We start from the raw sequence: 57,671 nt of genomic DNA, 5'->3' as shown, positions 1-57,671 counted from the left end.
CCGATCGACTTTTCTGAAAATGCCGAGCGTGCCCTTGCTGCGGCCAGAATTATAGCGGAAAAAGGAAGCACCGAACTCCTTATCATGCATGCCTATGAACCTTATATCGCCGATGTAAGTGTAACGCCGGGCAACGTACTTCCCGGTGTAGGCGGCGCAGACTTTCTTACGCTTACGGATGAACTGGAAAATGAATTCCGCAAAAAACTGGAAGATTATGCCGCCAATCTGACAGCAGAAGGTTATAAGGCGCGTGCAATCTGGGAAATCGGAAGTGTGCAGTCGTCTGTTGAAAACGCAATCAGGGAATATCAGCCCGATATGGCCGTGATCGGAAGAACCGGAACAGGCGGGTTTCTGGACAAACTCGTCGGAAGCTCGGCCACGCACATTGCATTGCATTCCACTTGCCCGGTTCTGATCATTCCGCCTCAGACCAATCCGGACAAATTCAGCAAGGTTGTATATGCCACGCAGTTTGAATACAATGAAAGTGATATTCTGAAAGAAGTATTTGTATTGCTGAATCATTTGGGCAGCAGCCTGACACTGCTGAAAATCAATTCGGATAACCAGCCGAACATTCAGCCCGATAATCAGTATATAGATGAAATAAAGGCGGAATTCGGTGTTACCGACAACAACATCGTGGTCAGAAGTTCAAGGCATGTGCTGGATGGCATCGAGGAATATTGCGACGAGGTCGGCGCCGATCTGCTGATCATGTCCGCTAGGGAACGTTCTTTTCTGGAAGAATATCTGATCAATCCGAGCGTTACAAGAAAGCTGATCGTTGACACGCATGTTCCGTTACTTGTTTTCCATCTTAAGTAAGCATACCGGTGAATAATCCAGAAGAAGGCAGTCAGGTAAATGAGGAAGTCGAAAAACAGGCGATCCGTAAACGCAAACGTTACAGAAAGCACAATCTGCTTACTTCTCCCGGCACGCTTACGTACATCGGTCCGGAAGTTGCCTTAAAAACCAAAATAAGGAAAATCCAGTATAACGAAACGAAATTCAGTGACCAGCCGGTAAAGTCACTGCAGGAATGCCTGCCGGCAAACGGCCCGGAAAAACAGGTAAACTGGCTGGACGTGGATGGCATTCATGAAATTTCCCTCATCGAAAAACTGGGAAAACTGTACAAGCTGCACCCGCTGTTGCTGGAAGACGTGGTGAACACGGAGCATAAGCCCAAGCTGGAAATGTATGATACCGGCCATTTGTTCCTGACGCTGAAAATGCTGCATGTGGAAACCGAATCGCCGATCTGCATTTCTTCGGAGCATGTAAGCTTTGTACTGACGGATCATTATCTGATTTCTTTTCAGGAAGAACTCACCAGCGATATTTTCACGCCCGTACTGAAAAGGCTGGAAGCGTCCGTCGGGAAAACACGCCGTAATGGTCCTGATTATCTGCTGTTTGCCTTGATGGATATTATCGTGGACAATTATTTCATTGTGCTTGAAAAACTCGGCGATAATCTGGATCAGGCCGAAGATCAGGTCATCCGGGGAACTGAAAATATGTCTTTGACCGATCTGTATTCGCTGAAACGTGAACTAACAACGGTCAGACGGCAGATATGGCCACTGCGCGATATGATCAGCCAGCTGATGAGAGAAGACAATCCGCAAATTGGCAAAGATGTAATTCCTTATTACAGAGATTTATACGACCATACGATGCAGGTTTTGGACACGATTGACTCCTATCGTGAACTGGTAGCCAGCCTTGCGGACGTTCATTTGTCCACAATCAGCAACAAAATGAACTCGGTCATGAAAACACTGACGATTTTCTCGGCCGTATTCATGCCGCTTACGTTTATTGTGGGTGTTTACGGAATGAATTTCGAATACATGCCCGAGCTGAAAATGCGTTACGGTTACTTTTATGTCTGGGGTTTGATGGCGGTTGTGACCGTTGCGCTTATTTTCTATTTCAGATCTAAAAAATGGTTTTGAAAACATTTGTTTCGATTGCAACGTACACATTTGCGTTATTTCTGTTTGCAAAACTGTAATGAATTCCGGGGTTTGATACCTTTGCAGTGAAAAATCATTGGAATGAATAGTATCGGATACAACGCCCAGACGATTACAACAAGTGCTGCTTACATACTCACAGACAGCCGCCAGATTTCTTTTCCGGAACAAAGCATCTTTTTTGCAATCAGAGGAAACCGGCACGACGGCCATCAGTTTCTCCCCTATTTGTACGCAAGCGGCGTAAGGGAATTTGTGGTGGAAGAAAATGCCTTTACAGAACCGCTCCGGAAAGAAACTGAAAAATGGAGCGATGCCAGCATCTGGGTTGTACCGTCGAGCATACGCGCCTTGCAAAAACTGGTGGCGGATAAAAGAAGAAATTTCCATATACCGGTTGTGGGAATTGCCGGCAGCAACGGCAAAACGATAGTAAAGGAATGGCTTGTGCAGTTGCTATCGCCGGGTAAAAGAATCGTCTCAAGCCCGAAAAGCTATAATTCGCAGATCGGCGTTCCATTGTCTGTTTGGAATATGGGAAATGAACATGAACTGGCCATTTTTGAAGCCGGCATTTCCCAGGTGCACGAAATGGAGTATCTTCAGCCGGTTATGCTTCCTACCATCGGGATTTTCACCAATATCGGTTCTGCGCATGATGACGGTTTCAAAAGCCGCAAGCAGAAAATTACGGAAAAGCTCCGCCTTTTTACCAAAGTCAGAAAACTCATTTACCGTAAGGATTATACGGCCATTGATGAAGAAATCAGTCTGATTCTACGGCCTGTCAATTCATTTCTGCAAACCATAAGTTGGGGAAAACCAGATTCCGGCGCTGACATCAGCGTGATATGCAAACCGGAAAATACGGGAACAGTCATTTCTTTTTCCGGATTGTTTGGCGAACTGCGGTTTGAAACCGCGTTCAGAGATGATGCTTCGCTGGAAAACCTGACGCACTGCATCATTTTCATGCTAGATTTTGGAATTTCCGCACCCGTGATTCAGGAAAGAATTCAGCTTCTCAAGCCCGTTTCCATGCGGCTTGAACTGAAAGAGGGAATCAACCACAGTTATTTAATCGACGATACATACAACAATGACATTCAGGGTCTTCTGATGGCGCTCAACTTTCTTTCACAACAGGAACAGCGGCAGAAGAAAACGGTTATTCTTTCGGATGTGCTGCAAACCGGGCAAACACCGGGCGAACTTTACGGAACGGTTGCGAAGCTGTTAAAAGAAAAATCGGTCAGTCATCTGATCGGCATCGGAAAGGAAATATGCAGCCAGTCCGCACTTTTTGACGTTCCACAAAAAGATTTTTATAAAGATACGGATTCATTCCTGCGTGATTTTCCGTTTGACACCCTTTCAGACAGCATGGTGCTTGTGAAAGGCGCCCGGCCTTTTTCATTTGAAAGAATTGTCCACCGACTGCAGCAAAAAGCGCATGGAACCGTACTGGAAATCAATCTGGATTCGCTTTCCCATAACCTGAATTACTACAAGTCCAAAATCGGTCAGGAAACCAAGGTAATGGCAATGGTGAAAGCCTTTGCTTACGGAAGCGGAAGCTCGGAAGTGGCTGCCTTGCTGCAATATCATCGTCTGGATTATCTGGGAGTCGCTTATGCGGACGAAGGCGTTTCATTGCGGCAGAACGGCATTACGCTGCCCATTATGGTCATGAATGCAACAATGCCTGCTTTCGATTTGCTTTTGCAATACAAACTGGAACCGGAAATTTACAGCCGGCGCATGCTTGCAGACTGGATTGCTTACGTCAACAAAAACGGCGCACAGGCTGAAATTCCTGCTGTTCACCTGAAACTGGACACGGGTATGCACCGGCTGGGATTTGTCAAAGACGATTATGAATGGCTGTCCGAACAGCTGAAACAGAACCCGGCTATCAAAGTTGCTTCGGTATTTTCGCATCTGGTCGGCGCGGACGAAGGCGTTCATAACGAATTTTCCAGAAAGCAGTTTGAACTTTTTATGGAAGGTGCGCTGCGCATCGAGGCAGCACTGGGCTATAAGACCATCAAGCATATTCTTAATTCTGCAGGCATTGTACGCTTTCCGGATTACAAACTGGATATGGTGCGGCTTGGGATCGGGCTTTACGGCGTAGAGGCAACCGGACAGGAACAGCATGCACTTTTGCCGGTCGGGACGCTGAAAACAATTGTTTCGCAGATCAAATACCTTTCGGCAGGAGAAACCGTCGGTTACAGCCGCAAAGGAGAACTGAAACATGATGCTGCCATTGCAACGCTGGCCATTGGCTACGCCGACGGTTATGACCGCCGACTCGGCAATGGCGTTGGGCACATTTGCGTAAACGGAACTTTATGTCCGACTGTCGGAAATATTTGTATGGATATGACGATGATCGACGTAACGAACGCCAGCGTGGATGAAGGCGATGAAGTGATTGTTTTCGGAAAAGAAGTGCCGATTACTGAACTTGCAAAACGCATTGGCACGATCCCCTATGAAATCTTGACGGGCATAGGAGATCGTGTCAAACGGGTATTTTACAAAGAGTAATCAAGCATTCTGATCGCTGTGTGCCTCGGTTTCCTGATCGGCGGGTTCGGCTATTTCCGTTACGGGCGAATCCGCTTTGGCGACAGTTTCATCTTCAAATAACTTGGTGGCCATTACTTCTTCCAGCGTGACGTAGTAAAATGCCTTGTGCACGTTCAGCGGTTCGCTGCCTTCTTCTATTTCGCATTTCTTGTAAGTGCCGTCTTCCTGCATTTCATACGCATTCACATTGTCTTTGAGGCTGTAATAGAGAATATGAATGGCTTCCTGCCTCACACGCGGATCGACCAGCTTGAACAAGGATTCAATTCGTCTGTCAAAACTCCTGACCATTGCATCCGCGCTTCCGCCATAAACCAGCGGATTTCCGTTCTGATGAAAATAAAATATCCGTGAATGTTCCAGAAAATCGCCGACAAGTGAACGCACTGTAATATTTTCACTCAGGCCAACCCTTTGCGGGCGCAGGCAGCACATGCCTCTCACAATGAGCTTAACAGGAACGCCGGCCGACGATGCTTTGTAAAGTTCCAGAATCGTATCCCGGTCTTCCAGCGAATTTATTTTAATGCAAATTCCGCTTTTCAGGCCGGCTGCTGCATTTTCCGCTTCTTTCTGGATCAGCTCAATCAGCTTGTGGCGCATGTAGCGCGGCGCTGTGATCAGGTTCTGGTATTCGGAAGGGATGGAATGGCCGGTGATGACGTTGAAAAACTCCGAAATATCATGCGTGTATTCCTCATTGGAAGTAAGCAGTCCGGTATCGGTATAAAGCCTTGACGTGTCTTCGTTGTAATTACCGCTGGATAAATGCGCATAGCGCAGCACACGGTTTCCTTCATTCCGTACAATGAGCAAAAGTTTGGTATGCGTTTTCAGCAAACCGATTCCGTAAATGACAAAGCATCCCGCTTTCTGCAGACGTTGTGCTTCACGGATATTGTTTTCTTCATCAAACCTGGCTTTTACTTCAAACAGAACGGCAACGTGCTTGCCGTTTTCTGCAGCATGAAGCAAAGCCTCCGTCACCCTCGAATTTTTGGCCAACCTGTAAATAGTCAGCTTGATAGACAGCACTTTAGGATCTTCAGCGGCTTGTTCGAGCAACTGAAGAACCGGCTCAAAGTTATTGTAAGGATGATGCAGCAGGATATCTCTTTCCCGCATGGCCTCAAAAATGTCCGGAATACGCTCGCGTTCCAGTCCGAGCGGCGGAACCGGCGGATGCGTGGTCGGGATCTGGTCTTTAAACTCAGGATGCTTGATGATGCTCCATAATGCCGTATAATCAATCAGACCGTCAACTGGAAAAACATTGTAATCATCAATTTCCCAGCGTTTCTTGATCAGATTCAGCAAATCCGGGTTCATATCCGGCTCAATGGAAACCTGTACTACACGGCCCAGACGGCGGCTTTTGATCTTCTGCTTGATTTCATCAATGAAATCCGCTTCAATGTCATCGCTTTCTTCCAGTGTAAAATCCCCGTTCCGGATGATCCGGAAAAGGTTGGTGGACACAATATCCACATTGCGGTAAAGCTTGTCGATATATGCCCGTACAATGGTTTCGACCGGAATCAGCAACAGTTCATCTTCGCGTTCAATCACATAAAATCTCGGAAGATTGGGCGGAAGCTGTACGAACGAAAGTTTGCGGTCTTCTTCGGAAGTCGTGCCTTTGACCTGCGTCATCACGCCCAGCACCAGTACTTTTGCCAGCAGAATAGGAAATGCATGCGTGTAGTCAAACAGCATGGGCGTGAGCATCGGATAAATGGTGCGCTCAAAATACTCTTCAACGGCTGCTTTTTCTTCAGGCTCGGTTTCCTCAAGACCAATGATCCGGAAACCATGCTGTGCAAACAACGGCAATAACTGATTTTTATAGCACTCATTTTGCCTGTGTACATAATCGTGCAGTTCGCGCATGAGCACTTTCCTGAAGGGAATTTCGCGCAAGCCCGAATAATCAAGCCGCTCTTTTCCGAAATCAAGGTAATTGTACAAACTTCCGACACGAATAGTAAAAAATTCGTCCAGATTGGAAGCTGTAATGGCGAGGAATTTAAGTCTGTCAAAAAGGTTGCGTTCTTCGTTGGTCGCCTGATCCAGAACACGGTCATTGAATTTAAGCCAGCTCAGGTCGCGACTGATCAAATCACTTTGCTGGACAAGCGTATTGGCTTTTTCCGTGGAGGAATTAACCGCTTTGACTTCTTCCAGCGGAGCCTGCGTCCTGGGACTTTTGAGAAAAGAGAACAAATTTGTCAGTTTGTTACCTTTTTCATTATTGTATATGGAATCTGAGCCGAACATATCTTGATTCAATTAACGTTTCTGTGATTAATGGCACCTGAAATTTAACGTATACGCGTGTGTATTGTTTTTGTTTTTATCCGGATTTTGCTTGCAATGCTCTGAAAAAAGAAACGGATGACTGATTATTACAGCCATCCGTTTCACCTGTTTACTAAAACCGACTGCTATACATCAACACGTGCATACTTTGCATTTTTCTCGATAAAATCGCGTCTTGGCGCCACTTCATCACCCATCAGCATGGAGAACAAATGGTCTGCCTCGGCAGCTGATTCCACGGTAACCTGTTTAAGACTTCTGCGCTCGGGGTTCATGGTTGTTTCCCATAACTGTTCCGCATTCATTTCACCCAAACCCTTGTAACGCTGTACGTTCACGGAATCTTCACGGCCTCCGCCTATTTCCTTAACCGCCGTTTCGCGCTGTGCTTCAGTCCAGCAATATCTTTCCTCACGGCCTTTTTTCACAAGGTACAACGGCGGCTGTGCAATGTAGATATAACCGTTGTCGATAAGGATTTTCATATACCGGAAAAAGAAAGTAAGAATCAGCGTCCGGATGTGGCTTCCGTCAATATCCGCATCCGTCATGATCACAATCTTGTGATAACGCAGCTTGTCAATATTCAAAGCCCTTTCGTCGCCGTCCTTTCCGATCTGCACACCCATGGCGGTGAACATGTTCTTGATTTCCTCATTTTCGTAAATGCGGTATTCCTGCGCTTTTTCCACGTTCAGGATCTTACCGCGCAATGGCAATATTGCCTGAAATGCGCGGTTACGGCCCTGCTTTGCAGTTCCGCCCGCAGAATCCCCTTCCACAAGATACAATTCGCATATGTTAGGATCCGTTTCAGAGCAGTCGGACAACTTGCCAGGCAAACCCGTGCCGGTCAGAACGTTTTTGCGCTGCACCATTTCACGCGCTTTTTTAGCCGCGATACGTGCTTTGGCTGCCAGAATAACCTTGTCAATGATAATCCGTGCTTCTTTCGGGTGTTCGTTCAGGTAAGTATCCAGCATTTCGGCAACTACCTGGCTTACCGCACTTGTCACTTCGGAGTTTCCGAGTTTGGTTTTGGTTTGTCCTTCAAACTGCGGCTCGGCTACTTTAATGGAAATGACGGCTGTCAGACCTTCACGAAAGTCGTCTCCGCTGATCTCTACTTTTTCCTTTGCAAGAATGCCGGATTTCTCAGCGTAGTTTTTCAGCGTTCTTGTCAATGCAGCCCGGAAACCGGAAACGTGCGTTCCTCCTTCAATGGTGTTGATGTTATTCACATAGGAAAACACATTTTCACTGTAAGAAGTATTGTACATCATTGCCACTTCAACCGGAATAACACCTTTGGCATTTTCCATGTAGATCGGCTCCGGAATCAATGGCTGGCGGGTAGCATCCAGGTAAGTAACGAATTCGTTGAGACCGACTGTTGAATGAAATTCTTCTCCGCGGAACTTGCCTTCTTCATCCTCTTCCCGCTTGTCTTCCAGCGTAATCCTGATTCCTTTGTTCAGATAAGCCAGTTCCCGCATACGCGTGGCCACCGTTTCGTACTTGAACTCCGTAACCGTAAAAATGGTATCGTCCGGCAGGAAGTGAATCATGGTTCCGGTTTTCTCCGATTCACCGATCACGCGGGTCGGGTACAAAGGCTTTCCTTCGCTGAATTCCTGCTCGAATATTTTTCCTTCGCGGTGAACTTCGGCACGAAGATGTATGGAAAGTGCATTTACGCAGGAAACCCCCACGCCGTGCAAACCTCCTGAAACCTTGTAAGTATCTTTGTCGAATTTACCGCCGGCATGCAGCACCGTCAGTACCACTTCCAGTGCTGATTTCTTTTCTTTCGGGTGCATTCCGGTAGGAATACCGCGGCCGTTATCCTGAACAGTAATGGAGTTATCTTTTTCTATCGTAACATTGATGGTGTCGCAGTATCCTGCCATCGCCTCATCAATGGAATTGTCAACTACTTCCCATATCAAGTGGTGAACGCCTTTAAAACCGGTATCACCAATATACATGGCCGGACGCTTGCGGACGGCCTCCAACCCTTCAAGAACCTGTATATTTTCGGCTGAATAACTATTTACTTCAATTACTGTTTCGTTTGACATATAGTTTGTTTTACACTTGGATAAAAAGAACCATTTTCAGGCTTTTTAAGCTTGTAAAGATACGCATTTTCCGGCAGGAATCCAGGTTTTCAGCCGGATTTGTTACCGCTTCCGGCACAGAATAAAAATATTAAATAACCAATACGGAGCATGTCCGGCCATTTGAACGAAAAGCACTGCGAAGCAGCAATTTTTATTTCAGGAAAAGACTTCCGTTTTTTACAGAAAGTTCTTTATCAAGTTTGAAAAAGGCCATTTTTCCGGCATTTTTTACATCCAGAACCGCCAGCTTGTATATTCCGTTATCCAGATCATTTTCCCGGATCACTGCATTGAAACCATTCTTGTAGTAATTTCCGGACGTGATGATATGCTTCCGGCCTTCTTTTTTCGGATTTGCATTCATCATATAAATCCTTCCGCTGCTGCTATCCTTTAAAACCAGAAAACGGTTATCTGAAAAACGCATCCGCTCCGGCTGATCATTACTTGCCAGAAAATGGTAATGAAGGTGCTCTTTTCCGTCACGCACAACTCTCTCCACTTGCCAATCTTCCAGAAAAATACTGTAATCCGAATCCGATTTTTCGCTGGCTGTAAACATGGAATCCAGTTGTTTTTTGCCTGCAACAGGATCAGGCAGCTTAAGAGATCCTTTATCATAAGCCGGAAGCAGGTAAAAATTACCATTTCTGACAATGGTTTTTTCTACTGAAAACATATTCCGGTTATACTTCCAATTATAAACGTCTGCAAGATAAATGCTCTTTTTGCCGGCTACTACATCCGAATACATGTAATACGAATATGCGCAGTAAAAAACACTCAAACCGGTGATAACAAAAAGCACGGCTTTCCTGCGAAAAACCGGGAAATAATAGACCAGAAGAATGTAAAACATCACCATGGACAAAGCCGCATAGATCTGAAAACGGCTCGCAATTGTAGTGCCCATCCACGAACGAAAAAGCGCAATGACCGTACTCGTTATGAATATGAACGCGAACAGCGTAAGCAACTCGATCGTACCCGGTTTTACGGTTGTTTTTTCCTGAAAATAAATCCCGGACGCTTTTACAAAAAGAAACGCCATAAAAGCCGTAATCACCGCTCCCCAAATCGCAGAAACAAGGATCGGATGTTCCCATAGCGAAACGCCAGAGCCTACAAACGCAAACAGCGAAGTAAAAAATACGGCTATGCTCGTGGGCAGTTTCACCGCCTGCCCAGATTCGTAGCCGGCCAGATAAATACCGAGGCTGATGAGCATGACAACGGTGGTAACCGTCGCTTTCTTGAAGTCTTTGAAACACAGAAAATAAAAGATAACGGCAGGAAATGAAAGGATTCCGTTGCCGTGCGTGAACGTTGCCAGAAAGCAGCACAGCAAAGCCCCCGCAAGAGCCGTATGGGTCCGTTTGGAAGCCAGCAGAATGGCTGTCACCGTAAATGCAGTCAGAAAGGAATGCTGCATGCCGTTCAGCGCCCAGCCTGAAATTTCATGATAAAGCGGATGAAAAAACAGGAACGGAACGGGTATGAAATAATACAGCGGGAGCCTTGTTTTCCTGAACTGAAGATAGACAAAATAGAAAATGTACGTAATATTCAGCAGGACAAGAACGATGTAAAACCGGAAATTGAGATGGCCTGTTATTTTATATTCAGTAAACGCTATAAGCCTGGGAACAACCGCCTTGTGATCATTGAACGTCCTGAAAAGCTCCTTTACAAAACCGGTAAATCCCACTTTGCCTTGCGTAACTGTTTCTACAAACTGAATCAGCAGAAAATCGTCCTGAAACGGAAAGTTGACTGAAAAAAAGTAGTTGTAAAAAAGATTCAGAAAGACAACAAGGCAAATCACAAAACCGGCAGGAAAACGCAGCATTTTCGGAAAACAGGAAGGTATGGTTAGCATTAAAATTCAGGCAAAGCTAAATTATTAATATGGCTAATGTAAACATTGTCCTGATTTCTTGCACCCGATAGCAATGAACATTCGCATCCTATTTACCGTAGTGCAAAAAAAAGCCGGACAACGGTGATTTGTGCACCTTGTCCGGCTTTTGAATTTTTATGTATTCCTTTAACACAAATACGTGTTACATGCTTTCCATTGGATGCTCTTTCAGCAACTGGTCCGGCGAGTAGAAATCTTTTTTGCTTTCGGTTGCCGCCCTTACTCTATTCACTTTTTCCGGCAATATGGCCGGGCCTTTGTTCCCGAATGAATTGCGGACGTAAGTAAGTACCGCAGCCAGCTCTTCATCTTTAAGCAAGCCGCCGAAAGGGGTCATCGGAACCTGGCCGGGGTATTTTTTCCCGTTTACTTCAATCGGGCCGAGCAAACCTTTCAGAGCCAGTTTGATCAGGCGTTCATCGCTGCCCATAACCCAGTTGGTTGCCGCCAGCGGCGGAAATCCGGAAGCGGCAAGCCCTTTTCCGTCCGGCTGGTGACAAGTTGAACAATACCCTTCCTTGGAATAGATTTCTTTGCCCATGGTGTAAAGTTCCAGCTCTTTGCCCTTCAAAGCCGATTTGACAACAACTGCTTTCTCTTTCTTCATGTTTTCCCCTTTAAGGTGCGCCACAGCCGTTTCATAGGCATGAATTGTCCAGTCGTCCAGCGGCATTTTGCTGGCTTCCGCCAAAACGGCCAGCCCTTTTTCCTTTTCAATCCAGGATGCGGCCACGATTGCGACCAGCCTGACCCGGCTGTTTTCATCACGTACGGCCTGCATGAGCAGTTCAGCCTGATCCGGAACCTGATGGCCAGTGTAACGCACAACCTGAACAGCCGCTGCTCTTGCGTGGTAATCTTTCGCTTTCAGTACCTGTTTCAGCAGTTTCTGATCTACTTTGTTCATTCCCCAGCTTACCCAAAGGCCTTCCAGCAAATGATGCTCGTATTTCGGATCATTCTTATCCAGACCGGCAACCCAGGTATTCAGCTTGGAAAGCACTTGCGAAGCGTCTCTTCCCCGGAGTTCGCGGCGGGTCCTGTAACGCGTACGGTATTCCGGCAATTTGAGATTATCCAGCAGTTCTTCTATGCTTGCGCCGGCTACTTTGGCAGGTTTTACAAGCGGGCGTGAAGGATAAGTAATTCTGTAAACCCTTCCGTGTGAATGGTCGCGCAAAGGATCGCGTGCATTGTGCTGCATGTGTCCGATGAGGATATTATGCCAGTCGATCAGATAAAGCGAACCGTCGGGTGCAAATTCCATATCGACCGGACGGAAATTACGATCTTCGCTCACAACCAGATCCATGCGGTGCGTGCTTTTATAGCCTGTCCCGTCATCTTTCAGGGTATGCTCCTTGGTTCCGAGAAAACCGATTGTATTGTTAATCAGAAAATCACCTTGTAATTCGTCCGGAAAATGACGGCTTGAAACAAACTCCAGACCCGAAGTCGGGCGTACGCGATGCGCTTCTTCGATCAACTGAACGGATTTATGAGTTGCTTCTCCGTAACGCGGCAATACGCTTCCCGGCATCATCCAGCGCACATCCGGGCTGGACGTTTCAGCAAAAAACGGCTGTCCCCACTCGTCAAATGCAATTCCCCACGGGTTCGGAATCGAAAGCTGGGCAGTGCGTTCCAGTTTTTTACGTTGCGGCGCATACCGGTAAAATCCGCCGTTTGTAGCGCGAACCGGACCATAGGAAGTTTCTACATTGGTATGCAGAAAAACACCTTCACCCGAATAAATAGCACCTGACGGGTCTACGGTAAATGCATGGCTGTTATGGTGCGTATCATGGTCGTCAAAACCGCTCAGCAGGATTTCACTTTTATCCGCCTTATCATCGCCGTTGGTATCAGTAAAAAGTTTCAGATTGGTTCCCTGGGAAACATATACGCCTTCAGGTGCAATTTCAAAGCCCAGCGGCAAGTGCAGGCCGTCTGCAAAAACGGTTTGCTTGTCGGCTTTTCCGTCACCGTTGGTATCTTCCAGAATGATAATCTTGTCATTTGGTTTGGTGTCGCCCGGCTTGTAATGCGGGTAGCTCGGCATCGTGGCAATCCACAAACGGCCTTTGTTGTCAAAAGACATCTGCATCGGTTTGGCCAGATCGGGAAATTCTTCTTCCGAAGCAAACATTTCTATTTTATAACCTTCCGGCACTTTCAGCTTTTTAAGCGCGTCCTGTCCGTAAAGGTATTCCAGGCTTCCGTTCTTTTCAGGATTGAAGTTGGTTTTCACCTGTGGCAGCGGGCGTGTATTCTTGTCCGCCGCGGCAACGTCCATTTTCTCACCTTTTACAGCCATCCAGATTGCTTTGTCACGGATGTCAGTCATTTCTCTTATTTTTTCAATTTCCGCTGGATAATTGTCAGGGCCAAACGGATTGTAACGTCTGCCGTAAACGTGTACGCCATTCGGTATTTTAAAATCGTTGTGCCACATCCAGTTCTTTTCCATGACCGCATCGTGAACCAGTTTCCGGTTGGCCTCTGCCTTGGGCGCCGATTTCCCGAAAACCATATCCGTAAGCAGTACGCCGAGCTTTTTATAGCCTGCTTCATTAAGCTGTGAACCGTCGATTGTCAACGGCTCTTTCGAATCGTTGTACCATTTCTGGGAAGGCGTAAATGCGTCTACAAAAAGCACATTGTTCTTGTCGGCAATTTCCTTCATGGCTTTGGAATACATGGAAAGGTTTTCATTTTCCTTTTTACCGTTCGGAAGATCAAACTGGCCTGAAAGATCTTCAAAAGCGATCGGTGAAACAATGGCAAGCTGCGGCGCGGCACTTCCGTTGTATTTCTGGCTTAATGTATATTTAATGAAAGCATCCAGTTCTGCCTTGTAATTTTCCAGTCCTTCTTTTCCCTGAAAAGATTCGTTATAACCAAAAAAAGCAATAATGACGTCCGCTTTGAGCCTTGTAAGCCATTGGTCCGGCGTATCAAAATGGCCTTCGCTCTGCGACGGATTCGCATATTCCGTCTGGAACTTTTCAGCGCCCGGAAATGCCCATGGTGAATTTCTGCTGGCATGCGGCCTGAATCCGGGCGTATCGCCGCCATCGCACATGTTACGGATAAACAGCATGTTGTCCGGATATCTCACCTGCATTTCGGTTTCGAAAGTACCGTAATTCATCATTCTTGAACCAAGGTTATTGCCAAGCAGAACAATGTGGGAACTTTTGGAAACGGTCAGCGGCTCAGATCGCCCGAATTTGAAGGCACTGAATGCAATAACCGCCAGCGCAAACAGCACCAGCGATATGTGAATACTGATTTTTTTTGGTTTAGACATTTGTTTTCAAACCTTTAAGTTGGATTTAGGAAATATATTCGATTGTTTATTTTGCTTCTCTGTACGGAACCTGAATGTCCATTTTACCCTTCCATTCTTTCGGGACTTTCATGCCGAGTTCCCAGTGAACGGCATTGATAATCAGTCGCTGAAAAGGTTCAAGCCGGAAATCTTCCGGATGGCCGAGCGTAGTCATGAATACTTTACCGCCGAAAGAATTGGTACCCGTCCAGGCAACCGGATTATCAATGGCTTCCTTGTCCGGGTTAACGGATTTTCCCATCAGCAGCCATTGGGAACCTTTTGTCGGGTAATTCGGCAAAACACGGTAAAGCCATGATTTGGCATGAAAAGTCGTTGTAACGCCCGTCAGGATCGGATTCTTAGCCTGTTCGGGAATGACGGTCACGTCGGTGCTGCTTTTATGACCGTAATGCGTATGCGCCGCAGCACCGCCCCAGCCCGGAGGCGCATTCAGCGCAAACTCTCCGAATGCATTCCATTTTTCACTTTCGTCGCCTTTCGGAAAGTTGAAGGCATGCGTGGAGGTACGGAATCCCATAACAGGCTTTCCCTTTTTCAGGTAAGCCTCAATGTGCGCAAGCTGATCCTTTGGAAGTTGCCGCCACCGAAGATAAAATACGGCAAGATCGGCCTGTTCAAGCGCTTCCAGGCCCGGAATATTCTTCTCACTGTTATGATCCGGGTATGCTTTCAGGACAATGGTTTTCATCCCGTAGTTTTTTTCCAGCTCGGCGGCGATGATCGGTAAGGTTTCCTCGCCACTGTATTCATGATCTCCGGTTACAAACACAACAAGCGGCTGTTTGTCTTTTGATCTGGCAGACTGCGCATTAACTGTAATCTGAAAAAGCACGGAAAGAGCAACAAGCAAAAAGGCAAGAAAAGAAACCTGACGTTTCCCTTTGACAAAAGTTGTATCCATTAGAATGGTTTAGAAATAAAAGAAGTTAAACAAAACAGGCATTTATAAATTAAGGCTGCTGTTGAATCAATCTACCATTGCGGAGCCGATTTTCGTTCTCCGACAAAGGCGAATTACAAGGAAGACTTTTTTATCCTATTTTTCCCTTACTTTTTTATAAAATTTAAACGTCAGGCATTTCGTTTTCGCATCATTGTGCCCTGTTTAAAACGAACATTCATTTTTTGGAAAATAAAAATGGCGGGCTTTTCAGAAAAGTTTAAACCCGAGTGAAATGGAAACGCGCGACAGATCGACGCTGTCGTCCTTGGATAAATGCAGTGTTTCGGTATTGATGGAAGTTGCCCTTTTCAGCCTGTAAACAGCGCCCATGATGGCCGTGCCTGTCAGGTTCATGGCAAATTTTCTGCTAAAACGGTGTTCAACGCCGGCGCTTATGCCCCAGCCCATTGTGTTGGCAGTAAAATTCACATTTTCATTTCCGACGAATGTATAATTGCGATACGGCTGATAACCAACCAGTAATGAACTCAGTATGATGTTGCGGCCGTTTTCAGAAACAGATCGGTGCGTAACCGAACCGCCGAAAAATTGGATCATCACATCTTCTCCCAAATCATTTTCGTTTTCCGCTTTGCTCAGATACCGGTCGTAATTCAGCCCGATTCCGAATTTTTTCCAGAAAAAGTAAGTTAGCTCACCGCCAAATGCAATCCCAGATTTCAGATCTTTCACATATTTCTGGTCTGCAACATTCAGTCCGATGACCGAACGGAAAAGCCTGTAGCCATAACCGCCGTTTACGCCAAACCTGATTCTGGAAAGATCAGCAAATGCGGTTTCTTCTTCCGGCTGGACTGCTGTACTGTCCGGCTCTTTTCTCCATTCCGTTGAAATAACCGGGTCTTGCGCACTCAACTGCATGCAGTTCAGGAGAAATATCAGCAGGAAGACGGAAAATATTCTGTTCATTTTAACATCAATGCGACGTGTCGGTTTCAAAACTACCAATTTCACCGGAGAATCGCTGCTGTATCCATTTTATTTGTCAGATTAACGGCTTCACTCCTTTCTTTTGAAGCTTTTCAATAATGAACTGCGCAATTGCTTTTCCCTGAACCTGACCGTTTTCGATGGCATCGCGGTAATGAATTCCGCCGTAAAGCCGGGAAATGGCCGCTTCTTCCGCCGCTTGCCGGAACGACCGGAAATCGCGCGTCGGCAAATCGAAAATTACTTCGGTATCGTCCCGGAATGCAAAGTTGTCGCCCAGGAAGTAAGTCAGTACTTCGGAAACGGAAGTAGAAATCACACTATGGCCGCTCGTATATTCCGGAAAAGGCGGCGTTTGCAGGAGTGGCTGCCATTTCGGGTCAATGTAACGGTTAATGACCGTTTCAGGCCGTATCCTGCTGCTTCTGTACTTTTCGTCCCAGCAACTTATAAAAGAATCCATTAACGTAGCGGCAACCAGCGCATGCACCATAATGCCTCTATCCAGATCCAGATTGGCTTTGGACGTTACAATGCCGGTAATGTTCATCCAGTGCCCGCCCGGACTTATTTTTTTGAAGCCAATGGACATATGCCCGGAAGTATTGATCGCAAACGGGTTGCAATCCCAGTAGGAAGCAATAAACCGTTCTTTTTCAGTCATTTTTTTCCCAACCGCATACACTTCATACGTCAGCTTGTAAAATTCGCTGGTGCTGTCCTTGCTGAATGCAACCGGAGGTTTTGGCACAAACTGGTTACAGGAATCGATGAGCATCGGGCGGATCGTTTTCCAGTGCGGCTCAATGCCTTCGATGTAGCCGGGCGGTGTCGGGTACCAGTATGCGTCGCCCTTTTTCGGCCTGTACCGTACTCTTGTGCTTAGTTTCAGATAACCGTCCGTTGCTGCGTTCGCTGCTATTTTTTTGGAAACTTCCTGTGCAACCGCAATTGCCTCATTTATTTTTTTTTGTGAATGGCCGTCCCTCAGCAGTGCGATAACCAGCTTTTTCTGGTCTTCTTCCAGCATATACCCCGACGGAAGAATAAGGCGACCCGTTTCCAGAATGGCGTACAATGCAGCAATGCGGTAATCATAACCTGCTGCGAATTCCATTTTTACAGGTTCCATGCTTTGGATGAAAGTCGTTGGCGAAACGATTTCCTTGTTGTTCTGCGCCACAATTTCGTAAGCGCCAAGCATGCAGTACGTATAAAACCGGCTGGCGGCGGGCGGATTCACAACGTCGTGGATCATGACCATCGTAACCGAAAATACCGCAGGCTGCAAATGCACACGAATATCGTTTTTTGCTTTTTCTGCAAAAGCAAACTGGCTTAAAAACAACATCCAGACCAAAATGACGCGCATTATTTTTTTTGTATTTTATAAGATTGCAAAGACTGGTTAAATGCTCCGATTACAAGACAAGGCTCTTTTCCAACCTGCATCCGGATCAGCGATTTTACGTCTCCGTTCACCGACAAACCTGAAACCGACTGGCTTACGTAAGTAAAATCACCTTTTCCGTTCCCTTCGAGCAAACAGCCGTAATTGGCATCCATGCTGCCGAGTTTCAGGCGGTTATCCGTTTTATTTCCCAAAAGCAGCAGATCCTTTTTGCCGTCGCCGTTGAAATCCTCGGCCAGAATGCAAGTAACAGGCGCAAATTGTGCCTGAACGGGCAATATGTTTTTTTCAAATTTCCCATTCCGGTTCAAATAGCAGACCGTGCGCGCTTCTTTTACTTCGAGCTTCGTCGCCTTGCTCAGTTCTTCCGCTGAAAAAACGTCTGTAATGGAAGCATTTGCGTAATCTTTATAATAAGGAAATTTCCTGCGCATCGGATAAATCTGATCATTGAGCTCGTCACGGCTGACAAACGGATACGATTTCCCCTGAATGTAAAAGCTGAAGAAAGGATCTATCGAGCCATTCTTGTCAAAATCTGCAAAGTAAAGTTCAGCAGGTTCTTTGGCCGAAACCTTGATCTGTGAATTAAGCCCGAGATTTCCGGCTACGATATCCGGTTTCCCGTCATTGTCAAGGTCTTCTATTTTCAGTGAAGACCAGAAACCGGGTTCTTCTTCCTGAAAATACTGCAATGTCTGATCATCAAAATCTTTTCCGTTGTACGAAAACACCTTGACCGGCATCATTTCCCCGCATATAATCAGTTCCGCTTTTCCATCTGCGTTCAGATCCGTCCACTGCGCATCCGTTACCATTCCGATCTTGAAAAAAGGCGAATCTTTTACAGTAAACTGCCCTTTTCCGTCATTGACAAGCAGATACGAAACCGGCGTTTCCGGATAACGGCCCGGAATAATGCGCCCGCCGATGAACAGATCCTGATCGCCGTCCTTGTCGTAATCAAACGGACGTACGCAGGATTTGCTGCTTGCTTTCAGATTAGGCAATGACAAAACGGAAAGATTCAGTTTTCCTTTTCCGTCATTGAGATAAATTTCATCCTGAAGAGAAAAGGTATTAGGCTCAAATAAAGAATAACCGCCTTTGGCAATATACAGATCGTCATAGCCGTCGCCGTTTGCATCCAAAAAAACAGCCGCCGAAGTTGCCGAAACGTTTTCATCGCCAATCGCAAAATCCTGCATTTCACTGAAAGTCCCGTTTGGTTGCTGCAGCCAGATTTTCGCCTGCTTGTTCTGATCGCCGCTGACAAAAATATCTTCCAGTCCGTCCTTGTTTACATCGCCTTTTGCAATCACCGGCCCGGTTTGCGAATACATGGAAAGCATCAGAGGCTGCCGTTTGAAATCATTTTCATTGAAGCCTTCGTGCTGATAGGCCATGCTGAAATCTTCTTTTTTAAAGATCGGATCTGTTTTCGAATTTACAGCTATTGCTTTTTCCAGCTTGTTTCCTTTTTCCAGTACATGCAGCTGATTTATTTTCAAATCCGTAAAAAGCTGAGTTTGATTATTCGGCCAGATGACTTTTACAGAATCAACAACAGTGTTTTTTTGCAGGCCGAAATGCAGCCTCAGCGGAGTGCAGGAAAGGTATCCGCGGTTCGGGTTCACTTCCTGATACTGCTGGATGCCTTTTGAAAATACATAAACCTTTGAACCGACGGCATTTTTATTTGCAGTGTTCTCCTTCAGTTTAACCTGAATCCATGCATTTCCGGATTGGTCCGCACTGGTATTCTGATAAATAAAAGCCGGGTCATTGATGTTATTTACAACCAGATCAAGATCGCCGTCATTATCCAGATCCGCATACACGGCTCCGCTTGAAACAGACTGCATTTGCAAGCCCCATTCCTGCTGCATTTTGGTAAAAGTAAGGTCGCGGTTATTGCGGAAAATATAGTTTGCCAGTTTGGTGGAAGGCATGGCTTTCACCAGATCCATTAATTGTACGGCTTCTTTGTCCACAGCCCTGCGGACCTTGTAATCGCCCCAGTATTTCAGAAAATCCTTGTTGGTATAATCGCGGAAATAACCGTTTGAAATAAAAAGATCCTTGAAACCGTCGTTATCAAAATCGGCAAAAAGAGGACTCCAGCTCCAGTCGGTATTGGAAACGCCCGAAATCTGCGCAATTTCACTGAAAGTGCCGTCGCCGTTGTTGAGCTGCAGCATATTGCGCATGTACTGCTTGTAAAGGTTCTGCTTCATCATCAGCTCAAAGGATTCGTAGTTTTCCTGAAGCTGCAATAATTTCTGACGCTGATTATCTTCGGGCAACATATCCAGCGACATGATGTCGGGCAGGCCGTCGTTGTTGAAATCGGCAATGTCAATGCCCATGGAAAACTGCGCCAGATGCCGGAAATACTGCTGCGTTACATCTTCAAAAGTCCCGTTCTTTTTATTGATATAAAGGTAATCCGGCTCGTTGTAATCGTTGGTGACGTAAATATCCTGCCAGCCGTCCTGATTTACGTCCGCAATGGCCATTCCCAGCCCGAATGTTAAAGGATACTGATGAATCCCGGCTTTCTGTGTTACTTCGGTAAAATGATTGTTCCGGTTTTCAAACAGCTTGTTTCCGGCCAGTTCGTCCGTTTCCTGCCTGAACTTGGCCAGTTCCATGTTATCAATTTTCTTGACGCTGTGATTCAGCAGCATCATATCCAGATCGCCGTCATTGTCGTAGTCAAAAAATGCGGCCTGCGTGCTGTAACTGATGTTATCGAGTCCGTATTCTTTTGCCTGTTCAATGAATTTGAGATTTCCCTGATTGATGAATAACTGGTTTTTCCGCTTTTCATCTTCGACTTTACCGGAGTAGCATATATGAATGTCCAGTAACCCGTCACCGTTTACATCCGCCATCGTCACACCCGTTTTCCAGCCGTCCTTCCGTCCTTCCAGCCCTTTCCCTGCCGAGGAAGTTATATCTTTAAACCGCAAGGCCTGCCCTTTTCCTGCTCCGAGGTTGAGGTACAGCTTGTTGGCGCCCATGTTGGAAGTGAAGAAAAGATCTTCGAAACCGTCGTTGTTGATATCGCCGGCCGCAACGCCGCCGCCATTGTAGAAATATTCATAAGCCATTACATTCAGCCTTTCATCTTCGCTGATCGTATTTACAAAATCAATTCCGGTTTGTTTGGAAGGCAACAACTGAAACAACGGCTGCTGTGCCATTACAGTGAACTGCCGGAACACCAGAATGACAATCAGAAAAAGGTAATTACAAAGGGCTTTTATATTCATTATGAGTAGTGCCGGCGATCAGAAAACAAAAAGATCTGCTTGTAACTGAAAAAACTTCAACAAAGGTTGAAGTTAAAACTTAGTTAAGTCATTTTATTTGAAAGCGGCAAGAAATTTATATTTCCTGCCGCTCCGCGTTTCTATTCAGTAAATCATTTTTCTGACTTTCCTTTATTGAGCTGAAAAGTCTGCAGTTCCGCATTGTTGATTGCCGTGATCAGATACGTTTTCTCCGCTTGTGCAAACACGGCCAGATCGCGTACGTCACCATTTACATAAAGCCCGCTTTGCGCCTGCGGCATATACTCAAACGCCATTTTTCCTTTGTTCAGAAAAACCTGCAAAAGGCTTGCGTCATTTTTCCCGATCCTTACACGTGTTTGTTTCAGGTTTCCGCCAAGCAGGATATCCGGTTTTCCGTCTGCATTTACATCATGCAATGCAATGGCGTAAACCGGGGCAAATTGTGCCTGAACGGGCAGCGGATGAAAAATCATTTTTCCTTTGTCATTTTCCAGAATACCGCTTCTGAACTCCCTGGCCGTGAGTTTTTGCGCATGGCTCAGTTTGTCCGCCGGCAAAATGTCCGTTAAAGTCGCTTTGGAATACGTGACGTAATTGGAATATTTCTTTTTCAGGGATGGAATCTGGTCCAGCAATTCATCGCGGCTTGCATACGGATATTCTTTTCCGTTTTCGGTAACGCTGATGACCGGAACAATACGCCCGAGATTGTCAAAATCAGCGGCATACAACGCTAAACCTTGCGAGGAAGTCACGTTCCATTGCCAGTTTGTCCCCATATTCCCGACTACAAAATCCATATCCCCGTCTCCATCCAGATCCGCCGGCCGGATCACGTTCCAGCAGCCGTTCAGCGCCGCTGTTCCCCATGCTGCACTTGCATCGGCTAAATTTCCTTTTTGATTACTGAAAATCTGAATGGGTTTCCAGTCCGAAGTTAGAATCAGTTCAGGAAAGCCATCCTGGTTCAGATCCTGAAATACAGCGTCGGTAATCATGCCTGCATTTGCGAGCTGCGGAGCCAGATTCTTTGTGGCATCTGTAAATGTACCTTTGCCGTCATTAACCAGCATTACGCCGCCCGCACTTTCAGGAAAACGGCCGGGATTCACTCTTGTACCCAGAAAAACATCCATATCGCCGTCATGATCCACGTCAGCAACGGTTATTGCAGAAGCATTCGGTCCAACTGCGGGAAAATCGGCTTTCCGCCACTTTCCGTTATCGTTGATATACAAGCGCGGCATCAGCAAAGGATCGCCGGCGTTCAGTTCGTAGCCTTCACTGGTCACCAGCAAATCGTAGTCTTTGTCATTATCGACATCAAAAAAGGCCATTCCGGCATCTTCATAAGCAGCGTCTTTTTCAAAAGTTTCCTGCGATACTTTCCGGAACGTTCCGCCTTCGCTCATGAACAAAGCGCCGGCTTGCCCGCGTCCGCCGCCGATGTAGAAATCGTCTGTTCCGTCCCCGTTCAGGTCTTTTTGTGCAAGATGCGGTCCCTGATACGTAAGCATGTTTGGCAAAAGCGTCTGAATCCTGAAATCATTTCGCGGATCTTCGGCATGTCTGAAATCAATTCCTTTTGCAGCTTCCCAAAGAACCTGCGGCTTGCTTTCTGAAGCATCGGGATTTTTCCGCGCAGCGGTGTATTTCAGAACAAGCTGTTTGTCCGCTTCCGGTTTTTTGATAGTCTGGCTGCTTCCATCCGCCCAAAGCACCGTCAGCGAATCTATTTTAGGGTTATTTCCCAATCCAAAATGCACTGATTCCCATTGCGCAGACTGAAAACCGCGGACAGGCATAAAGTGCTGCGTTTGTGTGAGTGAATCCGAGTAAACCGTAATTTTTGTCCCGGCCAGAAAAGCGTACTTGGGCGATTCCAGCTTGATGTTCAGCGATTTGTTTGTCAGCTTGGTTTCTGCATTATTCCGGTACACAAAAGCTTTCTGATTTACATTATTGGTGACCAGATCCAGATCGCCGTCATTGTCAAGGTCCGCATAAATGGCTCCGTTTGACTGGTTATTTTCCTCAAATCCCCACTCGGTTATTCTTTTGGCAAAAGTCAGGTTCTTCTGGTTCTGGAAAATATAATTCGGCTCATTAATCGGCGGCATCTGCTCAATAATGTCCATTTGCGTAGGCGCTTTGCCGCCTTTTCCGGCTTCCAGCTGAATGTCCGTCGAGTATTTCAGAAATTCCATGTTAGTATAATCCCTTGCATATCCGTTCGAAACAAATATGTCTTTCCAGCCGTCATTGTCAAAATCAGCCATTAAAGCCGCCCAGCTCCAGTCCGTATTGGAAACGCCCGCAAGCTGCCCGATTTCACTGAAAACCGGAACGCCGCCGGCATTGACGCCATTGTTCAGCTGCAACATGTTGCGCATTGTCTGATCATGGAAACCAGCCCGGAGCAACTGCTGGTATTTGTCGTAATTATCGTCGCCGGCAGTCAGTTTGATACGTTCGTTCGAAGCAGGAAGCATGTCCAGCGTCAGAATATCGGTCAGTCCGTCATTGTTTAGGTCGGCAGCGTCGGTACCCATGGAATACAGTGAAACGTGACCGGTTGCTTCGCGGATTACTTCCCTGAACGTGCCGTTCTTTTGATTGAGGTATAAGTAATCATTTTCATTGTAATCATTGGAAATGTAAATATCCGGCCACCCGTCGTTGTTAAAATCATTGACATTGATACCAAGTCCGAAGCTCAGCACATTGGAAACAATCCCGGACGAATCCGTTACGTTGGAAAATTTCCCGTTGTTGTTCTGTAAAAGTTTATTTCCATACGCTTCATTCCGCTGTTCGCGGTAACTTCCCAGCAGATTACTGAAACCCGCATATTTCTGAACGGAGTGATTCAAAAGAAAACAGTCGGTATCGCCGTCACGGTCGTAATCAAAAAAGACGGCCTGCGTGGTGTAAGAACGGTCGTCGAGCCCGTATTCAGCAGCTTTTTCGGTAAAAGTCGGAATGCCGTCGGCCGTTTTCCCATTGTTCACATAAAGCAGTTTGCTTCTCAACCTGGGGTCCTGAGCGCCTGCCCGGCATACGTAAATATCAATCCAGCCATCGTCATTGATATCCACAACCGAAACGCCTGTTTTCCAGCCTTCATTCAGTGCCGTACCCGATTTTTCGGAAACATCTTCGAAGTTGAAATCACCTTTGTTGAGATACAGTTTATTGGCGACCATATTCCCGGTGAAGTAAAGATCCACCAGACCGTCGTTGTTAAAATCTGCCGCAGCAACGCCGCCACCGTTGTAGAAATAGCCGTATTCCAGTACGTTGTTGGCTGCGTCTTCATCAATAAAGTTATTGAATTCTATTCCGGTATCCCCTGATTTCAGCAGCGTGAAAAGCGTGTCTTTATTCTGGCAGGAAGCAAGCAGGAAAATAAAAAAAACAGGTATAAAGCTTTTTTTCATGTAATCTGTTGTAAACTTTTCTAAGCTTAAAACGCTGTATAACAAGCGAAAAAGGCTGTAATATCAAAAATATCTTCGATCGTTAAAAATTACCGGGTTTTATTGAAAAGCAAAAAGGCAGGCATGTTGCCCGCCTTTTGCCTATACGCAAAGCATTGCCCGGGGTTAGTTTTTATCCCACCACAAAGGCGTACTTGCTTTATCAGGACCACCCAATAATTTTTCGGCTTCCAGAACTGCCGCACCGTTGGTTTGTCTTTCCGAAGTAAGGAAAGGAATCCTTCTGAGCACAGCACCTTTCGGCACATCTTCGTTTTCAGAATTTACAACCGGGTACAATTTCGGGAAACGGGTTCTTCTGTATTCAGCCCATGCTTCCATGCCGTCCGGATACAGTCCCAGCCATTTCTGCGTACCGATTTTCTCACGTTTAACCGCGTCCGAAGCCGCTTCGTCCCATTTGATCGGGATGTTGGATAAAGCAGGAGAATTCTGCTGGTCGCCCGGCGCAACAGGCACTGCGGAACTGTTGATGTAAGCGGTAACAGGTGCACCGGTTATGCCCCATTGCGCCATGGATGCAGTGATTCCTTTTTCATACAATTCTTTTGCAGTCCCGCCCATGTTCCAGCCGTTCAGTGCGCCTTCTGCACGCAGGAAGTACGCTTCTGCCGCATGCATGATGTCCTGAGGCGTGGTAAAATTCGTGTTCCATGCAGCTCCCGAGCCTGTCACCCATCTTGTACCTACGTTGGAATTGTCGTTGTTGCCGTTTTTCGCAAGTGCAAGTTCAGCCGCAGTCAAACCGTTTCTCAAACCTTCGTAAGTACCGGTTGCCGATGCCGGCTGATAGTAAATCCCGATACGCGGATCCGCATAGCCTTTCAATACCGATTCCATGGATGCACTCATCCGGAATTCGTTCCAGACAGCAATCCGGCTCAATCCGTTGGCATCGTCACCGGCCAGGTTTTTAACCATATAGGCATCGTCGGCAACTTCCGTCATCACACCGCCGGCAACCGCCGCTTCGGCCTGTTTTTTTGCTTCTGCAGGATCCACTTTTGAAATCCTCAACGCAAGGCGCAGGCGCAGCGTATTGGTAAATTTCAGCCATTTGGCCGCATCGCCTTTGTAAATAAGATCAAAATTTCCGTATGGTTTGGCCGTTGCATTGGCTTTCAGCGCGTTTGCAGCAGCATCGAGTCTTACAAAAAAGTCCTTGTAAATGTCGCTTTGCGCATCGTACTTCACACTTAAGGCAGGTTTTCCAGCCTCGGAATAAGGAACCGGTCCGTAATAATCCGTCAAGCGGTGAAAAGCATAAACCCACATTACATTCGCCAGTGCATATTCTGCAGATGCCGGATCGGTTTGTTCAAAAAGCGTTTTCAGCTGCGGTACAACCTGTGTATAAATCGGGTTCCAGTGGCCGGTAAGCCAGTCAAAACGCATGACATACCGGTCGGAAGGAAAATAGGTTGCAGACGTTGCATAATACTGCGCATACAAATCGGCAAACAGGTTCTGGGCAATCTGGTACGTACCGCTTGAATAGGAAGCCTGCTGTTCAGCCCTTGAAAAGAGAAACGGCAATTCATCCTCACCCAAAGCCGTCAGTTTGGTTTTGCTGGTATTCATTTCCTCGAAATCACCGGTACAAGCCTGCCAGAGGCCCGCAGAACCCATGATCAATCCTGCAATTGCTATTTTCCTGAATTTATGATTCATTTTCATTTGTTAAATCGAAAGAGTGGTTAAAATCAGAATCCTAATTTAAGATTCAATCCGATGGTTCTGGTTGATGGTAAGTTTCCGTATTCCACACCCTGGAAATTGCTTGAACCCAGGTTGACATCCGGGTCAAACGGCAGTTGCCGTTTGGCAATGCCCGGAATATCCATGGTTGCATAACCTCTGTAGAAGAAGAACAGGTTACGTGCGATCAAAGACAAGCGCGCATCTTTAATAAAGAATTTATCACCGGTCGGAATCTCATATCCCAATGAAATTTCTCTCAGACGAACATTGGTCGTGGAGTAAGTAAAGAATTCACCCCATGAATAGCGTCCGCCGGAAACCGTCGTCCAGAATGTCTCCGCATTGATCGGCGTATTGTTGGCTTCGCCTGTGGAAGTAACACCCGGCAAGATCCAGCCGCCTTCGCGGTGCTCGGTTGTGAAGTCGCCCGTTCCGTCTGATGCCAGGTTGGCTTGTGTTCCGGAAGTCATCACACCGCCAAAACGTCCGTCGATCAGGAAGCTTCCGACAAATCTCTTGTATTTGAAAGAGTTGTTGAATCCGGCAGTGAATTTCGGATTGAAGTTTCCGATGTACTGGTTATCCGTAGTAGCAACCGGCTTTCCACCGTTTTTACCCTCTGCATCCGGTGCAGTCACAATGTACCTGCCCTGTTCATCCACCGCCCAGCGCTGTGCATAAAGATCTCCGTACGATCCGCCTTCTGAAACGACCGGCGTTGCTGTACGTCCGAATCCGCCGGAAAGTGGGGAAATCTTGATGTTCGGGTCAAGCTTTACAACGGTGTTTTTGTTTCTTGCAAAGTTCAGCGTCATGTCCCAGTTGAAGTTATCGCTTTTCAACGGCTTGGCTGTCAGCGAAAGCTCCACTCCTTTGTTGTTGATTTTACCGGCGTTAATGAACTGATCAGAGAAACCCGAAGCAGGAGCAAGACTCAATCGGAGCAATTGGTTAACCGTATTGGAGTTGTAATAGGTAACATCCACACCGAATCTTCCGTTGAACAAACGCAGGTCAAGGCCGAATTCTGTAGAAGAAGAAATTTCAGGCTTCAGATTGGTTGCAGGCTGCGTTGGGTCGCGGTAAATGAATCCTCCCGTTCCGCCTTGTGTAAAGGAGTAAGTCTGGCTAAGCTGATAAGGGTCTGTATCATTACCCACCTGCGCCCATGAACCTCTCAATTTGGCAAAACTGATAACGGCAGGAAGCTGGAATGCATCGGAAAGCACAATGTTTGCTCCGAATGACGGATAGAAATACGAGTATGGCTTTGGCAGCGTAGACGACCAGTCATTTCTGGCTGCTGCATCTACTGTAAAGAAGTCTTTGTAAGAGAAAGAAGCCGTTCCAAAAACATAGTGCAGTTCTTTTTCGGAGAAACCGGCAATTTGTGTCAGTGCCGTAGCAAAGGACAAATCAAATTTGTTCGGAACAAGCAGCCCGTTTGCATTAGCTCCAACCTGTGAGTAACGCTTGTAAGTTTGTCCTGCACCAAAGTTGTACGTCAGTGCAAAGTTACTTCCTACATTGTTGTTCCCCGAAACGATTACGTCCATATTGCGTTCTACGATGGCAACTGAATAATCCTGGTACGATCCGCCCGGCCCGGCAAACAGAAGGGTACGGTTGGCCCAGCTTCTGGTCACACGGTCGTCATAACGGTCAAAGCTGATTCTTCCCTGAACATTCAGCCAGTCCGTCAGATTGTATTTGGCAGATCCGAGCACAATGGTTCTGTTACGTTTTTCCGAATCTCTGGTTTTGTTGAGTGTCCAGTAAGGGTTCATATAAATGGAAGATGTAGTCCAGTATGTTGGCTCTCCGTTTGCATCTTCATAGTTTTTATAGGTATTAAGATCCACGTTGCGCGGAACTTTGTACAGGTTCATGATAATGGCACTTTCCTCACCCGACCGCGGCTTGTTGTTGATCACCTGGTTGGTATACGTGATTTTGGCATCGGTTGAAAAACGTTTCGACAACTGCGTACCGATACGCAGGTTCAGTGTATGCCGCGACAGATCATTGTTCGGTATAATACCCTGATTGTTATTGTAAGCATAAGATGCATAGGTCGTTACTTTATCCGTTCCTGCAGAAACGCCGAATGAATTGTTGGTAGAAAGTGCGTTTCTGAAAAAATCCTTCACATTGTCAGGATATGCAGTGGCTACACCGCCCCAGCTTCCGCTGGCTGTCGCAGAAGCTGTACCGCCGTTTCCCTGCCCGTATGTATTCTGGAATTTAGGCAGTACAAAAGGCGTTTCTATTACAACACCGGAATTGATATTGGCAGTTACCCGGCCCGCTGAACCTCTTTTGGTTGTAATCATAATAACACCGTTTGCAGCACGGCTACCGTAAAGTGCCGAGGCAGCCGCACCTTTCAGTACGTTCATCGACTCAATATCGTCCGGGTTGATGTTTGCGGCTCCGTCACTTCCGTTGGTTCCGCCGAAGTCACTTCCAACCTGCCCTTGCACCGTATTGTCGATCGGTACGCCGTCCACTACAAACAAGGCATTGTTGCTTCCTGAAATAGAGCGGTTACCGCGAAGTACCACACGTGTTGCAGAACCGGGCCCGCTGGCTCCTTGTGTCACCACAAGGCCGGCCACTTTTCCTGAAAGCGTGTTCACAAAGTTTGCATCACGAACATCGGTAAGCTGCTTTCCGTCAATTTTCTGGGTTGCATAAGTAAGTGACTTGGCGCTTCTTTCGATCCCGAGGGCCGTTACAACCACTTCTCCAAGATTTCTTACATCCGGATCAAGACTTACTTCAACAGTGGTCATGGAAGCTGTAACACTGACTTCTTTTGGCGTGTAGCCCACAGAAGAAACAGTCAGGAAAGTTTCGGTTGGCGGCACGCTGATTGTAAAGCTGCCGTCGGCATCTGTTGTCGTACCCCGCGTTGTACCTTTTACAAGAACGTTTGCGCCGGGAAGACCTGCCCTATTCTCATCAATAACCTTTCCAGTAATCTGCCGATCCTGGGCGTTTGATGGTAAAACAAAAATCACTGCCACGAGGAACGCCAGCAGCAACCGCAGTACACTTTTTTCCATAGGTTAATTTGGTGAATTAAATTTTCAGGAAATTTATAATTAATAATCAATACAAGCAATATATTTCAAATATTTAGATTGCACTAATCTAATATTCTGCCAACACCAGTAATGAAAGGAAATGTGTTCTTGTTAAGGATGCAATGTAAAATAAAATTTGCTTGAATGTATTTTTAAATACTGAATAATATTTTGGCATGAGCAACAATTACCAATGAAGATTTCGTCATTAAAGAAAGTGCTCGAACACACTAAATGCAATGAAGCATCCGAAGTAAATCGCACATGACAGGAATAGTTGTACAGGAACGGCGCCATAAATTACGCCGGGAGTAGTCAGAACTGGTACTATACTAAGAAATTGCTAGTCATAAGTGCGCCATATGCCCAGGATGCTGCCGGTAATGGCATATACTATTACACTTGCACCGCCGTCAATAAACGAAAGCAGCAGGGGCCGCAGGGAAGACATGTCTTTGACAATGATTTCAAAAAGTACGAATACAGTACCGAACAGCAAACCGGTGAGGAATCCGTTAAGCAGCGTTTTGACCGGAATTTTGGTAAAAACCCACGCCATGGTATAAGCCATAAAAGAAGTGGAAACAATTCTGGCAAGGTAAGGTGCCGGACCATGGGCTGCCTTTACCTGTTCTGCTGTAAAGCCGTTCAGTTGTGCCCACAGCTCTGAAAATGAAGCATGCCATAAAGCCGGCACCAGCTGACCAATTACCACACATACAAGCACGGCCCAAAGATTGACAGATTGTCTTCTCATGTTTTGAGTGTTTTATTCAGTCATCGAAAGGAACTCCCCGGCTTCAAATATAAGTGCTTTAACTATTAATTGTACTTTTTATTTGGGTGATCTGACAAAATCGATATTCCGCTTCAAACCTTTCAATTTGGTCCTTTTTATCGGCGAACGCCGGAAAAGTTCACTGAATACCTCTTCCGAGATTTCCTGCCAGTCGTTGTTCGTAAATCCTGCCAAACTTTCAGGCAATGAAAATTCCTGCGTGGTATGCGGCTTTGAAAAACGGTTCCAGGGACAAACATCCTGACAAATATCACAGCCAAAAATCCAGTTTTCGAACTTTCCCTGCACTTCCTGCGGAATGGCGTCTTTCAATTCTATAGTGTAATAACTGATGCATTTGCTTCCGTCCACGACGAATGGCTCGGCGATGGCATCGGTCGGGCAGGCGTCCACGCATCTTGTACAGGTTCCGCAGTAATCCTTTACGGCTCCGTCGTAGGCAAGTTCCAGATCGCAGATGATTTCGCCAATGAAAAAGAAGCTGCCCATTTCCTTGTTAAGCAGGTTTGAATTTTTACCAATCCAGCCCAGACCACTTTTGGCAGCCCACGCTTTGTCCATAACCGGCGCAGAATCCACAAAAATCCGGCCGCTTACTTCGCCTATTTCCTCCTGAATGCCTTGCAGCAGCGACGCCAGCTTTTCTTTCAATACAAAATGATAATCCGTACCGTAAGCGTATTTGGAGATTTTAAGGTCTTCTTCACCCTCGGGAAGTTTTTCGGCCGGATAATAATTCAGCAAAACGGAGATCACGCTTTTGGCGCCGTCCACGAGTTTGCGCGGATCCAGCCTTTTGTCAAAATGATTGGCCATGTAGCCCATGGCGCCATGCTGATTGCGGTTCAGCCAGTTTTCCAGCCTCGGCGCCTCTTTTTCCAGAAACTCCGCTTTTGAAATACCGCAAAAATCAAAGCCGCACTCCAGTGCTCTGGCCTTGATGAAAGCACTTCTTTCCTGCCGCACAAAATCTTCTGTTATCATTTTACAAAATTACAAATTGATTGTAAAATGCCATCTTGTCAGTATTTTAGCAGTGGCAAAATAATTTAGGCTGCAAATTGTTGTTGATTACAATTCATTTACGCTGAATAACTATGCCGGAAAATACAGACTTCAACATAGATCAAGACAAAAATTACGATATGAACGAGGAAAAATCTCCATTGGAAACTGACAATCTGGTAAACGAAGAAAATACCGAAACATCCAATTCAGTACCGTTGGACAATGCCGGACAGGAAATCACAGGCGAAGCTCCTTCTGCTGCCAGTAACGAACCGCTTGAAGCTGCAAAATCGGAAATTGCTGAACTTAAAGACAAGTATTTACGTCTTTATGCTGATTTTGAAAACTTTCGCAGACGTACGGCAAAAGAAAAACTGGAAATGATTTCCGGTGCAAGCGCCGATACGGTCAGAATGATCCTGCCGATTGTGGACGACTTTGAACGTGCACAGGTTTCCTTCGATTCTTCCACGGACATTGATGCGCTTAAAGAAGGTGTCGATCTGATTTATACCAAGCTTCTTAAAACGCTGGAATCCAAAGGGCTTAAACCGATGCAGTCGAAAGGGGAAACGTTTGACGCGGAACTACACGAGTCCATCGCACAGTTTCCTGCGCCTACGGAAGACCTCAAAGGAAAGGTCATTGACGAAATCGAAAAAGGGTATTACCTGAACGACAAAGTAATACGTTACGCGAAAGTGATCGTAGGTGCATAAGTTACTCAATCATGTTATGATGTATAATGACCAAAGGCATCCATAATCATTTTTAATATGGCGCTAGCCGCTTACATTATACATTCAGCAATATAAAAATGGCAAAGAAAAGAGATTACTACGAAATCCTTGGAGTGGATCGCGGCGCCAGTGCCGATGACATCAAAAAAGCTTATCGCAAGCTGGCAATCAAGTTTCACCCTGACAAAAATCCGGATGATCCTACTGCCGAGGATAAATTCAAGGAAGCCGCAGAGGCATACAGTGTTCTGAGCGACGACAACAAACGTCAGCGTTACGATCAGTATGGCCATGCAGGCGTTGGCGGTGCAGGCGGCGGAGCGGGATACGGTGCCGGCGGCGGTTTTTCGATGGACGATATTTTCTCCCAGTTTGGCGATATTTTTGGCGACAGCAGTCCGTTTGGCGATATATTCGGCCGGGCCGGAGGCGGCGGAACGGGCCGCAGAGTACGCCGGGGATCAGATCTGAGGATCAAACTGAAACTGAACCTGGAAGAAATTGCCAACGGCGTTGAAAAGAAAATCAAGGTAAAAAGGCATGTAACCTGCGATACCTGCGGCGGAAACGGCGCTAAAAACGGCACGTCGCTCAGCAACTGCAATGGCTGTAACGGAACGGGCCAGGTCCGTAAGGTTGTGAGCACCATGCTTGGACAAATGGTTTCCACAAGCACGTGCCCGACTTGTAACGGTGACGGAAAAATCATCAGCGAACGTTGCGAAGCCTGTGCGGGAGAAGGAAGATTGTTACAGGATGATCTGATCACACTGAATATACCCGGCGGCGTTGCGGAAGGCATGCAGCTTTCCATGTCCGGAAAAGGAAACGTGCCGGCACGCGGCGGCGTAGCAGGCGATTTGCTGATCGTGATTGAAGAGGAAGAAGATGCAGCTTTGAAAAGAGATGGCAATAACGTTGTTTTTGACATGCATATCAGCTTCATTGACGCTGCACTCGGAACATCCGTTGAAATTCCAACGCTGGACGGCAAAGCAAGAATCAGCATCGAATCCGGAACGCAGGCCGGAAAAATCCTTCGTCTGAAAGGAAAAGGCATTAAAGATCTGAACGGCTACGGAAAGGGCGACCAATTGGTACATATCAATGTATGGACGCCACAGCAGCTGACTTCTGACGAAAAAGAAACACTTGAATCGTTGCGTCATTCACCAAACTTCCAGCCGAAGCCCGGAAAGAATGAAAAAGGTTTTTTTGACAAAATGAAGGATTTCTTTCATTGATATTGAAGTCAAAACTATATTTTCCAAAAAGCCGTTTCATCACAGAAGCGGCTTTTTCGTTTCAAGCCGAGTTACTTTTTTATTTTTTGTAAATGCCCAGTCCAATGAAAACAATGTTGCTGTTCACAGCCCTTTTTTACTCAAGAATGCTCTTTGCTCAACCCGTTGCCACCAATGAACTGACATTCGCTACTTACAACGTGAGTATGGAAGCGGAAAACTACGTCCCGAAAGGAACACCCGGAATTTCCGAACAGATTCTGGTTAAAGAACTGGCTTCCGGAAACAATGTACAGATCCGGAACATTGCCAGCATTATCAAATCCGTAAGGCCGGATGTTATATTGCTGAATGAATTCGATTACGTCAAAGATCCGCAGGCCGGCGTTCTGCAGTTTGTAAAAGCTTATCTGCAGGACAGCTCGGATGGAAGAAGAGGAATTGATTATCCTTATTATTATTACTCAACGGTAAACACCGGCCAGCCATCGCCCTACGATCTGGACAATAACGGAAAAGCAGAACAGTTCGGAGCTGATGCATGGGGTTATGGCCTTTATCCCGGACAATACGGAATGGTGCTTTTATCCAGGTTCCCGATTGACATCAACAATGTCCGTACTTTCCAGAACTTTAAATGGAAAGACATGCCCGGCGCGTTGAAGGTCACAAAAGCGGACGGAAGCGACTGGTATGCACCCGAAGCCTGGGCCCAATTTCCGCTTTCTTCCAAATCACACTGGGACATTCCGGTGATGGCCGGAAACAAAGTCATTCATATTCTTGCCAGCCATCCTACTCCGCCGTCTTTTGATGGCGATGAAGACCGGAACGGAAAACGCAACCATGACGAAATCCGCTTCTGGCGGGATTACATCAGCGATCATCTTAGCTCCTATATTTATGACGACAAAGGCGTAAAAGGCGGGCTTAGGCCAAATTCCTCCTTTGTCATTTTAGGTGACCAGAATGCGTCGCCGGATGAAGGCAATGCCATTTCAGCAGGCATCAGATCTTTACTCAGCCACCCTAAAGTGAACAGTGAACTTGCTCCTGCCAGCAAAGGCGGTCCCGAGCACAGCAATACGAATGCATTTGCCAAAAACCATACGGCTGTCTGGAGAATGCGTGCGGATTATGTAATCCCTTCAAAAACAGGCTTTAAAGTGCTGGACAGCGGCGTATTCTGGCCGGCAAAGGGCGAACCCATGGCGGATCTGGTCGAAAAAAGAGAATCCAGCTCCGATCACCGGCTCGTTTGGGTGAAAGTAAAACTGGATTGATCATTGATATCCAAAGCAAAAGCGGGAGGTGTAAAATACACTACCCGCTTTTGCTTTGGATCCTTCTTTATTTTATTGCTGGCCGCCGTACATGTTATACCCGGCCATATGCTTCTGGAAAATAGCTTCGTATTTCTTTGCAGCTGCTTCCTGCTTAGCCTCGCGGCATTCCTGAACGATTATCTGCATAATGTACAGGTAAACACTGCTGTCGCGGCGTTTTGTAGTGCCGTTATCTTTTGCCCAGGTGAGCACTTCATCCGCACGGGTAGCCATGGTCTCAGCGATATCCAGCGCTTTTTTGGTTTCTCCAAGATCAAAAAGAGGACCGATGAAATTGGCTGAAAACTGATCGTAAGGAATGCTCTTGTCGGGCATGGTTGCAAGCGACTTGTCAATGGCCTTCTTGGCCTCTTCCTTGCGCCCGTCGGCAATCAGCTGGCCGGTCAGGCGCAGAAACGCGATCCGGGCCGTAGCAACCGGCGATCCGAGATACGTATTGTCGTAATACGTGTTCGGGTTATCCAGTTCTCTCCAGAACATTTTGTTCATCAGATTGTTATACATCACATCGGTGTTTACATAACCGTCTGTTGCGCCCGGCACTTTTACCGGCAGCAAACGAAATGCATAACCTTCCAGCTGCATATATTCTTTCAGGTTCAGATAACTTGATCCGCCCAGTGTGGAAGAAAAGTAAATCGGACGTTTCCAGTCATTGGTGGAAATGATATCCAGCATGATCAGATCGGATTTGTACAAGTTTCCTTTTCCGATTGTCCAGCTGATGGAGTCGCTTACGAATGGAAGCAAATCACTTTTGATGATATTCATTTTCTTGACCGCTTCTGCATTGACCGGCAGAAACAAAACGGACGACGGCAGAATGGAAGTCATGTCGCCGCTTGTCAAAGGAACCTGAATGGCTTTATTTTCTTGCTTCACCAATCCCATGTATTCTTTCAGATTGATTCCGCCTTTTACACTGGGGATTTCATAAAACGGTACGATATCGTTTTTCCCGAATGCATAATTGTTTTTATCCAGCGAAATCGGCAGCGCTTCGGATTTGTACGTTTTGCGCTTCATCTGATCGATATACCAGTCGGTTCCCAGCAAGCTCAGGTTACATACGCGCACATCCGTGCGGAAACCTTCCACTTCCTGCACATACCACAACGGAAATGTATCGTTATCGCCGCCTGTAAACAGAATTGCATTCGGTGCACAGGAATTAAGCAGGTTTTTGGCAAAGTCAACAGAATGGTATCTGTGAGCGCGGTTGTGATTATCCCAGCCTTTTGCACCCATGATAATCGGAACTACAAGGCTTAATGCAGTGGCAGCACCGGCACGTGTTGTCGAACTTTTAACAAAACGGCTTAATGCATCTGCAACGGAAATCACACCAAAACCAATCCAGATACAGAAAATATAAAATGATCCGACATAGATATAATCCCGTTCACGCGGCTCGGTCGGCGGAGAGTTGAGGTAAACGACAAGCGCAACGCCGGTAAGAATAAATAATAATCCGAGAACCAGAAGATCCCGTTTGCTGCGGTAATAAACGATTACAATGCCCAACAAGCCCAGTATGAAAGGAAGCATGAAGTAATTGTCATGTGCCTTGTTGTTGGCAATCGGCGCAGGATACTGTTTTGCGGTATCCCATGGAAGCATGTTTCCGGCTCCCTCTTCGTCACTTTCACGGCCTACGAAATTCCACAGGAAATACCGCCAGTACATATGCCCGATCTGGTAAGAAAACATAAATGACAAGTTATTGCCCATAGTCGGCTTTTGTCCTTCGGCCAGTCCGGTCATTTGCTGATAAAGCTGCGGGTGTCCGGGCTGCGTGCTGTACATCCGCGGCAGAAGCATGTTGCTTCCCGGTTCGTACTCATATTCAGGGCGGTAATCGTAAATGGCGTATTTTCCATCCTGCTTGCGGTACATCGGCGCACCGCGCTTCTGGCTCACAGGAGAAGAAACAAAAGACGGGCCATACAGCAACGGACGGCTGCCGTATTGTTCTCTTTTAAGATAAGAAACAAAGCTCAGAACGTCATTCGGGTTGTTTTCATTGATCGGCGGATTGTATTCTGCACGTACCAGAACCATCAGATAACTGGCATAACCGATCAAAACAAAGGCAAGTGAAAGCAAACTTGTATTCAGCAACACATTTTCTTTTTTCTGTGAAAAGCGAATCCCCCAGATAAGTGCGCCCAGAAAAATAATGATAAAGAATATAACGCCCGACTTGTAAGGAAGCCCCAGCGAGTTCACAAAGAAGATCTCGAACTTTCCGGCAATACTCGGCAGTCCGGGAATGATGCCGGAGTTGATAATGGCCAGAATGACAAGACCGCCCGCAAAGGCCATGATTCCGCCAAAAACACTTGTTTTAGGATATTTCTTGAAATAATAAACCAGTGCAAGTGCAGGAATCGTTACAAGGTTCAGCAAGTGGACGCCAATGGAAAGGCCAACCAGATAAGCAATCAGAATCAGCCAGCGGTTTTCGGCAGCCGGATCTTCAATTCTTTCCCATTTGAACACAGCCCAGATCACAATGGCCGTAAAGAAAGAAGACATTCCGTAAACCTCCGCTTCCACTGCAGAAAACCAGAAGGAATCGGACCATGTATAAGCCAGCGCTCCGACGATCCCGGAACCCATCAGCAATATGATGTCGCTGGAATCCAGCTCTTCGTCCGTTTTGTTAATCAGTTTGCGGGCAAGCAGCGTAATGGTCCAGAAAAGAAACAGGATCGTGAATGCGCTGCTCACAACCGAAACCATGTTTACCCAGTAAGCAACATTGGTTAAATCACCGAATGCGAAAAGAGAAAAAATACGGCCGATCAGAAGAAAGAATGGTGCTCCCGGCGGGTGCGGCACCTGCAGTTTGAATGCACAAGCTATAAATTCCCCGCAATCCCAGAAACTTGCAGTACGCTCCACAGTGAGCGTGTATGTAATTAATGCAATTGCGAAAACAATCCAACCCGTAAGGTTGTTGGAACGGTTGAAACGGGTCATTTGAAAGAAGATAAGATTAAAAAGTTAAATGCAAACATTGGAGTAAGATGATGACGCCTATCGTACAGTTTTGTCAATAGTCAGTCAAAATTAGCAAAATTACCTCAACGGCAAGGTTCAAACAGTCTTAAAAAGTGTTAACAGGAAGAAGTATTGACGGCACAAAATCAGGAATATTCAGCTAAAAGCAACCAATTTGCCCGCAAAACTCATTTGTAAAATATCCATTTTGCCAGTTCCTTGTACGTGACTTTCTTTCCGTACATCAGAATCCCGACTCTGTAAATCCGGGCCGCAAGCCAGGTCGTACCCATGAATCCAAGCACAAGCAACGCCATCGAAAGCGCAATTTCCCATGCCGGAACGCCGAAAGGAATCCGGACCATCATGATAATCGGCGAAGTAAACGGAATGATGGATGTCCAGAACGCCAGCGTTCCGTCGGGATCGCGCAGGACAAGCTGGGCAAATACAAAGGAAAAAATAATAGGCAAAGTAATGGGAAGCATGAACTGCTGTGTATCGGCATCGTTGTCCACAGCAGCACCGATCGCCCCGAAAAGTGCGCTGTAAAGCAAGTACCCGCCGAGATAATAAAACAGAAAGCAGCCCACGATCAGCGGAATATTCAAACTGTTGACAGCGCCAAGCACTTCAGCCACCGGATTTTCCACGTTCCCTCCCGGCATTCCCTGCGCAGGCATTCCTTTCTGGATGGATTGCATTTCCTGTGCCATCTGTGCCGGATTATCAGGCATCTTGCTGCTCAGAACCGCAGAAGCTGCACTTGTAAGCGCGGTACTTAATAAAATCCAGAGTACAAACTGCGTTAATCCGACCAGCGCCACGCCGATGATTTTTCCAAGCATCAGCTGAAACGGTTTGACCGAAGAAATAATCACTTCCACGATCCGGCTGGTTTTTTCTTCCGTAATGCCGCGCATCACCTGCGTTCCGTAAATGAAAACCGACATGTAAATCAGAAATGCACAAATTCCGCCGATGACCGTTGCAGCACCGGAACTGCTTGTTTTTTCACCTTCTTCGCTGAGGCTGATCGTTTCCGAACTTACATTCACCCTTGAATCTTCGAGAATTTTGTGCGTGATGCCTGCTTCCGAAAGTTTTATGTCTTCAATCTGTTTTTCAATGACTTTTTCAATTTGCGATTTCAGGTCCATACTCACGTTCTTTTCTGCATAAATCCGGACGCCTTTCGGATCGCGTATGATGTCGGCAGGAATGTAGACCAGCGCATTCGCATCGCTTTTTTTGAATCCCGTTTTGGCCGAATCAATGGAAGAAGCGATATACATGAATTTCAGCGCTTCCGTATCCTTGAATTCCTTGCTGAACAATCCGCTTTCGTCCAGAACCTGAACTGTTTTGGTATCAACCGATTCGATTGCCACCCAGATGACGGTTGCATAAAAGGCTACAAAAAGCACCGGCGCAAGCAAGGTCATGATGAGAAAGGATTTCTTCTTTACCCTCACCAGATATTCCCTTCTGATAACTAGTAATATATTACGCATTGAATAATGATTTTAAGGTTGAAACGGCTGAGTAGTTATGATTCCGGCACTTCATTAACTGAACGCATGAAAATGTCGCTCATACTCGGAATGTTTTCGCCGAAAGAACGGATTTCAACCCTTTGCAGTAAACCGGATAATAATTCATTCGGACTTACATGGTTTGCCAGATGAATATGGATGCGCTTGTAATCATTTTCAAGGTTTTTCTCCTGCCCAAGTTCATACAATTCGCCCAGATCGGCCAGGTTTCCTCTGTATTCGACAAAGTAGGTATGCGTTTTGAATTGTTCCTTGATCAGCAGCTTGGGGCCGTCCAGGACCTTTTTTGCCTTGTGGATCAGTGCGATATTGTCACAAAGTTCTTCCACGGTTTCCATCCGGTGCGTGGAGAAAATGATCGTACTTCCCTTTTTTTTAAGTTCAAGGATTTCGTCACGGATCAGATTGGCATTGATCGGGTCAAATCCCGAGAAAGGTTCATCCAGAATGATCAGGTCGGGCTCATGCAAAACGGTGGACACAAACTGCACTTTCTGCTGCATGCCTTTGGAAAGATCCGAAACGCTTTTGTCCCACCAGGTTTTGATATCAAATTTAATAAACCAGCTTTTCAGCTTTTCCATCGCCTGTTTCTGCGACAATCCTTTCAGCTGCGCCAGATAAAGCAGCTGCTCGCCGACCTTCATCTTTTTATAAAGTCCTCTTTCTTCAGGCAAATAACCAATTCTGGAAATATGGCTCTGGTCAAGATGCTGTCCGTCAAACAGGATTTCGCCTTTGTCCGGCCCGGTAATCTGATTGATGATTCTGATCAGTGAAGTTTTTCCGGCCCCGTTCGGCCCGAGCAATCCGAAGATACATCCTTTTGGAATGGAAAGGCTTACATCGTCCAGCGCTACATGGTTTGCATATTCCTTCGTTACATTCCGGACTTCTATAATGTTCATACTTGTGAAAGGGTCTGTGATTCGTTCTGTGCCGCTGTTTGTAAAAGCGGACGTTCTGCTTGGTTGCGGCGGTAAAGATGCAAAATTTCAGAAGGCCGGATTAAAGTTACAAGTATCAAAGCATTAAATGCCGGATTAATGGTAAAATAAAATAGCGGACGGATGCCCGTTCGCTATTTTATTCAGTTCCAAATTTAGGAATATTTGTCAGATGTACTTTTCGCGTATCTGAAACAGGATCCAGAATCCAAGCACACCGCTTACAATGGCTACCAGAATATTGAGCTGCACCATGTTACTGATCAATCCGATGAGCAGTGCATAATAAAGCAGGTTCCAGCCCGACCGTTTACGTGCTCTCAATGGTGAAAACGCCATGAGGTACATAATCAGCACAAAAACCCCGAGTGCGATATTGAGATAAAAACTGATTCCGAATGCCGTTGAAACACTGCCCATTCCCGAAACAGCCCCCATGATCCCGAATGCAGTAAACAATCCCACAAGACCCAGAACGGACAGGATCAGAATAAAATAAGGCCCGTACTGAACCACAAACTCCTTGACTTGCTCTGAAAACGGAGGAAATTTTTGTAAAAAGACAGGTTCCAGTTCTCGCTCCAAAGGTAATTTTGATTCCATATCGGGATGTTTACGTAAGTCAGTTAATGTTCAATAAAACTAAATTAATTTTCTCAAACCGCTTGGAATGTTACGCAAACATACCCTACTCATTTAGCTGCCGGCAGGATATTACCTTTATCCGGTAACCTGTTGGGAGCTGCACAGGACTCAGTCTTCCGGATAAGGTACAAATACAAACCCGGAGAAATCGCCGATCAACGCAAAAAGACAGCAAAACTCGTCCGCATTCTTGTAATTTTCCTGAAACAGCAATACGGATTCTTCTCCGATCAGCTTACGGTCAACAAATTCCTGCATGTAAGAAGCGCGGTACGAATAATTATTGGCAAGTTCCGTAGCATCGATCAGCAGAACGCCCAGTTCCAGTTCATTATTGGTAACCACAAAAATAGGATTGTCGGAAAAGCCTCGTTTCCTGATCTGGTAAGAAGCTTCTTTAAGCTGATCGGCAACTTTTATAAAATCTTCGGATATATACCCCATCAGTTTCTGATTCAATTCCGGAGAATTGGCATCATCCATCAGAGCGTTTTCATTGCTGTTGTTGATCATGGTTTTTGGTTGTTGGCTTTTAGCTTTTAGCAGCTGGCTTTTAGCTATTGGCTCTTGGATTTTTGTGAAATAGTAAAATGTGTTTATTGCTGTCGCTTTTCGTAAAATGCAAGCTGTTTTCGGCTATTAGCTAACGGCTAAAAGCCAAAGGCTCTTCACATTCTCGCAGCCAGCAGCAGTGTCAGGTCTTTGTAACGCATGTTGAAGCTTCTGGCAATGTGCGAATTGGTCAATGTTCCTTTGTGACAGTAAACACCTTTCATAAACCATTTGTTTGCATAAATCATTTCTTCAATTCCGCCGATTGTACCCGTCTGGAGTAAAAAAGGCAGAAAAACATTGCTTAATGCCGTACTCGCCGTATGCGCAACGCGCGAAGGAATATTGGGCACACAGTAATGGATAATGTCATTATATTTGAAAGTCGGGTTTTTATGCGTCGTCATGCGCGAAGTTTCAAATGATCCGCCCTGATCAATACTGACGTCAATAATTACTGAACCGGGCTTCATCTGGGAAACCATTTCTTTGGTTACTATCAACGGGCTGGAGCCGTTTTCTGCACGCATGGTGCCTATCACCACATCGGCACGCGCAATGGCTTCGCCAAGCGTATCCGAATCTATAATGGACGTGTAGATATTTTGTCCGATGGAATATTTCAGCCTTTGCAAACGGTAAATATGCTTATCAAACACCTTCACATCCGCTCCGACGCTGATCGCTGCCCGCGTGGCATATTCGGCAACCGTTCCGGCTCCGATGATGACGATTTTGGTTGGCGGCACGCCGGTTATTCCGCCGAGGATAATTCCCCTTCCGCCGTTTGGTGTCGATAAATATTCCGCCGCAATGAGCAGCACGGTGCTTCCGGCAATTTCGCCCATTGCGCGTATGATCGGCTTCCCTCCTACTTTGTCCTCGATCAGTTCATAACTGATACCGGTGATTTTAAGCTCGTTCAGTTTCTCAAAATACCTTTTCTGAAGAACCGGAAGGTTCAGAACGGAAATCAGTGTGGTTCCGGACTTGATGTAGCCAAATTCTTCCTCCACCAAAGGCTCCACTTTCAGTATGACATTGGCCTGATAAACTTCCTTGGCACTTTGCACGATTCTGGCTCCGGCCTCACTGTACTCATGATCCGAAAGATTGGCGCCTTTGCCCGCATCTTTTTCAACCCAGACTTCATGTCCGTTCCTGACCAGTATTCCGACAGCGTCTGGTGTAAGCGCAATCCTGTTTTCCTGCAATGAAACTTCTTTCGGCAATCCGATATGCAACGAGTTTTGATTTTTCCGCACAGCCATTAAAGATTCTTGCGGATACAGCACGGACTGTTTAGCGAGCTCTTCAAAACCGGTTATCTGAGGTTGTGCCATTTACTACCAAAAAAATGAAAGTGAAAAATACTGATTATGTAAACCCTTTATATCTTCTTTATTTCTAATATTCTCATGCCAGTTTCATCTGCCTGCAGATTGAGCAGCATATACTTTTCAGGCCACAAGATTTCAATTTTGCCCGGCCATTCCACAAAGCAGAAGCAACCGGAATCGAAATACTCTTCTATACCCATATCCAACGCTTCCGTTTCATCTTTAATCCTGTAAAAATCAAAATGATATACGCAGCCGTTTTGTGCTTCGTACTCATTTACAAGTGAGAAAGTAGGACTTTGAACATGTGATTTCACACCAAGCTGCTTGCAAACAGCCTTGATCAGTGTGGTTTTACCGGCGCCCATATGACCTTCAAAAAGCCAGACCTGCATGCCGCTGCCCATTTGCAGGAGTTTGGCCGAGACTGCCGCCAATTCCTCCTCATCCCTGAAATATATCGTGGCAGGCTGTTCAATCATATTACAAAAATACACAATTTGGAAAAATACATCGCATTTTTATCATGGGCCGAGGTCCGCACCTGACTTCTGCTGAAAACTTTTTTCATTTCCCGGAATTACTATTTTGACAAATCTCCGGATAATCCCGAAAATGATCTGACATTATGCCGGTAAAAAAGGACCTGTACGATCTTATGATTCTAAAATATTCCTAAAACAGTAAAGCCAAAAAATGGCGAATATAATATGCCCAAATCCCTATCACGCCGTGACTTTCTTGTTCATACCGCCTTGGCCGGCGCCGTAATCCCCGCAATGGCAGGCGAGGTCTTTTCCGGAAAGACTATAACCGCAGCAGAACCTCTTAAGATCAATATCTTTTCAAAACACCTGCAGTTTCTGAATTATACGGATATGTGCGCAGCAGCCAAGGAAATCGGGTTTGACGGCATTGATCTTACGGTGCGTCCCAAAGGACATGTTGTTCCGGAAAATGTAGAAACGGACCTTCCCAAAGCAGTGGATGCCATGAAAAAAGCCGGCTTTGCGCCTTCCATGTTCTGTACGGCTGTGGAAGATGCGAACAATGCCATGGATAAAAAACTGCTGGAAACGGCTGCAAAGCTGGGCTTCAGATATTACCGGATGAACTGGTACAAATACAATGACCAGAAAACAATCCCGCAGCTGCTGGATGAATACAAGAATAAAATGGCCGGGCTGAGCAAGCTGAATGACAAACTCGGCCTCATTGGCTGCTACCAGAACCATGCGGGCAGAATGGTAGGTGCATCCATGTTCGAAATCTGGGAAATACTTCAGAAAGCAAATCCCGGAAATATGGGTGCGCAGTATGATATACGCCACGCCACGCTGGAAGGCGGCCTTTCCTGGCAAACCGGCTTTAACCTTATCCGGCCAAACATTAAAACCATTGTGCTGAAGGATTTCATGTGGGAAAAGACCAATGGAAAATGGGCACCGAAAAGCGTGCCGCTCGGTGAAGGAATGGTCGATTTCAAAACTTATTTCAAACTGCTCAAAGACACAAAAACCGAAGTGCCGATCTGCCTGCACCTTGAATATCCGCTGGGCGGCGCAGACCAGGGCGCCGACAAAATTACCGTGGACGAAAAGGTTGTATTTGACGCGATGAAAAGGGATTTGCAAAGAGCAAAAGAACTCTGGCAGGAAGCATGATCAGACTGATCCTGATTTTAACGGGCGTTGCACTTGCATCTTTTCTGCCCGATACAGACTGGCCCGAATACAACGGCGACGGTGCAAGAAGCCATTACTCGCATTTGAATCAGATCAATACAAAGAATGTAAGTCAGCTGAAAGTGGCCTGGACCTACGCTTCCGGCGGTGCCGATACGATCCGGAACCGCAGCCAGATACAAAGCAATCCGATCATTGTCAATGGCGTTCTTTATGCAGTGTCCGCAGCTACACAGGCTTTTGCCGTCAATGCGGAAACCGGGAAGGAAATCTGGAAATCAAACGTTCCGGATGTAGGCGGAACCATAAGCCGAGGTGTGACATACTGGGCTGACAAACAGGATAAACGCATTTTTTTCGGTGCCGGCCAATGGCTTTATGCGCTGGATGCGGAAACCGGATTGGCAATCCGTTCTTTCGGCGAAAATGGCAGGATCAATCTTAAAAACGGCATTGAACGGCCGGGAGCGGATGATTTTGTCACTTCCAACACGCCGAATACAATCTATAAAAACCTGATCATTGTCGGGACGCGCGTTGCCGAATCCGAAACTGCTCTTCTGGGCGATGTAAGGGCTTATCATGTACTTACCGGAAAACTTGCATGGACTTTCAAAACGATCCCGGACAAAGGTGAATTCGGTTCTGAAACCTGGCTCGCGCAGCCTGCAAGAAAAAAATTCGGCGGGGCAAATGCATGGGCAGGAATGGCAATCGACAGGAAAAGAGGCATCGTTTACGTTCCGACCGGTTCTGCCGCTTACGATTTTTACGGCGGAAACAGGCCGGGGAATAATTTGTTTGCCAACTGTCTCCTTGCGCTGGATGCCGCAACGGGCAGACGGCTATGGCATTTTCAGTTTGTTCATCATGACATCTGGGACCGGGACCTTCCGGCACCGCCCAATCTGGTTACCGTTATGCACAACGGAAAGCGCATTGATGCCGTTGCACAGATTACCAAACAAGGCTATATCTTTATTTTTGACCGGGTTACAGGAAAACCGCTTTTTCCGGTAAAGGAAGTGTCTTTTCCTTTGGATGCCATTTCCGGTGAAAAACCAAGTGCTACGCAGCCAGTTCCGGAGTTGCCGGTTCCGTTTACACGTCAAAGTTTTACTGTAAAAGACCTAAATTCTTTTGTTGCCGACCGTGATTCCATGGAAAGCCTGCTGCTTCATGCCCGCACCGGACAGGCTTACATTCCTGTAACATCACAGATGACCATTTTTTATCCCGGCACAGACGGCGGTGCACAATGGGGCGGCGCCGCTACCGATCCGGGCGGCATCCTGTACGTGCCGGCAAAGGAAATCCCGGTTTATACTTCATTAATTAAAAAAGATTTAAAAACAGACAATCAAAGCATAACCGGCGCCGATCTATATAAAAGCAACTGCGCTTCCTGTCACGGAGCCGACAGAACCGGAAACCACGACGGATCGTATCCTTCTCTGGCCGGCATTGATAAAAGGCTTACAACCTCACAGATACATTCCATTCTTGAAAAAGGCAAAGGCATGATGCCTTCCTTTTCACATATTTCCAGAGCTGAAAAAGATGCAATTGTTGATTTTCTATATAACAGGAATTTAGCAGAGCAAATCGCAGCCACAAACACGTCGCAGGTTCCGTATCAGCATACAGGTTACAATCGCTGGTATGATAAAAACGGTTATCCGGTGAGTCAGCCGCCATGGGGAACACTTACCGCCGTTGATCTGAACACGGGAAAACACCGCTGGCAGGCGCCGCTGGGCGAATACAAGGAATTGACTGAAAAGGGTATTCCGATAACCGGAACGGATAATTATGGCGGGCCGCTGGTTACAGCGGGCGAATTGTTATTTATTGCTGCAAGCCGCGACGAACAATTCAGAGCCATTGACAAACGTACCGGAAAAACAGTATGGCAAGCCGAACTGCCGGCCGCCGGGTATGCCTCGCCGAGTACTTATTCCGTGAATGGCAAACAGTTTGTCGTCATTGCCTGCGGAGGCGGAAAGCTCAATACAAAGTCAGGAGATCAATTTGTTGCTTTTGCATTGCCTTAGTGAATGGATTAATTCCATAAAATAGGAACTAACTGCTGATAAAGCCTGAATTTTTTATCCTGTGTTATAATGGTCAAATTTTCAGTAATTGCCTGTGCAATAATCATTCTGTCAAAAGGATCCGAATGAAATAAGGGAAGATTTTCAAGAATTTCATAATGATCCCTATTAAAAAACAATTCACAAAACGAATTCTCAATCACAGCCTCATAAAATTTTGACACTGAAACGCTCAGATCCAATTTTCCCAATCCTTTCTTGATAGTCATTTCCCAAAAAGTTGCATGACTTACATACAGATCTGTATAAGCAGAGTTAAATATTGAAAGAACCTTGTCAGAAAGTTTTTGATTATCGTCTGAATGCCAAATTAAGATGTGTGTGTCTAATAAATAATTCATTTGTTTTAAGAAAATCCTGATGGAACAAAATCATCAAAATCTTCTGAAATTCCGTTGATCATACCTTTTCCCCAGCCCGGCTTTCTGGACACTGGCGGATTCTGCTGATCTTTTAAGATTTCATTAACCTTATTGATTAATTCATCATTCTCAAGATGAACAATTTTTTCAATGATATCCAATTTCTTTTCCTTCGTCGTCATGGCAGAAAGTTCTGATGCACGTCAAATATAATGTCAGTAATTTAAATGTTAAAATGCACGCCGAACTGCTTCCCAAAGTCGTTGCACTTGTCAGTTTGCAGTCAAAAGTTACCTTTGTGAAAAGTCTAAATTCAACTGTATGTCTTCAAAAATTCTCAATGTCGGATTAATTGGTTTTGGTTTGTCCGGACGTTATTTCCATTCTCCATTTTTAAGTACGAACCCCGGATTTAAAATCAAAACGGTGGTCGAAAGAAGCAAGAACGAAGCACAGGAATTTGATCCGTCCATCGGCAATGCAAGATCAGTCGATGAACTTTTGAGCGACGAAGAAATAGATGTTGTATTCATATGTACGCCCAATGACACGCACTTTCCATATGCCATGGATGCGCTTGAAAACGGAAAGCATGTTGTCATTGAAAAACCTTTTGCTGCAACCGAAGAGGAAGCCAGACAGCTCGTTGCACTTGCCGAGGAAAAAGGATTGATTCTGACTGCATACCAGAACCGGCGCTGGGACTCTGATTTTCTGACGGTTAAAAAACTGATTGCTGAAAACAAGCTGGGCGATATCATTGAATACGAATGCCATTACGACCGCTTCCGGCCCGTGGTCCCGACCGAATCCTGGAAAGAAAAAAGCGTTCCGGTAGGCGGAAACCTTTATAACCTCGGCCCGCACCTGATTGATCAGGCACTGGTGCTTTTCGGCGAGCCGCAGACGGTTACCGCGGAAATCCGAACAATCAGACCAAACAGTGAAATCGATGACTATTTTGACGTGCGGCTTGGCTATGCAGATAAAATGGTTATCATCAAGTCAAGCCTGCTGGTTTATGAAAATTTCCTGCGCTATAACCTGCACGGCACAAAAGGTTCATTCATCAAAGGTGGGCTGGACCCGCAGGAAGAAACGCTGCGCCAAAATATTTTACCTACCACCAAACCCTGGGGCGTGGAACCTGAGAACCGCTGGGGAAGGATGTTCAGTGAAGAATATACAGGAATTATCGAAAGTGAAGCCGGCGATTATGCCCCGTTTTATCAGAACGTTTATGATGCGATTGTCGACGGTGCAGAGCTGGCCGTAAAGCCGGAAGAAATTATCCGCACCACCCGCGTCATTGACCTTGCTTTTGAGAGCAGCAGAGAAAAGAAAGTAATGAAATACTAAGTATTTTTTCCAAAAAAGGCAGCCTTGAAATTCAGGGCTGCCTTTTTTTATAACCAATCGGTATGCTGCAGATTAGTTGATTGCTGCCGCTGTAACCTGACGTTTTGTTTCCGTTGTGATTACAAATGGCTTGGAAGAAACTTCGTTTCCGTTGTTCACAATAAAGCTGTACTGACCGTCTGCAAGGTTGGACAAATCAAAAATCTTGGAATAATTTTCTGATTTTGGAAGTGCAGTGCTGTAAACGATATCTCCGCCGAAATCTTTGATCACAAGAGAAGACTTATCTTTTACATTTTCAAGCGTCAGTTTGAATTTCAGTTCGCCTTTGGAAACAAGCTCAATGGCAGCGTTGTTTTCTTTTACTTTATCAGCAGCGATAGAAAGGTTTGCAGCAGATACTCCCATCAAAACTGCAAGTGTCAAAATTGTCTTTTTCATTGTGTTGTGAAATTTAATGTCTTGTTCGGATTTACAAATTGTACTTTTCAGATATTTCGTCAACATTATAGTCTAATTCCGGCAAACAGCGATTTTCGTTCCCTTATCTCTCTGTTTGATGATTCAAATGTACATCACAATACAAATACAAAACAATAGCCAAGTTTTCAGGAAGTTAAAGTTCTTTTTCCTGTTATGCATAAATATTAAAATAATCCTATGATTATAGCAAAAGTGCAATAAGTAGTTTGAAATTTGCCACCTGTATGGAAATAGTGCAATCCCTATTTTGTTGTACTTTACATAGATATAGCATTGATAAACAGCGTATACAAAGCCGGCTGGTTTCCGGTCATTAAAAATAAGGAATCCGGTAAAGGATCAAACTGCATTCTCACCTCCGGAAACCCCCGGATCATACATGCTTTTTCAGCCTGTTGCTGAAAATAATCTGTTTGATTTAAAGTAATTTCGTTTGCAGCCCGTCTGTTACTTTGTTACCTGTTTTCCCTTCATTTTGTCGCAGAAAAGGCCAAATATCATTCAGACTGTCGCATCTTACAGCAAGCAACTGCTGGGGTTTATCCGGCAGCGCGTGAATACGGATGAAGATGCCGAAGATATTCTGCAGGACGTCTGGTATCAGCTCAGCAGCGTGCCCGAAATCGAAGCCATTGAACAGATCGGAAGCTGGCTGTACCGCGTGGCGCGCAACCGCATTATTGACAAGTACCGCAAGCAGAAACCGGATTCGCTGGAAGATTACGGCTATGAAGATGAAGACGGAGAATTTTACTTCAAAGACATACTTCTGGCCGACGACGGTACGCCGGAAACGGTGTACATGAAAGAACTTTTCTGGGAACAACTGACGCTTGCCTTACAGGAACTTCCTGAAAGCCAGCGCCAGGTTTTTATCTGGAATGAACTGGAAGACCAGACTTTCCAGGAGATCTCGGACCGGACGGGAGAAAATATCAAAACCCTTATTTCCAGAAAACGGTATGCCGTACGTCATCTTCGGGAACGCCTGGAAACATTTTATCAGGAATTTGTAAATTATTAAATTTGTCAATCATGAATCAGCGACATACATATAGAAGGCGTTTCTGGATGTTCCCGTTTTTCGCACTGGCTGCAATACTTTTACTGGGAAATATCATACGCTGGTTATGGAATGCCATTTTGCCTGATTTGCTGAATGTAAATCCCATTTCGTACTGGCAGTCCGTCGGGTTGCTCGCATTATGCCGGCTGCTGTTCGGGAACTTCGGCGGACGCAGGGGCGGTCCGGGCCGATGGAGAGGCCAACCGCGTTTCAGCCGCGAAAGTTCAAAAGATGACAAGCGTGGTTTCGGTCCGCCGTGGAAAAACAAATGGATGGAAATGACCGAAGCGGAACGCAGCAAATTTCGCCAGGAAATGCGGCGGCGCTGCGGAAAGCCGCCAGAAAATGACTTATAAACGAATCCGGCCATGCAGCCGGATTTTTTTTGCTTTTATACAGATCTTTTAAAGTATTTTCTGCTGCACGCCGTCTGCGATTATATACAGCATATCCATGCATCCGGTTTTCACCTTTAAAATCAAAAGCCATGTTCTTACAAGTTGTCAAAGTAGTAATTGCAGGAATTCTGGGCGGCATTTTACTTTTTGCAGTTCCCTTTTTCCTTTTCAAGGCTCTGTTCTTTTTTCTGTTTCTCGGGCTCGTTTTCAGACTGTTTGCAGGAAGGTTTTCCGGATTCCGCAGACCAAGGCGGTTTGATTTCGATTTTGACGATTACCAAAGATTCCGGCCTTATGAAGGCAAGGAAAGATTAAGAGATTATTTGAATGAAAATCCTAAAAACATATAAGGTATGAAAAGAAGCACACGATTTATTCTGGGTGCAAGCATTGCCTTGCTTACCGCAGCCGGCCTGCATTATACAGTCGGTTCCCGCTTTCATGAAAGAGCCTATTTCGGACGTTACGGGTATGAAGGATGCGGACACAACTGGCATGGTTACAGCGAAAAACCAACTTTAAACCAACCTTTGCAGTGAATAGTCAGTAATAAAGTCATGAGTTGAAATGGGTTGAAATGGCTCGTTCCAGTAGATCGGCATTGTTAGAAATGAAGCCATGGATTGACATGAGTTGAAATGTGTTGAGATGGCGGGTTCTGGAAAAGTAGCACTTTTTGAAATGAAGTCATGGATTGACATGAGTTGAAATTGCTCGTTCCAGTAAATCAGCATTGTTAGAAATGAAGTCATGGATTGACATGGATTGAAATGTGTTGAGATGGCGGGTTCTGGAAAATTAGCATTATTAGAAATGAAGTCATGGATTGAAATGGCTGGTTCTGGAAAATTGGCATTTTTTGAAATGAAGTCATGAGTTGAAATGGCTGGTTCTGGGAAATGAGCATTTTTATTAAATAAATTTTTTCAACAGCTAAAAGCCAATCGCTGACAGCTAAAAAACGTAAATTAAACATGTGCAACAGATATGGAAATCGTGGCTATGGAATGCGCCATGATCATTTTGGGAAACAATTCGGCGAAAGCCGCTATTACCGTGTTCCGGTAAATATTGTGAAAAACGAGAACAATTACGAACTGCTGGTTTTTGCTCCCGACCGGTCCAAGGACGACTTCCGGATCAGCATCAAAGGCCATGAACTAACGGTTTCCTACGAACTCAAAAATGACCTGCGCGAAAAAAGAAACTGGATACGGCATGAGTTCAGCAAGGCATCGTTTGAAAGGACTTTCATCATTGATGAAACCGTGGATACGGAAAATATCCGCGCCGAATACGTAAATGGCATTTTACAGCTTATTTTGCCGGTTATACCCGGCTCGGAAAAGCCGGCGCAGGAGATTAACGTTGCCTGAAAGCAGCATTACAAATATAAAAAAGCCGCTGCAACAATTTGCAGCGGCTTTTTTGTATTCAAAAGAACGAACAGATTATTCTTTAACGACTCTTTTTGTGCCTTTTGAATCCATGATAACAACTTCATCCGTATTCGCCGGTAAAAAAAGCGTATGTGTGGATTGTGAAAGAAAAGAAGAGCCGTAACTGATTTCCTCGCGTCGGGTTTTACCGTTTTTCAGTTTCAGCAATGCCGTTGTTTCCATCGGCGCCAGCTTTACTTTCTTCATTTCTTTCCGGATTTCATGGAAGCGCAGCGAGTCGCGGTTCTGCGAAGTGACAGCAATCCACTTGTTGCCCGAAGCCGGAAGTTTTATCAAGCCTTTTGCATTGCCGGAAGCGGCATATCCGCTTTGCGAAGGACTTAATGCCTGAAATTTTCCGTTACCGTTTCCTTTTAAGATAAGGCCATAAAACGCGTCATATCTTCCAACGGAAACTTCCGATCCGTAATCATTTCCCGAAAGCATGACATCCAGGTTTCCATCCTGATCAAAATCATCCGCGATCATACCAAAAATGGGTGCAAACTGCGCTTCAACGGGCAATTCATGCATAGCGAACTTTCCATTGCCTAGGTTTTCAACATAGCTGCTTTTCATCCAATTTACGCTTACATGCAAGGCATCTTTCAGTTCTTCAGGTTTTAAAATATCCGTTAACGAAGCCTCTGCAAATTTCCCGTATTCCTGAAAACGCTGGCGAACCTGAATGATCTGTTTGCCCATGTCGTCGCGGGTATTGTACGGAAATTCCTTGTATGAATTGTCTTTTGCTTTGTAAAAAACAGTTGGTATAGCATCAAAATAACCGTCATTGTTAAAATCCTTTGCATACATGCTCACAGGCCTGCTTTCTGAAGCCCGGCTTAATGAGTTCATACCCAGATTTCCTGCGATATAATCCATATCCCCGTCATTGTCAAAATCACCTGCAAGCAGACTTCCCCACCAACCTTTTTTCCCTTCCAGCCCGGAAGTGATTTTCTTCAATTTCCCGTTTTCATTTTTCAGAAAAGTAAGCGGCATCCATTCGCCGGCAAGAATCAGGTCTGTCCAGCCATCGTTATCGAAATCGGTCCATAATGCGTCACAGATCATGCCGATATTGGCCAGTTCCGGCGCGGCTTTGGCCGTAACATCTGAAAACTTGGCTACATGGTTCTGCGTATCATTGCGGAGCACATAACTGGAAACTGCCTTCGGATATGCACCGGATTCCACTCTGCCGCCAACAAAAAGGTCCAGATCGCCGTCGCGGTCATAATCAACTGCTTTTACACAGGAGCCGTTAACCAGAAACGGCGGCAACGCAGCCGTATCGTTTACAAATTTTCCTTTTCCGTCATTGAGGTACAGCATGCTTTTCAAGCCCTGCGAACCGGTCTGCAGTTCGTAACTTCCGCTTACAATATACAGGTCCAGATCCTTGTCATTATCCGCATCAAAAAGCAAAACGCCCATGTCTTCTGTTATTTTTTCCGGACCGTCGGCACCGGGAAGAAGGTCTGCAACCCTGAATTTTCCGTCAGGCTGCTGCAACATGAAACGACCTTTATGCTGAAATGCGCCTCCGACAAAAACATCATCAAGCCCGTCGCCATTTACATCACCTGCAGCCATTGCCGGCCCGAACTGCGACAGTTTGTGCGGCAGCAGTTTTTGAAGATTAAAATCAATGGCATCTGTTTCTTCATGCTTGTAACCAACGTTCAGCTTTGAAGTAATGTCTGTAAAAAGGGTATTCTCAACAACATCTTCTTTTTCTTCCGAAATAAAAGCAGCATTTTTTTCAGAAACAGCAACAACCTGATTTGCAGAAATATTTTTAATAACCTGGCTTTTTCCGCCTGGCCACGTGACTTTCAGCTGATCGACTTTTTTGTTTTTACCCAGTCCAAAATGCACAACCGGCTCAATCGTTGATAAATATCCGCGGTAAGGAGAATTTTCTGAAATCTGTTTCTGGCCATTTGCGTAAGTTATTTCTGCAACGGCGCCAATTCCGGCATGATTGCTTCTTTCGCCTTTAAATTCGATCCGGAGGTAATTGCTTTCTTCCGGTTTGAGCTGAATGCTGTTGTTCCGGCACACAAAAGCGGAATCATTGATGTTGTTGACCACATAGTCCAGATCGCCGTCATTGTCCAGATCGGCATAAGCGGCGCCGTTTGAAAAGCTTGGCAGTTCAATGCCCCAGTCGTCCGTAACATCCTCAAACTGCAGACCGCCTTTATTTTTGAAAGCAAAGTTCCGGATTTTGACCGTCGGAATATAATCGAGCATCATCATGGGTTCCATAACGCTGGAAACTTCGTTGCGGTAAGCTATAAAATCAAGGTCTGTAATATCACGCGGAAAACCGTTTGTAATGATCACGTCGCGAAATCCGTCATTATCAAAATCCGTAACCATAGGCGTCCAGCTCCAGTCCGTTTCGGCAATTCCGCTCAGCAACCCTATTTCGCTGAAAACCGGATCTTTGCCTTTACCGTTCAGGTTTCCAAGATTCAGCTGCAACGTATTGCGTGCCACCTGATACTGATAACCAAAGAGTTCGTTATTCTGATACGTTACGTAACTGTTTGCAGGCGTCATCATTTTCTTGCGGCGATTGGTAGCCGGCATCATATCAACGGCAATAACATCCATCAATCCGTCATTGTTTATATCGGCCACATCGTTGCCCATCGCAGAATGCGACGTATGCTTGAAATAGGATGGCGCTTTGTCCGTAAATGTGCCGTTACCGTTGTTGATGTATAGCAAATCATTCGTGAGATAATCATTGGTCACGTAAATATCCTTCCAGCCGTCCTGATTTACATCGGTTACATTCACACCCAGCCCGTAACCTTCAATGAGTATGCCGGCTTCTCTGGAAACATTGGTAAAAACAGGATGTTTCAGCTTCTCATCCCAGTCATTTCTGTAAAGCCGGTCGGTTCTCCGCGAAGACCCGTCTGTAATCTTTTTGTGGTACTTGTTCGGAAAATTGTTATCATCCATTTCATTGACAACCAGAAACAGATCGAGGTCGCCATCATTGTCATAATCCAGGAAAGCAGCGTTTGTGGTGTGCGTCGTGTCGGCAATGCCGTATTCTTTTCCCATTTCCCTGAAAACAGGAACCTTGTTTTTATCAAGTCCCTGATTTACATAAAGCAGGTTTTCACGTTCCTGCGGTACTTTGCGCACGGAGGAACAGACATAAATATCCAGCAGATTGTCATTGTTTATATCCACAAGCGCAACACCTGTCGACCATTTGTTCGATGCTTCCACGCCTGCTGTTTTGGTGATATCTTCAAATTTGAAATCACCTTTGTTCAGATACAGTTTGTTATCCACCGAATTTCCGGTAAAATAAACATCCGGCAGACTGTCATTGTTAAAGTCACCCAAAGCTACGCCCCCGCCATTGTACACGTACTCGAACGAAAGAATGTTCATCGTATCATTTTCAGCAATTCGGTTGGCAAACTGAATGCCGGTTTCTTCACTGTCGAGCTGGGTAAACGTTTTAAGGTCCTTTTTACAGGAAATCAGGAAAATAACTGCGGAGAGTGCAGAAAGTAAGTACTTTAAGAACATTGTGTAATGCAATGAAAAGATAGGAACGGATACCTCGAAATTAATAAAAGGAGATGGCAAATCAATACCATCTCCTTTTGTCACCTGTATTGAAAAAGATCAGTAACCCGGATTTTGGATAAGCACATCTTTACCAAGCAAATCGACCTGATCCTGCGGCAGTGGAAGATACTCGTTTTTGTTGGGAGTAAATTTCGCGCCACCCAGCGCACCGCTCAGCTTTTTGCTTTCGTAAGCCAGATAAGCATTGATTTCCTTTTCTGCGGTTCCCCAGCGAACAAGGTCAAAAAAGCGGTGGCCTTCTCCTGAAAGTTCCAGCTTTCTCTCAAAACGAACGGCAGTACGAGCTACATCTTTGGAAGTCCAAGGCGTTTTATACGTGCTGATTACATAATTGGCAGCATTTTCGCCATTGGCACGTTTTACAAAACTGGCAGGATTGGCTGCACGCTGACGGACAAGGTTGGTATATTCTCTTGCCTTTTCCAGCGATCCTACTTCGATTTCGGCTTCTGCAGCCATCAATAAAACATCTGCATAACGAATGATGTTTACGTTAATAGCAGTATAGCCCGGCGTCCATGAGCTGTTATCCTGCAAAGAACCTACGTCCGTTCTGTAATACGCATATTTTTTACTTGAATAAGGACCGGCATTAGCCTGATTTCTGATCCAGTCGTTACCCGGATGATCAATCCAGTCCAGATACGGAATACCTCTGCGGCCGATGGAATGGTCAAGACGCGGATCAACCGGTTTTGCATCTGGCGTAAATGCATCTTTTGATTTCAAACCCATATCCGTTTTAAGCTCATTGGCAGCGGCATTGTAAGAACCGTCCAGCAAAGGCAGCCCCGTTGCATCTGTTCTGAAAGAGTTGCCCAGTTCAAAGCTCGGCGCAAAGAAACCGCAGCAGTTTCCGGGACCGTTCGGACCTGTATTGTATGGCCAGTTCAAGTCAAAATCGGGGTTTGCATTGTTTACACTTCCCGTATTGGCAGCCGCCTGAATGGCAAATACCGATTCTTCGTTGTTATCGTTGGAAGCTTTGAATGCATCCTGATACCGGGCAACAAGGCCGTACTTTTTACCGTTTGTCGTTTTTCCACTGGCAATGATCAGATCATACAAAGCCTTTGCTTCGGCAAACTTCTTCTGGTACATGTATACTTTTGCAAGGTATGCCGCAGCGCCCCACTTGTTCACCCGTCCAACGGCAGTTTGCGTTTCAGGCAGGTTTTCATAGGCATATTTAAGGTCGGCTTCAATGAAAGGATACAAGTCCACATTATTGGATACCTTTTCAATGTCCGTGCCGTAATCCTTGGTTTCATCCACGTAAGGCGTGTTGTTAAAACCTCTTTTCAGCTCGAAATAATAGTGGGCACGCAAGAATTTTGCTTCACCGCCAATGCGTTTCTTGTCATTTTCAGTCACGTCTTCCTTGGCTATTCCCAGCAGTTTGATCACCAGATTGGCACGTGCAACGCCTTCGTAATTTCCGGTCCATTTATCCGCAATAACACCCTGTGTTGTAAGATATTCAAATCGCTGGATCGGGTTGATATCACTGAAATCGCCCGGATCGGTACCTTTGTTTGCATCGCCGCCGCGGATACTTCCCCAAACCCAGTTGCTGGCGCTGGCCATCCGGTTGGCACGTCCGTTAAGCTGGCCGTAAACAGAAACCAGCACGCCTTCAATCCCCTTTTTGGTAGAAAGCTGGCCTTCATCAAGCTGGCCGGTTGCCGGGATTTCAAGAAAACTTTCTTTACAGGAGTAACCGATCAGCATGATTACCATTAAAACAGCCAATCCTCCTTTAGATATTATTTTTTCCATTTTATTTAATTTTTGTCAAAATCTTAACCGAAGTTGTGAAATCAATTTTTACGGGTTTCAATTTCAGAATCCAAGGTTGATCCCTACTGTGTAGCTTCTTGTGATCGGATAGTTACCTACGTCAATACCGAAGTTTGTATCCGCATTACCGCCAACGCCCGGATCAAGACCTTGATATTTCGTTACCGTAAACAGGTTATTTGTTGAAGCAAATACTCTGAGTTTCTGCATTTTGATCTTGCTCAGCAGATTTCCCGGAAGCGTATAGCCCAATGTGATATTCTGCATTCTGAAAAACGAGCCGTCTTCAACATAGAACGAGTTCGACTGCGTGTTTGTGCTGAAATTGGATGTGCTTTCGAAGATCGGGGTATTTGTATTCGTGTGATCTGGCAGCCAGGAATCTTTAACTCTCGCACTAACAGCCGCGCCTGTGAAAGACGGATAGAAGTCAGTAAACCATTTGGAAACATTGAAAATCTTGTTGCCAATGGATGTATACATATATGTTTCAAGATCAAAGCCTTTGTAAGTAAAGCGAAGGTTGACACCGCCGGTAAATTTCGGAACCGGGCTGCCAAGGTAAGCACGGTCATTGGTGTTGATTACGCCGTCACCGTTCACATCTTCATAGCGGAAACGGCCCGGTGCTGCTCCATCCTGATCAGGTGCGCTGTCCACTTCGGATTGGTCTTTGAAAAGGCCCATTACCTTGTAGCCGTAAAAAGAAGAAATGGAGTATCCTCTCTGGTTCCGGATCGGATTAATGCCGCGGAAACCGGGATTTACAGAAGTAAGGTAATCAAGTCCCGGTGCCAGTGATTCTATTTTGTTTTTAAGAACGCCGGCTGTGAAGTTGAATTCATAACCAAGATCGTCGCTGAACCGGCCCCTTGTAATGATTTGCAGGTCGATACCTTTGTTGGACATTTTGCCCACGTTAACAGAAGGTGCAGATGC

The 57,671-nt window shown here is 45.8% G+C and carries 40 protein-coding genes (2 of these 40 only partly in view); 14 read left to right on the top strand and 26 right to left on the bottom strand.

Features of this window, described 5'->3' with window-relative positions:
* From FEM55_RS13555 to FEM55_RS13545, 3 genes are all read left to right on the top strand, one after another.
* Positions 1-834: the 3' portion of a universal stress protein gene (locus FEM55_RS13555; protein WP_138281911.1), read on the top strand. It extends 18 nt beyond the left edge of the window; 834 of the gene's 852 nt are visible here — the last part of the coding sequence; its start codon lies beyond the left edge, outside the window; the stop codon is at positions 832-834.
* 8 nt (positions 835-842) lie between these two features.
* Positions 843-1,973, top strand: coding sequence for a magnesium/cobalt transporter CorA (gene corA, locus FEM55_RS13550; RefSeq protein ID WP_229209252.1), 1,131 nt, complete (start codon positions 843-845; stop codon positions 1,971-1,973).
* A 102-nt stretch (positions 1,974-2,075) separates the two neighbouring features.
* Positions 2,076-4,550, top strand: a complete 2,475-nt coding sequence (locus tag FEM55_RS13545) for a bifunctional UDP-N-acetylmuramoyl-tripeptide:D-alanyl-D-alanine ligase/alanine racemase (RefSeq protein WP_138281910.1) — start codon at positions 2,076-2,078, stop codon at positions 4,548-4,550.
* Here the strand turns inward: FEM55_RS13545 and ppk1 are convergent, their stop codons facing one another.
* From ppk1 to queG, 13 genes are all read right to left on the bottom strand, one after another.
* Positions 4,551-6,869 (bottom strand): polyphosphate kinase 1, encoded by a 2,319-nt coding sequence (gene ppk1, locus FEM55_RS13540; RefSeq protein WP_138281909.1) that lies wholly within the window; start codon positions 6,867-6,869, stop codon positions 4,551-4,553. It lies immediately after the preceding gene.
* A 167-nt stretch (positions 6,870-7,036) separates the two neighbouring features.
* A complete protein-coding gene (gene gyrB / locus FEM55_RS13535; RefSeq protein WP_138281908.1) occupies positions 7,037-8,992 on the bottom strand; it encodes a DNA topoisomerase (ATP-hydrolyzing) subunit B in 1,956 nt (651 codons plus the stop codon).
* Between the two features lie 193 nt (positions 8,993-9,185).
* Positions 9,186-10,913, bottom strand: a complete 1,728-nt coding sequence (locus tag FEM55_RS13530) for a hypothetical protein (protein WP_229209251.1) — start codon at positions 10,911-10,913, stop codon at positions 9,186-9,188.
* 184 nt (positions 10,914-11,097) lie between these two features.
* Positions 11,098-14,268, bottom strand: a complete 3,171-nt coding sequence (locus tag FEM55_RS13525) for a PVC-type heme-binding CxxCH protein (protein ID WP_138281906.1) — start codon at positions 14,266-14,268, stop codon at positions 11,098-11,100.
* 46 nt (positions 14,269-14,314) lie between these two features.
* Positions 14,315-15,214, bottom strand: coding sequence for a ThuA domain-containing protein (locus tag FEM55_RS13520; protein WP_138281905.1), 900 nt, complete (start codon positions 15,212-15,214; stop codon positions 14,315-14,317).
* 249 nt (positions 15,215-15,463) lie between these two features.
* Positions 15,464-16,216, bottom strand: a complete 753-nt coding sequence (locus FEM55_RS13515; protein ID WP_229209250.1) for a putative outer membrane beta-barrel protein — start codon at positions 16,214-16,216, stop codon at positions 15,464-15,466.
* A 46-nt stretch (positions 16,217-16,262) separates the two neighbouring features.
* Positions 16,263-17,579, bottom strand: a complete 1,317-nt coding sequence (locus FEM55_RS13510) for a vanadium-dependent haloperoxidase (RefSeq protein WP_138281903.1) — start codon at positions 17,577-17,579, stop codon at positions 16,263-16,265.
* Positions 17,579-20,827: a VCBS repeat-containing protein gene (locus tag FEM55_RS13505; protein ID WP_229209308.1), complete on the bottom strand. Its 3,249-nt coding sequence runs from the start codon at positions 20,825-20,827 to the stop codon at positions 17,579-17,581. The genes FEM55_RS13510 and FEM55_RS13505 overlap by 1 nt, the downstream gene beginning before the upstream one ends.
* 221 nt (positions 20,828-21,048) lie before the next feature.
* Complete coding sequence (locus FEM55_RS13500; RefSeq protein WP_138281901.1) at positions 21,049-24,360, bottom strand: VCBS repeat-containing protein; 3,312 nt, start codon at positions 24,358-24,360, stop codon at positions 21,049-21,051.
* A gap of 165 nt (positions 24,361-24,525) precedes the next feature.
* Positions 24,526-26,091, bottom strand: a complete 1,566-nt coding sequence (locus FEM55_RS13495; RefSeq protein ID WP_310588658.1) for a SusD/RagB family nutrient-binding outer membrane lipoprotein — start codon at positions 26,089-26,091, stop codon at positions 24,526-24,528.
* A 32-nt stretch (positions 26,092-26,123) separates the two neighbouring features.
* Positions 26,124-29,189 carry a SusC/RagA family TonB-linked outer membrane protein gene (locus FEM55_RS13490; RefSeq protein ID WP_138281899.1) on the bottom strand — a complete coding sequence of 1,022 codons (3,066 nt, stop codon included), beginning with the start codon at positions 29,187-29,189 and terminating at the stop codon, positions 26,124-26,126.
* 364 nt (positions 29,190-29,553) lie between these two features.
* Positions 29,554-29,967, bottom strand: a complete 414-nt coding sequence (locus tag FEM55_RS13485) for a DUF1761 domain-containing protein (protein ID WP_138281898.1) — start codon at positions 29,965-29,967, stop codon at positions 29,554-29,556.
* Positions 29,968-30,045: 78 nt separating this feature from the next.
* Entirely contained in the window at positions 30,046-30,993 is a 948-nt protein-coding gene (gene queG, locus FEM55_RS13480; protein ID WP_138281897.1) for a tRNA epoxyqueuosine(34) reductase QueG, read from the bottom strand.
* Positions 30,994-31,106: 113 nt separating this feature from the next.
* Between queG and FEM55_RS13475 the strand changes: the two genes are divergently transcribed.
* The 3 genes from FEM55_RS13475 to FEM55_RS13465 all read left to right on the top strand — a co-directional run bounded on the left by FEM55_RS13475 (position 31,107) and on the right by FEM55_RS13465 (position 34,284).
* Positions 31,107-31,736, top strand: coding sequence for a nucleotide exchange factor GrpE (locus FEM55_RS13475; protein WP_138281896.1), 630 nt, complete (start codon positions 31,107-31,109; stop codon positions 31,734-31,736).
* A gap of 98 nt (positions 31,737-31,834) precedes the next feature.
* Positions 31,835-33,001 carry a molecular chaperone DnaJ gene (dnaJ, locus tag FEM55_RS13470; RefSeq protein ID WP_138281895.1) on the top strand — a complete coding sequence of 389 codons (1,167 nt, stop codon included), beginning with the start codon at positions 31,835-31,837 and terminating at the stop codon, positions 32,999-33,001.
* 104 nt (positions 33,002-33,105) lie between these two features.
* Positions 33,106-34,284 carry an endonuclease/exonuclease/phosphatase family protein gene (locus FEM55_RS13465; RefSeq protein ID WP_138281894.1) on the top strand — a complete coding sequence of 393 codons (1,179 nt, stop codon included), beginning with the start codon at positions 33,106-33,108 and terminating at the stop codon, positions 34,282-34,284.
* Between the two features lie 72 nt (positions 34,285-34,356).
* On the opposite strand, the gene FEM55_RS13460 is transcribed toward FEM55_RS13465, so the two are convergent.
* The 7 genes from FEM55_RS13460 to tsaE form a co-directional block, all read right to left on the bottom strand.
* On the bottom strand, positions 34,357-37,332 hold the full coding sequence (locus FEM55_RS13460) for a glycosyltransferase family 117 protein (RefSeq protein ID WP_138281893.1): 2,976 nt from the start codon (positions 37,330-37,332) through the stop codon (positions 34,357-34,359).
* Between the two features lie 209 nt (positions 37,333-37,541).
* A complete protein-coding gene (locus tag FEM55_RS13455; protein WP_138281892.1) occupies positions 37,542-38,867 on the bottom strand; it encodes an ABC transporter permease in 1,326 nt (441 codons plus the stop codon).
* A 35-nt stretch (positions 38,868-38,902) separates the two neighbouring features.
* Positions 38,903-39,817: an ABC transporter ATP-binding protein gene (locus FEM55_RS13450; RefSeq protein ID WP_138281891.1), complete on the bottom strand. Its 915-nt coding sequence runs from the start codon at positions 39,815-39,817 to the stop codon at positions 38,903-38,905.
* A gap of 207 nt (positions 39,818-40,024) precedes the next feature.
* Complete coding sequence (locus FEM55_RS13445; protein WP_138281890.1) at positions 40,025-40,459, bottom strand: hypothetical protein; 435 nt, start codon at positions 40,457-40,459, stop codon at positions 40,025-40,027.
* Between the two features lie 150 nt (positions 40,460-40,609).
* Positions 40,610-41,014, bottom strand: coding sequence for a hypothetical protein (locus tag FEM55_RS13440; RefSeq protein WP_138281889.1), 405 nt, complete (start codon positions 41,012-41,014; stop codon positions 40,610-40,612).
* A gap of 155 nt (positions 41,015-41,169) precedes the next feature.
* Entirely contained in the window at positions 41,170-42,396 is a 1,227-nt protein-coding gene (locus FEM55_RS13435) for an alanine dehydrogenase (RefSeq protein WP_138281888.1), read from the bottom strand.
* Between the two features lie 47 nt (positions 42,397-42,443).
* Entirely contained in the window at positions 42,444-42,875 is a 432-nt protein-coding gene (gene tsaE / locus FEM55_RS13430; protein WP_138281887.1) for a tRNA (adenosine(37)-N6)-threonylcarbamoyltransferase complex ATPase subunit type 1 TsaE, read from the bottom strand.
* A 228-nt stretch (positions 42,876-43,103) separates the two neighbouring features.
* Here tsaE and FEM55_RS13425 point away from each other — a divergent pair, with 228 nt between their 5' ends.
* Both FEM55_RS13425 and FEM55_RS13420 read left to right on the top strand, forming a co-directional pair.
* Entirely contained in the window at positions 43,104-44,057 is a 954-nt protein-coding gene (locus tag FEM55_RS13425) for a sugar phosphate isomerase/epimerase family protein (protein ID WP_138281886.1), read from the top strand.
* Positions 44,054-46,132 (top strand): outer membrane protein assembly factor BamB family protein, encoded by a 2,079-nt coding sequence (locus tag FEM55_RS13420; RefSeq protein ID WP_138281885.1) that lies wholly within the window; start codon positions 44,054-44,056, stop codon positions 46,130-46,132. The genes FEM55_RS13425 and FEM55_RS13420 overlap by 4 nt, the downstream gene beginning before the upstream one ends.
* Positions 46,133-46,140: 8 nt before the next feature.
* On the opposite strand, the gene FEM55_RS13415 is transcribed toward FEM55_RS13420, so the two are convergent.
* Together FEM55_RS13415 and FEM55_RS24965 are read right to left on the bottom strand one after the other, a co-directional pair.
* The gene (locus tag FEM55_RS13415; protein WP_138281884.1) at positions 46,141-46,533 is read right to left on the bottom strand and encodes a type II toxin-antitoxin system VapC family toxin; all 393 of its coding nucleotides are present in this window, start codon (positions 46,531-46,533) and stop codon (positions 46,141-46,143) included.
* A 5-nt stretch (positions 46,534-46,538) separates the two neighbouring features.
* Positions 46,539-46,715, bottom strand: a complete 177-nt coding sequence (locus tag FEM55_RS24965) for a hypothetical protein (RefSeq protein WP_171036546.1) — start codon at positions 46,713-46,715, stop codon at positions 46,539-46,541.
* Positions 46,716-46,875: 160 nt separating this feature from the next.
* Between FEM55_RS24965 and FEM55_RS13410 the strand changes: the two genes are divergently transcribed.
* Positions 46,876-47,913, top strand: a complete 1,038-nt coding sequence (locus FEM55_RS13410; protein ID WP_138281883.1) for a Gfo/Idh/MocA family oxidoreductase — start codon at positions 46,876-46,878, stop codon at positions 47,911-47,913.
* 72 nt (positions 47,914-47,985) lie between these two features.
* Here the strand turns inward: FEM55_RS13410 and FEM55_RS13405 are convergent, their stop codons facing one another.
* Positions 47,986-48,354: a T9SS type A sorting domain-containing protein gene (locus tag FEM55_RS13405; protein WP_138281882.1), complete on the bottom strand. Its 369-nt coding sequence runs from the start codon at positions 48,352-48,354 to the stop codon at positions 47,986-47,988.
* Between the two features lie 517 nt (positions 48,355-48,871).
* Between FEM55_RS13405 and FEM55_RS13400 the strand changes: the two genes are divergently transcribed.
* The 5 genes from FEM55_RS13400 (at position 48,872) to FEM55_RS13380 (ending at position 51,236) form a co-directional block, all read left to right on the top strand.
* A complete protein-coding gene (locus FEM55_RS13400) occupies positions 48,872-49,420 on the top strand; it encodes an RNA polymerase sigma factor (RefSeq protein ID WP_138281881.1) in 549 nt (182 codons plus the stop codon).
* An 11-nt stretch (positions 49,421-49,431) separates the two neighbouring features.
* Positions 49,432-49,818 carry a hypothetical protein gene (locus FEM55_RS13395; RefSeq protein WP_138281880.1) on the top strand — a complete coding sequence of 129 codons (387 nt, stop codon included), beginning with the start codon at positions 49,432-49,434 and terminating at the stop codon, positions 49,816-49,818.
* 131 nt (positions 49,819-49,949) lie between these two features.
* On the top strand, positions 49,950-50,210 hold the full coding sequence (locus tag FEM55_RS13390; RefSeq protein WP_138281879.1) for a hypothetical protein: 261 nt from the start codon (positions 49,950-49,952) through the stop codon (positions 50,208-50,210).
* A gap of 3 nt (positions 50,211-50,213) precedes the next feature.
* Positions 50,214-50,399: a hypothetical protein gene (locus tag FEM55_RS13385; protein WP_138281878.1), complete on the top strand. Its 186-nt coding sequence runs from the start codon at positions 50,214-50,216 to the stop codon at positions 50,397-50,399.
* A gap of 435 nt (positions 50,400-50,834) precedes the next feature.
* Positions 50,835-51,236 (top strand): Hsp20/alpha crystallin family protein, encoded by a 402-nt coding sequence (locus FEM55_RS13380; RefSeq protein WP_138281877.1) that lies wholly within the window; start codon positions 50,835-50,837, stop codon positions 51,234-51,236.
* Between the two features lie 75 nt (positions 51,237-51,311).
* On the opposite strand, the gene FEM55_RS13375 is transcribed toward FEM55_RS13380, so the two are convergent.
* The 3 genes from FEM55_RS13375 to FEM55_RS13365 all read right to left on the bottom strand — a co-directional run.
* On the bottom strand, positions 51,312-54,869 hold the full coding sequence (locus FEM55_RS13375; RefSeq protein ID WP_138281876.1) for a VCBS repeat-containing protein: 3,558 nt from the start codon (positions 54,867-54,869) through the stop codon (positions 51,312-51,314).
* Between the two features lie 99 nt (positions 54,870-54,968).
* Positions 54,969-56,711 (bottom strand): RagB/SusD family nutrient uptake outer membrane protein, encoded by a 1,743-nt coding sequence (locus tag FEM55_RS13370; RefSeq protein ID WP_138281875.1) that lies wholly within the window; start codon positions 56,709-56,711, stop codon positions 54,969-54,971.
* Positions 56,712-56,774: 63 nt separating this feature from the next.
* Positions 56,775-57,671: the final stretch of a SusC/RagA family TonB-linked outer membrane protein gene (locus FEM55_RS13365; RefSeq protein WP_138281874.1), read on the bottom strand. Its footprint extends 2,355 nt past the window's final position; the window shows 897 of its 3,252 coding nt (coding positions 2,356-3,252); the start codon falls outside the window, past its right edge; its stop codon occupies positions 56,775-56,777.

It is taken from the genome of Dyadobacter sediminis (assembly GCF_005860765.1).
In the GTDB taxonomy this organism is placed as follows: domain Bacteria; phylum Bacteroidota; class Bacteroidia; order Cytophagales; family Spirosomataceae; genus Dyadobacter; species Dyadobacter sediminis.
Note: the sequence above shows the minus strand (reverse complement) of the source record. Positions and strands in the feature narration are given on the sequence as shown.

Bases quoted from the DNA above. Each gene is read 5' to 3' on its own strand.
- FEM55_RS13545 (WP_138281910.1), top strand. From the start codon at position 2,076: ATGAATAGTATCGGATACAACGCCCAGACGATTACAACAAGTGCTGCT.
- ppk1 (WP_138281909.1), bottom strand. From the start codon at position 6,869: ATGTTCGGCTCAGATTCCATATACAATAATGAAAAAGGTAACAAACTG.
- gyrB (WP_138281908.1), bottom strand. From the start codon at position 8,992: ATGTCAAACGAAACAGTAATTGAAGTAAATAGTTATTCAGCCGAAAAT.
- FEM55_RS13530 (WP_229209251.1), bottom strand. From the start codon at position 10,913: ATGCTAACCATACCTTCCTGTTTTCCGAAAATGCTGCGTTTTCCTGCC.
- FEM55_RS13525 (WP_138281906.1), bottom strand. From the start codon at position 14,268: ATGTCTAAACCAAAAAAAATCAGTATTCACATATCGCTGGTGCTGTTT.
- FEM55_RS13520 (WP_138281905.1), bottom strand. From the start codon at position 15,214: ATGGATACAACTTTTGTCAAAGGGAAACGTCAGGTTTCTTTTCTTGCC.
- FEM55_RS13510 (WP_138281903.1), bottom strand. From the start codon at position 17,579: ATGCGCGTCATTTTGGTCTGGATGTTGTTTTTAAGCCAGTTTGCTTTT.
- FEM55_RS13505 (WP_229209308.1), bottom strand. From the start codon at position 20,827: ATGGCACAGCAGCCGTTGTTTCAGTTGTTGCCTTCCAAACAAACCGGA.
- FEM55_RS13500 (WP_138281901.1), bottom strand. From the start codon at position 24,360: ATGAAAAAAAGCTTTATACCTGTTTTTTTTATTTTCCTGCTTGCTTCC.
- FEM55_RS13495 (WP_310588658.1), bottom strand. From the start codon at position 26,091: ATGAATCATAAATTCAGGAAAATAGCAATTGCAGGATTGATCATGGGT.
- FEM55_RS13490 (WP_138281899.1), bottom strand. From the start codon at position 29,189: ATGGAAAAAAGTGTACTGCGGTTGCTGCTGGCGTTCCTCGTGGCAGTG.
- FEM55_RS13485 (WP_138281898.1), bottom strand. From the start codon at position 29,967: ATGAGAAGACAATCTGTCAATCTTTGGGCCGTGCTTGTATGTGTGGTA.
- queG (WP_138281897.1), bottom strand. From the start codon at position 30,993: ATGATAACAGAAGATTTTGTGCGGCAGGAAAGAAGTGCTTTCATCAAG.
- FEM55_RS13475 (WP_138281896.1), top strand. From the start codon at position 31,107: ATGCCGGAAAATACAGACTTCAACATAGATCAAGACAAAAATTACGAT.
- dnaJ (WP_138281895.1), top strand. From the start codon at position 31,835: ATGGCAAAGAAAAGAGATTACTACGAAATCCTTGGAGTGGATCGCGGC.
- FEM55_RS13465 (WP_138281894.1), top strand. From the start codon at position 33,106: ATGAAAACAATGTTGCTGTTCACAGCCCTTTTTTACTCAAGAATGCTC.
- FEM55_RS13460 (WP_138281893.1), bottom strand. From the start codon at position 37,332: ATGACCCGTTTCAACCGTTCCAACAACCTTACGGGTTGGATTGTTTTC.
- FEM55_RS13455 (WP_138281892.1), bottom strand. From the start codon at position 38,867: ATGCGTAATATATTACTAGTTATCAGAAGGGAATATCTGGTGAGGGTA.
- FEM55_RS13450 (WP_138281891.1), bottom strand. From the start codon at position 39,817: ATGAACATTATAGAAGTCCGGAATGTAACGAAGGAATATGCAAACCAT.
- FEM55_RS13445 (WP_138281890.1), bottom strand. From the start codon at position 40,459: ATGGAATCAAAATTACCTTTGGAGCGAGAACTGGAACCTGTCTTTTTA.
- FEM55_RS13440 (WP_138281889.1), bottom strand. From the start codon at position 41,014: ATGATCAACAACAGCAATGAAAACGCTCTGATGGATGATGCCAATTCT.
- FEM55_RS13435 (WP_138281888.1), bottom strand. From the start codon at position 42,396: ATGGCACAACCTCAGATAACCGGTTTTGAAGAGCTCGCTAAACAGTCC.
- tsaE (WP_138281887.1), bottom strand. From the start codon at position 42,875: ATGATTGAACAGCCTGCCACGATATATTTCAGGGATGAGGAGGAATTG.
- FEM55_RS13425 (WP_138281886.1), top strand. From the start codon at position 43,104: ATGCCCAAATCCCTATCACGCCGTGACTTTCTTGTTCATACCGCCTTG.
- FEM55_RS13420 (WP_138281885.1), top strand. From the start codon at position 44,054: ATGATCAGACTGATCCTGATTTTAACGGGCGTTGCACTTGCATCTTTT.
- FEM55_RS13415 (WP_138281884.1), bottom strand. From the start codon at position 46,533: ATGAATTATTTATTAGACACACACATCTTAATTTGGCATTCAGACGAT.
- FEM55_RS13410 (WP_138281883.1), top strand. From the start codon at position 46,876: ATGTCTTCAAAAATTCTCAATGTCGGATTAATTGGTTTTGGTTTGTCC.
- FEM55_RS13405 (WP_138281882.1), bottom strand. From the start codon at position 48,354: ATGAAAAAGACAATTTTGACACTTGCAGTTTTGATGGGAGTATCTGCT.
- FEM55_RS13395 (WP_138281880.1), top strand. From the start codon at position 49,432: ATGAATCAGCGACATACATATAGAAGGCGTTTCTGGATGTTCCCGTTT.
- FEM55_RS13390 (WP_138281879.1), top strand. From the start codon at position 49,950: ATGTTCTTACAAGTTGTCAAAGTAGTAATTGCAGGAATTCTGGGCGGC.
- FEM55_RS13385 (WP_138281878.1), top strand. From the start codon at position 50,214: ATGAAAAGAAGCACACGATTTATTCTGGGTGCAAGCATTGCCTTGCTT.
- FEM55_RS13380 (WP_138281877.1), top strand. From the start codon at position 50,835: ATGTGCAACAGATATGGAAATCGTGGCTATGGAATGCGCCATGATCAT.
- FEM55_RS13375 (WP_138281876.1), bottom strand. From the start codon at position 54,869: ATGTTCTTAAAGTACTTACTTTCTGCACTCTCCGCAGTTATTTTCCTG.
- FEM55_RS13370 (WP_138281875.1), bottom strand. From the start codon at position 56,711: ATGGAAAAAATAATATCTAAAGGAGGATTGGCTGTTTTAATGGTAATC.